Annotated in this window: 55 protein-coding genes and 6 tRNA genes; 34 read left to right on the top strand and 27 right to left on the bottom strand. The window is 39.8% G+C overall.

Annotated elements, in window-relative coordinates; all coding sequences use genetic code 11:
* Window positions 1–284 precede the first annotated feature (284 nt).
* The 3 genes from I6E69_RS03710 to I6E69_RS03700 form a co-directional block, all read right to left on the bottom strand.
* Entirely contained in the window at window positions 285–1,058 is a 774-nt protein-coding gene (locus I6E69_RS03710; RefSeq protein WP_002958242.1) for a Zn-ribbon-containing protein, read from the bottom strand.
* A 13-nt stretch (window positions 1,059–1,071) separates the two neighbouring features.
* Window positions 1,072–1,338 carry a hypothetical protein gene (locus I6E69_RS03705; protein WP_007378199.1) on the bottom strand — a complete coding sequence of 89 codons (267 nt, stop codon included), beginning with the start codon at window positions 1,336–1,338 and terminating at the stop codon, window positions 1,072–1,074.
* A gap of 96 nt (window positions 1,339–1,434) precedes the next feature.
* Window positions 1,435–1,671 (bottom strand): DUF2789 domain-containing protein, encoded by a 237-nt coding sequence (locus tag I6E69_RS03700; RefSeq protein ID WP_002958240.1) that lies wholly within the window; start codon window positions 1,669–1,671, stop codon window positions 1,435–1,437.
* A 153-nt stretch (window positions 1,672–1,824) separates the two neighbouring features.
* On the opposite strand from I6E69_RS03700, the gene I6E69_RS03695 reads away from it, so the two are divergent.
* Entirely contained in the window at window positions 1,825–2,478 is a 654-nt protein-coding gene (locus I6E69_RS03695) for a GNAT family N-acetyltransferase (protein ID WP_024597670.1), read from the top strand.
* A gap of 851 nt (window positions 2,479–3,329) precedes the next feature.
* On the opposite strand, the gene I6E69_RS03690 is transcribed toward I6E69_RS03695, so the two are convergent.
* Both I6E69_RS03690 and I6E69_RS03685 read right to left on the bottom strand, forming a co-directional pair.
* On the bottom strand, window positions 3,330–3,629 hold the full coding sequence (locus I6E69_RS03690; RefSeq protein ID WP_002963032.1) for a DUF3301 domain-containing protein: 300 nt from the start codon (window positions 3,627–3,629) through the stop codon (window positions 3,330–3,332).
* Window positions 3,630–4,658, bottom strand: a complete 1,029-nt coding sequence (locus I6E69_RS03685; protein ID WP_197120666.1) for a DUF3549 family protein — start codon at window positions 4,656–4,658, stop codon at window positions 3,630–3,632. It abuts the gene before it with no gap.
* A gap of 104 nt (window positions 4,659–4,762) precedes the next feature.
* On the opposite strand from I6E69_RS03685, the gene I6E69_RS03680 reads away from it, so the two are divergent.
* The 3 genes from I6E69_RS03680 to I6E69_RS03670 are packed head-to-tail and all read left to right on the top strand — an operon-like array spanning window position 4,763 to window position 6,289.
* Window positions 4,763–5,083 carry a YqcC family protein gene (locus tag I6E69_RS03680; RefSeq protein WP_002963030.1) on the top strand — a complete coding sequence of 107 codons (321 nt, stop codon included), beginning with the start codon at window positions 4,763–4,765 and terminating at the stop codon, window positions 5,081–5,083.
* Window positions 5,076–5,840, top strand: a complete 765-nt coding sequence (truC, locus tag I6E69_RS03675) for a tRNA pseudouridine(65) synthase TruC (protein WP_197120665.1) — start codon at window positions 5,076–5,078, stop codon at window positions 5,838–5,840. Before I6E69_RS03680 ends, truC begins: the two co-directional genes overlap by 8 nt.
* Window positions 5,840–6,289 carry a flavodoxin gene (locus I6E69_RS03670; RefSeq protein ID WP_010553680.1) on the top strand — a complete coding sequence of 150 codons (450 nt, stop codon included), beginning with the start codon at window positions 5,840–5,842 and terminating at the stop codon, window positions 6,287–6,289. The genes truC and I6E69_RS03670 overlap by 1 nt, the downstream gene beginning before the upstream one ends.
* Before the next feature lie 68 nt (window positions 6,290–6,357).
* Here the strand turns inward: I6E69_RS03670 and I6E69_RS03665 are convergent, their stop codons facing one another.
* The gene (locus I6E69_RS03665; protein ID WP_193226700.1) at window positions 6,358–7,938 is read right to left on the bottom strand and encodes a LysM peptidoglycan-binding domain-containing protein; all 1,581 of its coding nucleotides are present in this window, start codon (window positions 7,936–7,938) and stop codon (window positions 6,358–6,360) included.
* Window positions 7,939–8,093: 155 nt separating this feature from the next.
* The gene (gene gloB / locus I6E69_RS03660; RefSeq protein WP_197120664.1) at window positions 8,094–8,867 is read right to left on the bottom strand and encodes a hydroxyacylglutathione hydrolase; all 774 of its coding nucleotides are present in this window, start codon (window positions 8,865–8,867) and stop codon (window positions 8,094–8,096) included.
* A 53-nt stretch (window positions 8,868–8,920) separates the two neighbouring features.
* Between gloB and I6E69_RS03655 the strand changes: the two genes are divergently transcribed.
* On the top strand, window positions 8,921–9,706 hold the full coding sequence (locus I6E69_RS03655; RefSeq protein ID WP_002963022.1) for a class I SAM-dependent methyltransferase: 786 nt from the start codon (window positions 8,921–8,923) through the stop codon (window positions 9,704–9,706).
* 163 nt (window positions 9,707–9,869) lie between these two features.
* Here the strand turns inward: I6E69_RS03655 and rnhA are convergent, their stop codons facing one another.
* Complete coding sequence (rnhA, locus tag I6E69_RS03650) at window positions 9,870–10,334, bottom strand: ribonuclease HI (protein WP_024606536.1); 465 nt, start codon at window positions 10,332–10,334, stop codon at window positions 9,870–9,872.
* Window positions 10,335–10,402: 68 nt separating this feature from the next.
* On the opposite strand from rnhA, the gene dnaQ reads away from it, so the two are divergent.
* The 7 genes from dnaQ (at window position 10,403) to I6E69_RS03615 (ending at window position 13,137) form a co-directional block, all read left to right on the top strand.
* A complete protein-coding gene (gene dnaQ / locus I6E69_RS03645; RefSeq protein WP_024606537.1) occupies window positions 10,403–11,116 on the top strand; it encodes a DNA polymerase III subunit epsilon in 714 nt (237 codons plus the stop codon).
* A gap of 9 nt (window positions 11,117–11,125) precedes the next feature.
* Complete coding sequence (locus I6E69_RS03640; protein WP_197120663.1) at window positions 11,126–12,496, top strand: TIGR03503 family protein; 1,371 nt, start codon at window positions 11,126–11,128, stop codon at window positions 12,494–12,496.
* Between the two features lie 97 nt (window positions 12,497–12,593).
* Window positions 12,594–12,670 (top strand) — tRNA-Asp (locus I6E69_RS03635).
* 27 nt (window positions 12,671–12,697) lie between these two features.
* Window positions 12,698–12,774 (top strand) — tRNA-Asp (locus tag I6E69_RS03630).
* A gap of 41 nt (window positions 12,775–12,815) precedes the next feature.
* Window positions 12,816–12,892, top strand: a tRNA-Asp gene (locus I6E69_RS03625).
* 37 nt (window positions 12,893–12,929) lie between these two features.
* Window positions 12,930–13,006 (top strand) — tRNA-Asp (locus tag I6E69_RS03620).
* Window positions 13,007–13,060: 54 nt separating this feature from the next.
* Window positions 13,061–13,137 (top strand) — tRNA-Asp (locus I6E69_RS03615).
* A 710-nt stretch (window positions 13,138–13,847) separates the two neighbouring features.
* On the opposite strand, the gene fadE is transcribed toward I6E69_RS03615, so the two are convergent.
* Window positions 13,848–16,304, bottom strand: a complete 2,457-nt coding sequence (fadE, locus tag I6E69_RS03610; RefSeq protein ID WP_002960075.1) for an acyl-CoA dehydrogenase FadE — start codon at window positions 16,302–16,304, stop codon at window positions 13,848–13,850.
* 323 nt (window positions 16,305–16,627) lie between these two features.
* Here fadE and I6E69_RS03605 point away from each other — a divergent pair, with 323 nt between their 5' ends.
* Window positions 16,628–17,392, top strand: a complete 765-nt coding sequence (locus tag I6E69_RS03605) for a class II glutamine amidotransferase (RefSeq protein WP_002959998.1) — start codon at window positions 16,628–16,630, stop codon at window positions 17,390–17,392.
* A gap of 43 nt (window positions 17,393–17,435) precedes the next feature.
* Here the strand turns inward: I6E69_RS03605 and I6E69_RS03600 are convergent, their stop codons facing one another.
* The 5 genes from I6E69_RS03600 to cmoA all read right to left on the bottom strand — a co-directional run bounded on the left by I6E69_RS03600 (window position 17,436) and on the right by cmoA (window position 21,783).
* On the bottom strand, window positions 17,436–18,170 hold the full coding sequence (locus I6E69_RS03600) for a DUF3108 domain-containing protein (RefSeq protein ID WP_197120769.1): 735 nt from the start codon (window positions 18,168–18,170) through the stop codon (window positions 17,436–17,438).
* Between the two features lie 16 nt (window positions 18,171–18,186).
* The gene (purN, locus tag I6E69_RS03595) at window positions 18,187–18,834 is read right to left on the bottom strand and encodes a phosphoribosylglycinamide formyltransferase (RefSeq protein ID WP_197120662.1); all 648 of its coding nucleotides are present in this window, start codon (window positions 18,832–18,834) and stop codon (window positions 18,187–18,189) included.
* On the bottom strand, window positions 18,834–19,886 hold the full coding sequence (gene purM / locus I6E69_RS03590; protein ID WP_002959993.1) for a phosphoribosylformylglycinamidine cyclo-ligase: 1,053 nt from the start codon (window positions 19,884–19,886) through the stop codon (window positions 18,834–18,836). Before purM ends, purN begins: the two co-directional genes overlap by 1 nt.
* A gap of 190 nt (window positions 19,887–20,076) precedes the next feature.
* Window positions 20,077–21,045, bottom strand: a complete 969-nt coding sequence (gene cmoB, locus I6E69_RS03585) for a tRNA 5-methoxyuridine(34)/uridine 5-oxyacetic acid(34) synthase CmoB (protein WP_197120661.1) — start codon at window positions 21,043–21,045, stop codon at window positions 20,077–20,079.
* A 12-nt stretch (window positions 21,046–21,057) separates the two neighbouring features.
* Window positions 21,058–21,783, bottom strand: coding sequence for a carboxy-S-adenosyl-L-methionine synthase CmoA (gene cmoA, locus I6E69_RS03580; protein ID WP_007378000.1), 726 nt, complete (start codon window positions 21,781–21,783; stop codon window positions 21,058–21,060).
* A gap of 116 nt (window positions 21,784–21,899) precedes the next feature.
* Between cmoA and I6E69_RS03575 the strand changes: the two genes are divergently transcribed.
* A complete protein-coding gene (locus I6E69_RS03575) occupies window positions 21,900–22,586 on the top strand; it encodes a DUF3334 family protein (protein ID WP_002959987.1) in 687 nt (228 codons plus the stop codon).
* 258 nt (window positions 22,587–22,844) lie between these two features.
* Window positions 22,845–23,831 carry an AbiH family protein gene (locus I6E69_RS03570; protein ID WP_197120660.1) on the top strand — a complete coding sequence of 329 codons (987 nt, stop codon included), beginning with the start codon at window positions 22,845–22,847 and terminating at the stop codon, window positions 23,829–23,831.
* 90 nt (window positions 23,832–23,921) lie between these two features.
* Here I6E69_RS03570 and I6E69_RS03565 read toward each other — a convergent pair whose 3' ends face one another.
* The 6 genes from I6E69_RS03565 to I6E69_RS03540 all read right to left on the bottom strand — a co-directional run bounded on the left by I6E69_RS03565 (window position 23,922) and on the right by I6E69_RS03540 (window position 30,494).
* A complete protein-coding gene (locus I6E69_RS03565; RefSeq protein WP_188162305.1) occupies window positions 23,922–24,599 on the bottom strand; it encodes a response regulator in 678 nt (225 codons plus the stop codon).
* A 4-nt stretch (window positions 24,600–24,603) separates the two neighbouring features.
* A complete protein-coding gene (locus I6E69_RS03560; protein ID WP_231619700.1) occupies window positions 24,604–25,980 on the bottom strand; it encodes an ATP-binding protein in 1,377 nt (458 codons plus the stop codon).
* A 203-nt stretch (window positions 25,981–26,183) separates the two neighbouring features.
* Window positions 26,184–26,690 (bottom strand): hypothetical protein, encoded by a 507-nt coding sequence (locus I6E69_RS03555; RefSeq protein WP_197120658.1) that lies wholly within the window; start codon window positions 26,688–26,690, stop codon window positions 26,184–26,186.
* 12 nt (window positions 26,691–26,702) lie between these two features.
* On the bottom strand, window positions 26,703–28,886 hold the full coding sequence (locus I6E69_RS03550) for a YHYH protein (RefSeq protein ID WP_197120657.1): 2,184 nt from the start codon (window positions 28,884–28,886) through the stop codon (window positions 26,703–26,705).
* 234 nt (window positions 28,887–29,120) lie between these two features.
* Window positions 29,121–29,621, bottom strand: a complete 501-nt coding sequence (locus I6E69_RS03545) for a M48 family metallopeptidase (protein WP_007586965.1) — start codon at window positions 29,619–29,621, stop codon at window positions 29,121–29,123.
* A 24-nt stretch (window positions 29,622–29,645) separates the two neighbouring features.
* Window positions 29,646–30,494: a DUF72 domain-containing protein gene (locus I6E69_RS03540; protein WP_197120656.1), complete on the bottom strand. Its 849-nt coding sequence runs from the start codon at window positions 30,492–30,494 to the stop codon at window positions 29,646–29,648.
* A 247-nt stretch (window positions 30,495–30,741) separates the two neighbouring features.
* Here I6E69_RS03540 and aspS point away from each other — a divergent pair, with 247 nt between their 5' ends.
* The 3 genes from aspS (at window position 30,742) to I6E69_RS03525 (ending at window position 33,481) form a co-directional block, all read left to right on the top strand.
* Entirely contained in the window at window positions 30,742–32,520 is a 1,779-nt protein-coding gene (gene aspS, locus I6E69_RS03535; RefSeq protein WP_182675658.1) for an aspartate--tRNA ligase, read from the top strand.
* A gap of 119 nt (window positions 32,521–32,639) precedes the next feature.
* The gene (locus I6E69_RS03530; RefSeq protein WP_002959972.1) at window positions 32,640–32,870 is read left to right on the top strand and encodes a hypothetical protein; all 231 of its coding nucleotides are present in this window, start codon (window positions 32,640–32,642) and stop codon (window positions 32,868–32,870) included.
* A gap of 14 nt (window positions 32,871–32,884) precedes the next feature.
* Complete coding sequence (locus tag I6E69_RS03525) at window positions 32,885–33,481, top strand: pentapeptide repeat-containing protein (protein ID WP_182738792.1); 597 nt, start codon at window positions 32,885–32,887, stop codon at window positions 33,479–33,481.
* Window positions 33,482–33,553: 72 nt separating this feature from the next.
* Here I6E69_RS03525 and I6E69_RS03520 read toward each other — a convergent pair whose 3' ends face one another.
* Entirely contained in the window at window positions 33,554–33,877 is a 324-nt protein-coding gene (locus I6E69_RS03520; protein WP_007377991.1) for a hypothetical protein, read from the bottom strand.
* 129 nt (window positions 33,878–34,006) lie between these two features.
* Here I6E69_RS03520 and I6E69_RS03515 point away from each other — a divergent pair, with 129 nt between their 5' ends.
* Window positions 34,007–34,774, top strand: a complete 768-nt coding sequence (locus tag I6E69_RS03515) for an alpha/beta hydrolase (RefSeq protein ID WP_197120655.1) — start codon at window positions 34,007–34,009, stop codon at window positions 34,772–34,774.
* A gap of 58 nt (window positions 34,775–34,832) precedes the next feature.
* On the opposite strand, the gene I6E69_RS03510 is transcribed toward I6E69_RS03515, so the two are convergent.
* Window positions 34,833–36,035: a bifunctional alpha/beta hydrolase/OsmC family protein gene (locus tag I6E69_RS03510; RefSeq protein WP_033040721.1), complete on the bottom strand. Its 1,203-nt coding sequence runs from the start codon at window positions 36,033–36,035 to the stop codon at window positions 34,833–34,835.
* A 266-nt stretch (window positions 36,036–36,301) separates the two neighbouring features.
* On the opposite strand from I6E69_RS03510, the gene I6E69_RS03505 reads away from it, so the two are divergent.
* Both I6E69_RS03505 and I6E69_RS03500 read left to right on the top strand, forming a co-directional pair.
* Window positions 36,302–37,141 (top strand): isopenicillin N synthase family oxygenase, encoded by an 840-nt coding sequence (locus tag I6E69_RS03505; protein WP_002959963.1) that lies wholly within the window; start codon window positions 36,302–36,304, stop codon window positions 37,139–37,141.
* 200 nt (window positions 37,142–37,341) lie between these two features.
* On the top strand, window positions 37,342–38,736 hold the full coding sequence (locus I6E69_RS03500; protein ID WP_024595752.1) for a DEAD/DEAH box helicase: 1,395 nt from the start codon (window positions 37,342–37,344) through the stop codon (window positions 38,734–38,736).
* A 124-nt stretch (window positions 38,737–38,860) separates the two neighbouring features.
* Here the strand turns inward: I6E69_RS03500 and I6E69_RS03495 are convergent, their stop codons facing one another.
* Window positions 38,861–39,616 (bottom strand): DUF3307 domain-containing protein, encoded by a 756-nt coding sequence (locus tag I6E69_RS03495; protein WP_197120654.1) that lies wholly within the window; start codon window positions 39,614–39,616, stop codon window positions 38,861–38,863.
* Window positions 39,616–40,239, bottom strand: coding sequence for a hypothetical protein (locus tag I6E69_RS03490; protein WP_002962846.1), 624 nt, complete (start codon window positions 40,237–40,239; stop codon window positions 39,616–39,618). The genes I6E69_RS03495 and I6E69_RS03490 overlap by 1 nt, the downstream gene beginning before the upstream one ends.
* Window positions 40,240–40,389: 150 nt before the next feature.
* Here I6E69_RS03490 and I6E69_RS03485 point away from each other — a divergent pair, with 150 nt between their 5' ends.
* The 7 genes from I6E69_RS03485 (at window position 40,390) to I6E69_RS03455 (ending at window position 46,423) form a co-directional block, all read left to right on the top strand.
* A complete protein-coding gene (locus tag I6E69_RS03485; protein WP_002962844.1) occupies window positions 40,390–40,893 on the top strand; it encodes an NYN domain-containing protein in 504 nt (167 codons plus the stop codon).
* Between the two features lie 174 nt (window positions 40,894–41,067).
* Window positions 41,068–41,988, top strand: coding sequence for an NAD(+) diphosphatase (gene nudC, locus I6E69_RS03480; RefSeq protein WP_138490003.1), 921 nt, complete (start codon window positions 41,068–41,070; stop codon window positions 41,986–41,988).
* Window positions 41,989–41,997: 9 nt separating this feature from the next.
* The gene (locus I6E69_RS03475) at window positions 41,998–43,179 is read left to right on the top strand and encodes a cystathionine beta-lyase (protein WP_024591304.1); all 1,182 of its coding nucleotides are present in this window, start codon (window positions 41,998–42,000) and stop codon (window positions 43,177–43,179) included.
* Window positions 43,180–43,322: 143 nt separating this feature from the next.
* Window positions 43,323–44,150: an ABC transporter permease gene (locus I6E69_RS03470; protein WP_039488524.1), complete on the top strand. Its 828-nt coding sequence runs from the start codon at window positions 43,323–43,325 to the stop codon at window positions 44,148–44,150.
* The gene (locus I6E69_RS03465; RefSeq protein ID WP_007377980.1) at window positions 44,147–45,055 is read left to right on the top strand and encodes an ABC transporter ATP-binding protein; all 909 of its coding nucleotides are present in this window, start codon (window positions 44,147–44,149) and stop codon (window positions 45,053–45,055) included. The genes I6E69_RS03470 and I6E69_RS03465 overlap by 4 nt, the downstream gene beginning before the upstream one ends.
* Complete coding sequence (locus I6E69_RS03460) at window positions 45,055–45,429, top strand: PH domain-containing protein (RefSeq protein ID WP_007377979.1); 375 nt, start codon at window positions 45,055–45,057, stop codon at window positions 45,427–45,429. The genes I6E69_RS03465 and I6E69_RS03460 overlap by 1 nt, the downstream gene beginning before the upstream one ends.
* A 199-nt stretch (window positions 45,430–45,628) precedes the next feature.
* Window positions 45,629–46,423 carry a putative porin gene (locus I6E69_RS03455; RefSeq protein ID WP_002962833.1) on the top strand — a complete coding sequence of 265 codons (795 nt, stop codon included), beginning with the start codon at window positions 45,629–45,631 and terminating at the stop codon, window positions 46,421–46,423.
* A gap of 85 nt (window positions 46,424–46,508) precedes the next feature.
* On the opposite strand, the gene I6E69_RS03450 is transcribed toward I6E69_RS03455, so the two are convergent.
* Window positions 46,509–48,356 (bottom strand): M2 family metallopeptidase, encoded by a 1,848-nt coding sequence (locus I6E69_RS03450; RefSeq protein ID WP_197120653.1) that lies wholly within the window; start codon window positions 48,354–48,356, stop codon window positions 46,509–46,511.
* Between the two features lie 167 nt (window positions 48,357–48,523).
* On the opposite strand from I6E69_RS03450, the gene I6E69_RS03445 reads away from it, so the two are divergent.
* Window positions 48,524–50,800 (top strand): acyl-CoA dehydrogenase, encoded by a 2,277-nt coding sequence (locus I6E69_RS03445; protein ID WP_033022056.1) that lies wholly within the window; start codon window positions 48,524–48,526, stop codon window positions 50,798–50,800.
* Between the two features lie 343 nt (window positions 50,801–51,143).
* Here I6E69_RS03445 and I6E69_RS03440 read toward each other — a convergent pair whose 3' ends face one another.
* Window positions 51,144–51,578 (bottom strand): hypothetical protein, encoded by a 435-nt coding sequence (locus tag I6E69_RS03440; protein WP_002963139.1) that lies wholly within the window; start codon window positions 51,576–51,578, stop codon window positions 51,144–51,146.
* A gap of 142 nt (window positions 51,579–51,720) precedes the next feature.
* Window positions 51,721–52,689, bottom strand: a complete 969-nt coding sequence (cysK, locus tag I6E69_RS03435; RefSeq protein WP_002963138.1) for a cysteine synthase A — start codon at window positions 52,687–52,689, stop codon at window positions 51,721–51,723.
* Between the two features lie 362 nt (window positions 52,690–53,051).
* Here cysK and I6E69_RS03430 point away from each other — a divergent pair, with 362 nt between their 5' ends.
* From I6E69_RS03430 to I6E69_RS03410, 5 genes are all read left to right on the top strand, one after another.
* The gene (locus tag I6E69_RS03430) at window positions 53,052–54,203 is read left to right on the top strand and encodes a dicarboxylate/amino acid:cation symporter (RefSeq protein ID WP_002963137.1); all 1,152 of its coding nucleotides are present in this window, start codon (window positions 53,052–53,054) and stop codon (window positions 54,201–54,203) included.
* A 108-nt stretch (window positions 54,204–54,311) separates the two neighbouring features.
* Window positions 54,312–54,962, top strand: coding sequence for a UvrY/SirA/GacA family response regulator transcription factor (gene uvrY / locus I6E69_RS03425; RefSeq protein WP_002963136.1), 651 nt, complete (start codon window positions 54,312–54,314; stop codon window positions 54,960–54,962).
* 9 nt (window positions 54,963–54,971) lie between these two features.
* Window positions 54,972–56,795, top strand: a complete 1,824-nt coding sequence (gene uvrC, locus I6E69_RS03420) for an excinuclease ABC subunit UvrC (RefSeq protein WP_039488521.1) — start codon at window positions 54,972–54,974, stop codon at window positions 56,793–56,795.
* Window positions 56,796–56,837: 42 nt separating this feature from the next.
* On the top strand, window positions 56,838–57,383 hold the full coding sequence (gene pgsA / locus I6E69_RS03415; protein WP_032827134.1) for a CDP-diacylglycerol--glycerol-3-phosphate 3-phosphatidyltransferase: 546 nt from the start codon (window positions 56,838–56,840) through the stop codon (window positions 57,381–57,383).
* Window positions 57,384–57,595: 212 nt separating this feature from the next.
* Window positions 57,596–57,671 (top strand) — tRNA-Gly (locus I6E69_RS03410).

Genomic DNA, 57,671 nt, shown 5'->3' with positions numbered 1-57,671 from the left:
TAGAGCCATTACTAGGGCGTGTTGACCTTTCGTGGTTGATTTTGCAGCTGTATGTTTGGTTTTTAGGCAAGGCAGAGCCTATGTAGTGTGGTTACTCCCCATAAATAGGCGATAACGAAGTATAAATGCCAAACATGCGCTGCCCTTTGGGTTCTTTCTAGGGACGGTTTACTCTTTGTTGCTCGGTTTTTACTTAGCCCACTAGGTTACAAACCTCGCGCCGCGATTAAATCGTCCCTAGATTGAGCAAATTTCAATCCACAAAGGTCAACACGCCCTAATGGTTACTGAAAATCCCACGATATATTAGACACTAAGCCACATGGCTCACACCTAAAGTCGAATAACCCAAACCACGATTCAGGTAATTTCCAGTCGCCATTACAACTAGGGCATTTTCGTTCAAGTTCAGACGCTTTATCTACGCCGCCTACACGGTATAAATAATAATAGGTTGGCTTTTTAGTTAAAAAACTAATTCGCTTTGTTATGTCTTTTCCACGTCTATACAGGTCGCTTTGAATACTCGATATTTCTTCAAGCGCCGGAAACTCACAACGGGTTGCGCCATTAATTTGAATTTGATCGCATGCTTGCCAATCTTCTTGCCATTTTATAAGCGTTTTATAGTCACCATTAGCAATTGCCGGAATACGAAATAGCGGCACAGGCAAAAAGTCATCACCACAATAAAGCGGGCTGCACGTATGCACATAGGTTGTATATAAAATATAACTTGATGGTTCTTTGCAGCAATCAGCGCCGTTGGAGTGAATATCTTGTCCGATCACTTTTACTTTTGGCGCAAGTAGCCCAGCACTATGTAACTTTTCGATACTGTGCTTAACAAACGGGCTGTTATTTAGCGGGTGCATTGCATCTTCAGTAGGGCACATTACGCGGGTAATAAAAAATCCATCTTTTAAAACGGTTGGAAATTCTTCCCCCATTATTTGACCATTAAAACGCAGTGCATTTACTAAGCGATTTATTGCTTGTTCGGCTTGTTCTAGGGTGGTGTCTTGGTAGCAATCAAAAGTTAAATCAACAACGAACATTTATAGTCTCAAATTATTTTTGTTCTAGCAGCGCAAGAAGTTTATCGAGTTTTTGCTCAATTCTATCTAATTGACTTGTTTTAAGCTCAGTATTATCTGACTGCTGTGGGTTTCTCATGAAGTTATTAATTGAATCAGGATTGTTTTTATATTGGCTTACTGCTGCAATAATCATCGGCATTGGAACCGGTTGCGCCAAACGGCTTTTAGTTAGTGCTACAGTAGGGGTTTTGCCTTCATCGAGAAGGGCTTTGATTGCATCAAATACAACTGAATTCATTAGATATATAACTCTTTAATAAAATAAATACGCAGCATATAAATGCTGCGCAGATGCTATGTTAGCAATAAATAAGGGAGGGTACATTAAATAAAATTACTTACTTTGACGAATGCGTACATCTAACTCGTCAATTACTTCACTCCAATCTCCGTCTTGTGCAAGGGATTCAGCTAAAAAGTGCTGTTGTGCCTCATCCCAAAAAGAAGCTTCTTGGAGTAATGTTGTGTCTTCTAATTCATGTGAGGCAATAAATGCATCTATTTGCTCATCACTATTTGGTAATCCAAGCTGTGCAAAAAGTGTGTTAATGTCGTGTTTTGTCGTATCCATGATATTGCTCCTTTAAATGAATGAAAATTCATACTAGTACCTAACTGTACCTCCTGCTAGTTAAACTCTCGCTGAATTTACGGTTAATAATTTTAGGTATATAGTTAGGTTTAAAGTTAAACAGCCTATAGCTAAAATAATAAAGGAAATACAATGAGTGTAACCACACCAGCTGATACGTTCAGCGTACAGTATTTAGCTGCAGAAGATATTAGTACTGCAGCGAGCCTAATTTATCAGGCTTATCATGACGATCCTGTATTACTAAACATGCTTAGCTACAATGACGAAAATAAATCAGTTTACGAAAAAAAATTACGATCATTAATTCGCGAAGAGCTCAGTAGTTTTTGGCAAGAAAAACAGCCATTAATTGGTTTATACCGCAACGATAAATTAAAAGCAGTAGCGTGTGTATTTGAATCTAATAGCCAATTACAAGCGCAGCGTTATTGGCACTGGCGTTTAAAATTAATGCTGAGTGCGGGCTACTTACAAACAAATCAATTAATAGATAAAGAACAAACAATTAGAGACGCCCTTAAACAAAAAGGCAATTACTATTTTTTAGCTTTTATTGCCGTAGATCCGCATTTTCATGGACAAGGCTTTGGTCGTTACTTACTACGCGGGCTTGATGACTTAGTTAAATGTAACGCTGAGTCAACAGGGATGGCTGTATTTGTAACACGTAAGGAGCACATTGAATTTTTTAAAACTGAAAAGTTTGAAGCTTTTAAACACCTTACTTTTAATCAAGTAGAGGGCGAGTTACTGTTTAAATCAATAATTGAGCCAACTATTTAAAATTATAATGTAAGCCAATACGCCCAAACGGACATAAGACCGTGAGATATATCTCACATCATCGTAAGCATTGTCACTTAAAGGCTACTAATAAGTAGCCTTTTTTGTTCTAAGTTATTGTTCTGCAGCATTTATTTTGTTTTTTCATTTTTGTGACGTTTATTTATTTAATGTTAAGTCCTATTTCTCCCCCCTGATTGCTTTAAACTTCTCTTTGTCAAGACGACATAGCTCAATGATTGAGTTACTGCCAAGGATAAGGAATAGGCAACATAGCAGACGCTAGCAGGAAGCATAAAGGACAAGCTAAAACGGATACAAGGAAGAATAAGGAAGTGCATGAAGCACTTAGTAGCTAGGAGTTACTTTAGGATAATCACGGATGACGCTACAGGAAGTAGCAGGAGCGTTAGTTTACGCAGGACTGCCAAGATGGCAAGTGGACATTGCAGGATGCAAAAAGTGGCAGGAGCTACTTTAAAGGATTACCAGGGATGATGCTACGGGACGTAGCCAAACGATAGATTTCGTGGGTTTGCCAAGATGGCTATGGACATTGCAGGATGCAAAAAGTGGCAGGAGCTACTTAAAAGGATTACCAGGGATGATGCTACAGATGTAGCCAAACGATAGATTTCGTGGGTTTGCCAAGGTGGCTATGGATATTGCAGGATGCAATGTGAGGGTAAACAAGGTTGTTTACTCGTTCAGGGGATGATAATACGGATTTAAGATAATGGATATCTAGCAGGATGCAGTCCAATTGGGGCGTAACTTTAGTTACGCCTTAGTTTTTTGTGTTGAATTAAATTTATTAATTTAAGACACATACTCTTAAAGTATATTAAGTTTTATATTTTATGCGGTGGAACAACCACACTTTTCAAAAACTCATTTTCCATAATTAACACACCTTGATAAGCATTTTCACCATCGCTTGAAAACTCAAATATAAATTCACTTTTAATGCCTGGCTTGCCGTTCTTTAAAAAACCAAAGCGGCGTTTTGTGCATGCAACACTCATCAACTGCACCTGCAGTTGCTCACTTTGACGTTTAGCATGAACGTTCGCCGCTTCAGCAACCTTTCGGTTAAGCCAAAATAAGTAAATTACACTACCAATAAGTATGAACGTCCATAAACTTGCCATTTAAGAGAATAACCTTCCAATTGCACGCGCGAGGGTTTCGCTACGATTTTCTTTACGTAATAAGCCTAATAAATGCGGGCGAATAGTCGGTATTGCAACTAAGTCTGCAAAAATACTTGGGAACAATTCTTCAATTTTTTGATGATGCGCGCAATTATCCATAAATACATGTAAGCGTTCAGGGTTTTCTAATTGTTTAAAACACCGCCCAGCTATTGTTAGTAACACGTCAGAGTCGTGCCTCACTGGTGAGCTTAGTACAGTATCGACTAATTGAGCGCATAACCCTTGAGCTTGACCTTTTGAAGCTGATCTTAGTGCTGCGGTTATAGCCACTGTGTCGTTGTTACTAATTGCGGTCTGTGTGTAATCAACAAGTAACTCACTCATTGATGTTGGTATTTCAACGTGTTCAAGCATGGCACTGAGTGGTTGTAGTACTTCAATAGGTAAATGCGCCCATGCTTTTTGCAGATTACTTAAGTTTGTATCGCTGTCTAAGCGTAGTGCAAAATCGGCAATACCCTGTAGTGCAACACTTTGCCAATTATCAAAACCAATTTTACCGCTAAAGTACAGTTGTGCATGCTCGTAATACTGCGATGCAGGCTGTTTTAATAGTACTTTTATTTGGGCGTTAAATGCTGCTAATTTATTTGCGTTTGGTGTAAAAACATAAGGGTTATTATCAAGCTTTCCATCGGCTTGTTCGCCTGTAATTTCAGTGCCTAGCGCTTGAATAACCATATCAGCAAAGTGATCGCGACTAGCACTTACCAGCATACTTTGCTCATCAAGTGGAAATTTTAAAAACCATACATACGGTTCTTTACTGGCTTTAGTATCCCAAAATTGAATAGCGAGCCATGCATGACCAGCAAGTGGATAAGGGTAAGGCACTTGAGCTTGTTCAATAGCTAAAAATTGTTTTTTATCAAGCTTAGTAATGTGCCTGCCAATATCAAAAGCACGCCACTGAGTACCCGCACCATCTAAAAGCTGACCTAATGTAGCTATTTGATCACTCATTGTTTTCTCAACTGTTTTTACTGCAAAATTACATTAATTATACGTCATAGCCGCCTATGAGGGAACAGGGTATAATTGCATTACATATATAAAAGAGGGTGGTTATGTACCAGCAAACCCAAACTTATTTAGTGCAGCTAACGGCACTTTTACAAAAACACGCGCTTTGGCAAAGTGAGCCAATAGACGCTGAGGCACTGCTTTCAAATACTCCTTTTTGTCACGATACAATGGCATTTGAGCAGTGGTTACAGTTTGTATTTATTGAAAAAATACAGCAATTAATAACACATAGACAACCACTGCCGCGTAACTTTGCTATTGCCCCTATGGCGCAAATGACACTTGTGAATAAAGCCGGAAGCGATGAAATAATTGAATTACTAACAGCCCTTGATACCTTTTTAGGAGAACCAAATGAGTGAGCGTCCAGCGCCTATTGAATATGGCGAGCTGACTATTTTGTATCAAGATGAAAACTATGTGGCAATAAATAAGCCTTCAGGTTTATTAGTGCATCGCTCGTTTTTAGATAAACACGAAACCCAGTTTGCTATGCAAATGTTGCGCGACCAGCTAGGGCAACATGTATTTCCAGTACATAGGCTAGATAGACCTACGTCGGGCGTATTACTGTTTGCATTGAGCTCGGAAGCAGCTCGCGATATGAACCAGCTATTTATTGAAGGTACCATTGCTAAGCGCTATTTAGCCTTAGTGCGCGGTTTTGCACCAGAGTCGGTATTTTTAGATAAACCGCTTAAAGAAGAACATGATAAAATAGCCGATAAGTTTGCAGATCAAGATAAAGCACCGCAAGAAGCGCAAACCCAGTTTAATTGCTTGCACCAAGCTGCATTGCCTATTCCTATAGGTAAGTACCCAACAGTACGTTACTCGTTAGTTGAGTGCTTTCCAAAAACAGGGCGCAAGCATCAAATTCGCAGACACTTAAAGCACTTATCACTGCCTATCATTGGGGATGTAAATCATGGTGATAACCAGCATAATCAATTTTTTAGGGATCATTTTGAACTAAGACGCTTAATGTTATTTGCAACAGAGCTTAGTTTTGTGCACCCTTATAGTAATGAATCAATAACAATTAAAGCGCCACTAGGTGAAGACATGCTTGAAATATGTAAGCAGCTAGGTTGGCCAGAGCAAGAAAAGGATTATTAATGGCACATATTAGTATTTTTGTAGGCAGCGTTAATGGCGGTGCAGAGCGTTTAAGCGATGAAGTTGCAGCCACAATAGAGCAAGCGGGTCATACTGCTACAGTAATTACTGAAGCATCACTTGATGATATAAAAAATGCATCGCATATTTTAATTGTTACCTCCACAACAGGCCAAGGTGATGTACCGAGTAATTTGGCCGGATTGTACTTTGCAATGAATAGCACTTTCCCAATGCTTACCGATAAACCATTTGGTGTAATTGCAATGGGTGACAGATGTTACGGCGATACATTTTGTGGCGCAGGGCGAAGCTTTGACGAGCTACTTCGTGATTTACAAGCAAAGCCTGTGGGCAACCGCCTAGAAATAGATGCATGCGAAGACTTTGAACCATGGCCGGTAACCGAGCCTTGGTTAAAAGTATGGCTAGAAAAACTACCTGCTTAATCCTTAACTTTAAGGTATTAAAAAAGGAGCGCATGCGCTCCTTTTTACTTTTAATATAGTTTTATAAATTAACTACTTCTGACATCTACTTTAAGTTTTAGCTTTTGGCCAGGTTGTAAGTATTTTTGACCGGCTAAATTATTCCACTTAATAATTTCGTTAACGCTTAGATTAAACTTAGACGCAATACGTGCAAGTGAGTCACCACGGCGTACTTTGTATGTAATAGTACGGTTGGTACTTGCCGTTGCTTGTGGTTTATTAGCTGACTTATACACAGTTAGTTTTTGATTTAGGCGCAGTACAGAGTTTTTCTTTAGCTTATTCCATTTAGCCAACTCATCCATAGTTACGTCATATTCGCGGCTAATATCCCATAACGTGTCGCCACTTTTAACTGTGTGCGAAAGCTTTGTGCGAGTTGCTTTATTAGCAGCTAAACGCATCTGCTTTGGTAAATGCTCGCTATTTATAGCGCCATCAGTAAGCGGGACTAATAACTCTTGGCCTACTTTAATCGTATTTGATTTGAGTTTATTAAGCGATCGGATTGCACTTGAGCTTGTTGTAAACTTTTTGGCAATTACTGATAAGCTGTCGCCTCGAGCCACAATATAACGTTGCCAGCGTAATCTGTTTTTAACATCAGTGTTTGCTAGTTTTTGGCTAAATTGCTCTGCTTTATCTACTGGCAGTAATAAAGAATGTGGGCCATTAGGGTCAGTTGCCCAGCGGTTAAAACCAGGGTTTAATCTGTATAGCTCAGTAAGCGTCATATCGGCCATATCAGCAGCAAGTGCTAAATCTATTTGCGAGCCAACATCAACCACTTCAACCACTTGTGCATTAATTACTGGTTGCCATGTAACGTTAAAATCATCTGAGCGTTTTAATAAATCGGCAAGTGCTAATAACTTTGGTACGTAGGCTGTTGTTTCGCTTGGTAAATCAAGAGACCAAAAATCGGTAGGTAAATGCTTTTTACGATTCTTTTTAATCGCGCGCATCAAGCGCCCTTCACCTGAATTATAAGCAGCAATCGCGTTAAGCCAATCGCCTTCAAGTGTTTTATGTAAATACGATAAGTAGTCAAGTGCTGCGCGAGTCGACTGCACTATGTCGCGACGACCGTCGTACCACCAGTTTTGTTTCAAATCGAATCGCTCACCTGTTGCAGGCATAAACTGCCAAATGCCCGATGCGCTACGATTAGAATAACCAAACGGGTCAAATGCGCTTTCTACAATAGGCAGTAGTGCAATTTCGATTGGCATTTCGCGCTTTTCTACTTCTTCAACAATAAAGTGTAAGTAAGGTTCTGCACGTTTAGAAATACGATCTAAATAGGCTTGGTGGCGAGCGTAATAATTACGCTCAGTAACAACAGGGCGATTTTGCGGTATTTCGATAGAAAGTTGGTAGCGAATTCGCTCCCACACATCATCAAACACGGGCGCTTCTTGCTCATCAGAGTCAACTTGCTGATATTGTGCGTTTACCATCAATGCATTGTTAATGTCGTTAGGACTTGCGCCTTCGAGTTGTTGGTTTGCTTGCGTGGCAACTTGAGAGTCTGACTCTAATGTTGTCACAGTTTGACAACCACTTAGCGTTAACGCCAAGGCTACTAATAGGGGAGATTTATTCATAAATACCAATACATCGGGTAAAAAACTCGGCGAATACTACCTGTTATGAGTTAACATTGCCACTTAATGACTTTTTAAAACGCAGAAATAGAATCATCACTATATCTTAAGTTAATGATTCTAATAAAATAAATATTAAAGTATTAGTTTTTGCATTAAAAATTGTCTTTGAACTGTCTCAGACTCGCAAAGTTTCCCCAAGGTTCATTGTTTTTTGTAACCGAGATAAATTTCTCGGGCACTAACTCTATAATGGTTGGCAAATCGCTACGCATAAATGGATTTATTTTTAGCTCCTGTCCAATAGAGGTCGGTAGAGAAATTTGATTATTACTGCGTAATTCATCTACTTTTTTACTGTACGCAAGGAGTTCTGGATTGCGTGGTTCAACGGCTTTGGCAAAGGCAAGATTAGCTTGCGTGTATTCGTGTGTGCAATACACAACACAGCTTGCAGGCAGCTCTCTTAGTTTATTAAAAGATTTCCACATTTGCTCTGGCGTGCCTTCAAATAAGCGCCCACATCCGCCGCTAAATAATGTATCGCCTGTAAAAGCAAGTTCATCATTTGTGTAACAAATATGATCAAGCGTGTGCCCAGGAGTTGCTAAAATAGTAAAATTAATATTAAGCACACTGATGCTTTGTCCATCAGTGAGTGCGTGAGTGGCGCCTTTAAATGGACTATTTGCAGGGCCATAAACCGATATATCTGGATAGGCGTCAACTAATTCAGCTACGCCATCAGTGTGGTCGTAGTGATGATGCGTAATTAAAATGCCACCAAGCGTTAGTTTATGCTCAGCTAAGTACGTTAATACGGGATGTGCTTGGCCTGGATCGACTACCCATGCTTGGTTACTGTTATCGGTAGTTAAACACCAAATGTAATTATCAGAAAAGGCTTTAATTGCTTTGACTTGCACCATGGTAAATTGCTCTATAAAGTGACACTTATCACATAGTATAACGAGCTCAAAAAATGAAACCAGCCCTTAGTTTTCAAGAAGGACCCAAACCACTGTCGTGGCAGCAGTTTCCTCATGGGGATTATTTACGCACAGATATTGAACGTAAAATGGAGCAATGGCTACCGCGTATGTTTGGCTATCATATGCTTAAGTTGGGTAATTTAAGTGGCGAATTAAACACAAGTATAAGTACGATTAAACACCAAGTGTGTGTTGCAGAGCCTGGGCCATACACCGGGGTAGTTGCTGACATAGATGAATTGCCATTTTACGAGCACAGTATTGATGCTTGTATACTAAGCCACTGCTTAGAGTATCATTCAGACCCACATCACATTTTACGAGAAGCACATCGCACGCTTATTCCGGGCGGTTATATACTAGTGACTGGTTTTAACCCGTTTAGTTTGTGCGGGCTTGCACAAATGCTGCCTTTTAGTGGTCAGAAATTACCATGGACAGGGCGCTTTTTTACCCCTGCGAGGGTTAAAGATTGGCTAAATTTATTGGGTTTTGAAATTGTAAGTGACGAACGTTTTATTTATTCATCACTGGCAAGAGGTAACAGGTTATCAAGATTTGAGTTTTGGCGGACTTTTGCAAAACAGTATTTAAAACCAATGGGCAGTGTTTATATGCTGGTGGCACGAAAAAGAGTTGCGCCACTTACGCCAATAAAACCTAAGTGGCATGCTAGGCCGCAATTTGCACCAGTAAAAGGGGCAGGGCTTAGACAAACGTCAAAGCAACACTTTAAATCGTGCGAGCAAAAAAATAATACCAATTGCATTAAATAAGTGATCTATTATAGCGCTAAGAAAATAGCACATTAACAAGGCGAAAATTGTGACATATAGCTGTTCTATATGAATAATTTTTAACGTAGTTAGTGAGTTATTTAATGCGATAGAATGAACATTTTTTTAATAAAATTGGTATAACAACTAGCTTAGAATAAATTTAAGGCTGGTAGCCTACATCTTCTAGTAAATCTTTACTGCCAGCGGCATCGCGGGCTAAATCGTCAACTATTTCGTTGTATTTATTGCCGCTATGCCCTTTAACCCACTTCCAAGTTACATTGTGCTCGCTACAGGCTTTATCTAGGCGTTTCCATAAATCGACGTTTTTAACCGGCTTTTTAGCTGATGTTAACCAGCCACGTTTTTTCCAGTTAGTGATCCACGATTCAATGCCTTGCTTAACATATTGGCTATCGGTTGTTAGGTTTACTTCGCATTCTCGAGTGAGTGATTCTAGGGCTACAATAGCCGCGAGCATTTCCATTCGGTTATTTGTTGTGAGTTTATAACCTTGGCTCATTTCTTTTTCGTGGCCGTTATAAATCATAAAAATACCATAACCGCCGGGGCCTGGATTACCTAAACATGAGCCGTCGGTGTAAATCTCTACGGTTTTTTGCACTGTTTTACCTTGATCTTATGTACAATAAAGTGATTATAGAAAGATACCAGAATCAGGCTAAATTCGATATGGCACGTAGACAAATAGTTTTAGATACAGAAACCACCGGCATCGACCCTAAACAAGGGCACCGTATTATAGAAATTGGTTGTGTGGAGTTAGTAAATCGCCGTTTAACAGGCAATAATTTTCACGTTTATATAAACCCACAACGCCCAAGTGAAGAAGAAGCAATCGACGTTCACGGTATCACTAACGAATTTTTACGTGATAAACCGTTATTTCATCAAATTGCCCAAGAGTTTTTCGACTATATTGAAGGGGCAGAGTTAGTTATTCATAACGCACCGTTCGATGTTGGTCATATGGATAATGAATTTGCACTACTTAATCAGGGCTATCCTAAAACAGAGACTTTTTGTCAAGTTCTCGACACGCTTAAAATGGCGCGTGACTTGCATCCAGGTCAAAAGAACAATCTTGATGCATTATGTCGTCGTTACGATGTAGATAACGCAAAGCGAACACTTCACGGTGCGCTACTGGATTCTGAAATTTTAGCCGATGTTTACCTTGCCATGACGGGTGGTCAAACAAAGCTGAATTTGAATCAAAACAAAGATGACGGCAGCGAGCAACAGAAAGGCGGTATAAAGCGTTTAAATAGCGATAGAGCCCCATTAGTTGTATTGCGAGCAAGCGACGCTGAGCAAAGCGCACACGAAGCACGATTAGATCTTGTAAACAAAGAAGGCGGCCAATGTATATGGCGCGCTGAATAAGGCGATTTAATGAAAACGATGTATTTTGTAACAGCGTTATGTGCCGCTAGTTTATTTACTGGCAATGCATATGGCGTAAAACAAGTAGAAGTGCTCAAGCGCGATGGGCATCAAAATGAGATCCCTTTACTTGATAATCGTTTTCGCATAGATAGCAAAATAGATGAAATAACACTGCTGTTTTTTAGAAAATCAGGTGCACCTGCTGTTATTTTAGTGCGGCCCGATGGCAGTAAGTACTTTGCTACTGACTCAGTTAAAAACCCTAACTTAGATTGGTTTGACGAACTCAGCTACGATTTAGTTACCATAAAAAAACCTATGGCAGGTCCTTGGCAAGTAATAGGCAGTATTTTGCCCGATAGCAGAATAGTTGTATTAGGCGAAATATCTCTTGAGGCAGAGCCTCTTCCTTCAATGTTGTTTAGGGGGGAGACAATAAAAATCACCGGGAAAATACTAAACGACGGTGAGCCAATTAACACAAACCTATTTAGGGATGTTGTGAGCCTTAATGTTGACTTTGTAAGTACCAACAATGAAAACTTTGCTAACTTTGGTGCAGGCATTCAAGAAGTAGCGGAATTTAAAGACGATGGACGTGGATTTGATGAGCGTCCTAAAGATGGTGTGTTTACCGGCGAGTTTACTTTAGATTTCCCTGCGGGTGAATGGACACCAGAGCTTTACGTGGCAACACCTCTGCTGCAGCGTCGCATTGTGCAAAATACAATAGAAGTGCACGAGCCTCCTTTTGTAACCGAAGTCGCGTTAGCAGAGCAAGACACAGACGAGCATCTGTTAACTATAAATATAGACCCAAGTATTGTTAAGCCAGAAACAGTCATCATCCAGGGAAAAATCTACTATCCCAATAACGAAGAGCAGATGTTTACCATAGATGCTACAGCTAAAGACTCACGTCAGCTTAGTGTTAAAAATTATGATTGGGGTAGATATAGTGTTGAACTGTCTGTTTTTGGCACTAATATTAATGGCCGTGAATTTATGGCAACGCTGCCAACGTATAAATTTGAGATAGAACGACCCATAGAAGCGGTGCCCGAAATTGATCCGGCAACGATTATTACACCAGATAAAATGGTTGAGAGTGAACCTGCTGAAGAAAAAATGGCCACATCAACAATTATTAGTTTAATTGTAGGCTGCAATACACTCATTTTATTACTCGGATGGTTGTTAATTCGTATATTTGTTCAGAAAAAACCGATTAAATTTAAAGTTAAGCTGCCTTTTTTAAAGAAAAAGAAAACAAGTGAAGGTGATGTTGCCGACACTGAAAAAAATCAAGTCGGTAAAAATGGCTCAAAAAATGACAGATCAGGTGAAATTTTAAACCTTTCGATGACAGATGACTAAAAAACCTATAAAAAAACAAAAAAGCCCTTGACGAAATAGGGGTTGGTTCGTATTATTCACGCCGCTGTCAGGGAGACCTAAACAGCAACGAAAATATGGAGTGGTAGTTCAGTTGGTTAGAATACCGGCCTGTCACGCCGGGGGTCGCGGGTTCGAGTCCCGTCCACTCCGCCATTTTCGTAAAACTTGTAAGTAAAAGCTGGAGTGGTAGTTCAGTTGGTTAGAATACCGGCCTGTCACGCCGGGGGTCGCGGGTTCGAGTCCCGTCCACTCCGCCAACACTTACACAACGTATGGTTGTAAAACATATTCTTATTATGGAGTGGTAGTTCAGTTGGTTAGAATACCGGCCTGTCACGCCGGGGGTCGCGGGTTCGAGTCCCGTCCACTCCGCCAACAAATTAAGTAATAACAAGTATAATGATATCTCTGCGGAGTGGTAGTTCAGTTGGTTAGAATACCGGCCTGTCACGCCGGGGGTCGCGGGTTCGAGTCCCGTCCACTCCGCCATTTGATATCATGATTAAAATTAGTAAGTGCATTACCCCATGCACATACCACTGCGGAGTGGTAGTTCAGTTGGTTAGAATACCGGCCTGTCACGCCGGGGGTCGCGGGTTCGAGTCCCGTCCACTCCGCCACTTGTTATTTCCTCAATAACAAGCTTATAAAATCCTTGATTAAATAATTTAGTAAAACATTCTTTGGCTATCAGCTATCAGCTATCAGCTATCAGCTATCAAATACATTCCTTGCACGAACCTGCTTATATTCCTTATTGTATCAATACCTATATCAATCTACCGATGCTCTGGTTAAGTGCTTGTGCATTGCGCTGTATCCCTTCTTTCGTAACTTTGAAACTTTTACCGCAGTTAACTTAACGCCAGGTTTAACCCCAATTCGCTTAATTAAGTAATCTATTTTGATGTAAGAAAAGCATGTCGATAATAAGGAATAATTCGTTATTTAGTTGTTTTCGGCAAATGATCCTGCATTGCTCTATCTCCTGCATCCATGCAGTCGTATATCAGAGACTTTTAACACTGCTAGGCAGGCTCTAAGTATTATTGCTAATTGGTATAGTCATTAACTTTATAGTGTTGTACTTGTAGAGCTCTTGAGAGGGTTTAAGTTTTTACAGGAGTATAGAGATGAATTAAGGGTATTTAATCAATACAGAGCTTTTAGGGTTGGTTAGATGTCAGAGCTGCCTGTTATACCAAGCTGTATAATTATTTAAACAATCTAACGAATTAAACTATTCCATCACGTTGTTAAAACTTTTTATTGTGCACAAAAAAGCCAGCACGTTATATGCTGGCTTTTGGTCTGTAAATGCTTAGCTTAGTTAAGCAGCATCAGCTTCTTTTTTAACGCTATTGCGTGCGGCTTTGCCTGCAAGTAAGTCAGCAGGGTCAAAGTCATCAACGTTAATAACATCTAAACGAGATTGCTCAACAGCAGCTAGTTTATCAGCCTCTGCTTGGCTTAAAATGCCTGCTTCAAGTCCCATTTGCGCTACTTTATCAAGCTGGAAGAATGGCAGTTTAAGGCCTTTCTCTTTACATACTCTTTCAAATAATGGCTCAACGTCTAGGATGTCTTTAAGCGTTTGCTCTTGACGACCTACAAGGTTAAGCGGCTCATTTTTTAAGTATACGTAGCTTGCTAAGCGGTTACGCGTTTCACTAGGTACTTGTAGTAGTTGCGCAAGTTTATGCTCAAGTTGGTCAGTTGGTTTACGAACCGGGCGACCAAACGGGAATAACAATACTTTTAACACGGCACGTAGTGGAGCCGAAGGCATGTTATTAATTAAATCAGCAAGTGCACGTTGGCAATGGTAAAGGTGATCTTGGCAACTCCATTTTACTAGAGCAAAATCTTCTTTTTTACGGCCTTCGTCGTTGTAACGCTTAAGCGTTGCAGACACTAAGTATAAGTAACTAAGTAAGTCACCTAAACGTGCTGAAATACGTTCTTTACGTTTTAGTGAACCACCAAATACTGCCATGCTAATGTCTGACATAAGAGCAAGTGATGCACTAAAGCGTGACGCTATACGGTAAAACTCAGCGGTTTCGTCGTTGTACGGCACACTTGTAAAACGAGCGCCGGTAAGTGCAAGCCATTTAGTACGTACAAGGTTCGACATAGTAAAACCAATGTGACCCATTAGCGCTTTATCAAATACGTTAAGGGCTTCTTCGCGGTCTTCAATTTCGCACGCACCTAGTTCGGTAAGTACAAATGGATGACAGCGAATTGCACCTTGACCATAAATAATCATATTACGGGTCAAGATGTTTGCACCTTCAACGGTAATGGCAATAGGTGCCCCTTGATAGCCACGACCTAAATAGTTATTTGGCCCAAGCATGATGCCCTTACCGCCAAGTACATCCATTGCATGAATAGTTGCATCACGCATTTGCTCTGTCAGGTGGTATTTAATAATGGCAGAAACTACCGATGGCTTTTCGCCTAAATCAACCGCACCCGTAGACATACTAACCGCAGCATCAGAGCTGTAAGCGTAACCTGCAAGTTTTGCTAGTGACTCTTCAACACCTTCCATTTTACCAATAGGTAAACGGAACTGACGACGAATACGGCTATACGCACCCGTTGCAACGGCAATCATTTTAATGCCACCGGCAGAATTTGACGGCAATGTAATTGCACGACCAACCGATAAACACTCAACCAGCATGCGCCAGCCTTGACCAGCCATATCTGGACCACCAATAATATAATCAAGTGGTACGAAAATATCTTTACCGCGAGTAGGACCATTTTGAAATGGTACGTTTAGCGGGAAATGTCGACGACCAATTTCAACTCCAGGAGTGTCCGTTGGAATAAGTGCACAGGTGATGCCTGGCTCTTTATTGTCGCCAATTAGCCCATCTGGATCTTGTAACTTAAACGCAAGACCAAGTACGGTAGCCACTGGGGCAAGTGTAATGTAACGCTTATTCCACGTTAAACTAACACCCACAACTTCCTCACCATTCCATTGCCCTTTACATACCACACCGTAGTCTGGAATTGAGCTTGCATCAGAACCCGCTTCTGGCGAAGTTAATGCAAAACATGGAATTTCTTGACCGCTCGCTAGGCGCGGTAAGTAATGATCTTTTTGCTCTTTTGTACCATAGTGTTGTAATAATTCACCTGGGCCTAAAGAGTTTGGTACACCAACAATTGACGAAAGTAATGTTGATTTACTTGTTAGTTTTTGAAGTACACAAGACTGTGCAAATGCAGAAAACTCTAAACCGCCGTATTCTTTTTTGATGATCATGGCAAAAAATTTATTATCTTTTAGATACTGCCATACATCTTGAGGAAGGTCGGTTAGTTCGTGCGTTGCTTCCCAATCGTCCAACATGCTACATACTACTTCAACAGGGCCATCAACAAAGGCTTGCTCTTCAATAGTAAGTTTAGGAACTGGGTATTGGTGAAGTTTTTTCCAATCTGGGTTACCGCAAAATAAGTCAGCTTCCCACCACGTCGTACCGGCATCAATAGCTGATTTTTCAGTATCAGACATGCTTGGCGTTACTTTTTTAAACGTAGCAAAAATAGGCTTGATGATATATTGCTGACGAAGGCCAGTAACAGAAAGAGGAACCGCGATGATCAAAAAGATCAACCAGCTAATTAAACCAAAAGCACCCGCAAAGGTACCAATTAATAAAGTTATAGCCGAAACACCAAGTGCTGTGTTCCAACTTGCTCTGTGGTAAACCGCAGTGCATAGCAACGCGATTAGAACCAGTGTAAATATGAGTGTCATTTTTATTCCTTAATAGAGGTCAGACCACCTCACTTAGAGTAGCGCTAGTAACAGTAATTTTCAAGTACATAACGATGTTAAATTGTAGTAGAAAGTAACTTAAATACGATATTTAATTACCCGACAAAGGAACAATCAATAACTATCGTATAGTCAAAGCATTAGCCGTAAGTAGTGTTAACGTAAAAATAAATAAATCTAATAGCAAAATGACACTTTTTAAGTAAGTATAGCCGTTATAGCGGGCTGCAATTTAGTGTACGCTTAATACACAAATATTCGCTATTTATTTTAATGTATGGTTTTTAAGGGTTATTTTATTAATGTGTGAATTACTTGGCATGTCAGCCAATGTGCCTACCGATATTTGTTTTAGTTTTTCAGGCCTTTTAGAGCGTGGTGGTAATACAGGTCCACATAAAGATGGTTGGGGTATTACATTTTACGAAGGTAAAGGCTGTAGAACCTTTAAAGATCCTGAGCCGAGTTATCAATCTGAAATTGCAAAGCTCGTTAAAGCATACCCCATTAAAAGTGTCTCGGTTATTAGCCATATTCGCCAAGGTAATCGCGGGCGAGTATGCCTAGAAAATACTCATCCTTTTACGCGAGAGTTATGGGGGCGTGAAATTACTTACGCTCATAACGGGCAGCTATCTAATTATCATGATTTAAAACCGCAGTACTATCGCCCAGTAGGTAACACCGATAGCGAACTCGCTTTTTGTTGGTTACTCGATAAAATTCGCGAAAAATACCCAAAGCGTCCAAGTAATATGGCGTCGGTTTTTAGATACGCGGCTAAGCTTTCGCAAACTCTGCGTGAAAAAGGGGTGTTTAATATGTTATTGACCGACGGGGTGTTTGTTTTAGCGTATTGCACTAATAACTTACATTACATAACGCGCCGTGCGCCATTTGGTAAAGCAACGTTGATTGATGCCGATATGGTGGTTGATTTTCAACAAGAGACCACACCAAACGATGTAGTAACAGTTATAGCCACAAGGCCTTTGACGAATGATGAGCGCTGGCAAAAAATGGAGCCTGGGGAATTTGCATTGTTTAAAATGGGTGAGCTAATTTAGCCCACCTATTTTAAATATTAGCTTAACTTTGGTTTAATTAAATTTAGTTAGCTTCTTGAGGTTGTTGTGCTGTTGCAGGCGCAACAGCTGTAGGCGCAATAACAGTAAATGAATTCATTTGAACTTCAAACTGCTCCATACCTTTTTCGCCTTTCCACATACGTACCAGCATGTAATCCATTTCTGGCGCAAACCATGCAATTGCTTGGCGTTTATCGTTATCGTATAAACGCTTCACTTTAATGGCTTCTACATTACCGATAGGTAAGGAGATCATCTCTTTTTCAACAACTTCAAAGTTGTAGTCGCGGCGGTTACCTTTTTTGTCTATGAGCGGGAATGAAAAGCTTGTTTCGCCTTTTTTCAATCCTTCGCGCACTTGCACTTGGTACGAAATAGCATCCTGAAATTCATCAGTCCATTCGCATTTAAGTGGGTATTCACTAGCGCTGCTAGTCACTACTTTGTTTGTTGTATCAAAATCAATTTTGTAATCTTTATCTGGGCCTGTCCCTGTACGAATCATGTTGTAATGATGCGGGGTAACCTTGCCATCTTTAAAGGTAAACTTTGATGTTTCTTCACGAGAGTCAGAGAAAATCATCCACTCAATATTGCTGTGGTATGTAAGTTCATAAGTATCGTCGCCCGTTTTTTTGAGCTCACGAACAGCCTCACCATGATTTTTACCTTTGCGTAAAATATCGTAGTTAGCTTGATACTGGGTCAATTCGCCTGCGATTAGGCTAGTTGGAAGTAAAGCGCCCGCACATAACAACAGGGCACTTATTTTTTTATTGTGGGTGGTGCGCGCCGTGTGCAGGAAGTTGTTTTTTGTCAAGAACTGCATAATCTGCTTCCATAGTAAGTCTGTGTTCACTGAACCACTTGACCACCAAAGGATAAATTATATGCTCTTGCTCATGCACGCGTTTTGCTAATGTTTCTGCTGTATCATCCTTGAGTACAGGTATTTGCGCTTGAAGAATAACGGGACCGCCGTCTAATTCTTCAGTAACAAAGTGAACACTTACGCCATGAACATCGTCTTTTGCATCAATTGCTCTTTGGTGGGTATTCAGCCCCTGATACTTAGGCAACAAAGATGGATGAATGTTCAACATTTTTCCAACATATTTTTGCACTAAGCCAGGAGTAAGAATACGCATAAACCCAGCTAATACAACTAGATTTGGCATAAAAGAGTCGATAACGTTCATTAATTGCGCATCGTACGCTTCGCGCGAGTCAAAATCTTTATGACTGAGCACTTTTGTAGCAATACCTGCTTGTTTTGCACGCTCTAGACCATAAGCGTCTGATTTATTACTAATAACAGCCGCTATATGCCCGTTTATCTCGCCACGTTCGCAGGCATCTATGATGGCTTGTAAATTAGAGCCACTACCTGAGATTAAAACTACCAGACGAGTCGGTGCCATTACTTAGCACCACCTACAATTTCAACTTGCTCTTCGCCAGCTGCTGCATCTTGAATTTCACCAAGGTGCCATGCATTTTCGCCCAAGTCTTTAAGCATTGTTAAGCTTTGCTCAAGTTTGTCTGCAGGGACTACTAAAACCATGCCTACACCACAGTTAAATGTACGGTACATTTCGTGTGTAGTAATGTTGCCGTTTTCTTGTAACCAATTAAAAATTGGTGGCCACTGCCAGCTATCACCTTTAACTACAGCTTTTGCTGAAGCGGGTAATACGCGTGGAATGTTTTCCCAAAAACCGCCGCCAGTAATATGCGAAAGCGCATGTACGTCAACGTTTTTGAATAACTCAAGTAAAGGTTTTACGTAAATACGCGTAGGCTCAAGTAGAGTTTCGCCTAATGTTTTACCTTCAAAGTCAGCGCTGGTATCAGCTTTTGACACTTCAAGTACTTTACGAATTAAAGAGAAGCCATTTGAATGAGGGCCGCTTGATGCAAGTGCAATAAGCTGATCGCCTGCTGCTACTTTTGTGCCATCAATAATTTTTGATTTTTCTACAACGCCTGTACAAAAGCCTGCCATGTCGTAGTCTTCACCATCATACATACCTGGCATTTCAGCTGTTTCGCCACCAATTAGGGCACAACCTGAAATTTCACAACCTTTGCCAATACCTGTAACTACGTCAGCTGCTGTGTCTACATCTAGTTTACCAGTTGCATAGTAATCTAGAAAAAACAGGGGTTCAGCACCTTGAACAATTAAGTCGTTTACACACATTGCAACTAAATCAATACCAACCGTATCGTGTTTTTTTAAGTCGATAGCTAAACGTAGTTTAGTACCAACGCCATCTGTGCCTGCAACTAATACTGGTTGCTTGTAGCCTTCAGGAATTTCGCAAAGTGCGCCAAAACCACCAATTCCGCCCATTACTTCAGGACGACGAGTTTTTTTAACTACGCCTTTAATACGCTCAACAAGTGCATTACCAGCGTCGATATCTACGCCCGCGTCTTTATAGCTTAGAGACTGTTTTTGTTCGCTCACAGGTTTTCCTCAAAATAGTTGTTTTGGGTTGCTTAGAAACGCGCGTATTTTACAACAATTGCAAGGTCGCGGCTAGCGTAAATGTAATTTTGAAATAATTAACAAGGACACTTGTCCGCTGTTTGTTGTTTAAATAAACAAAAAAACGCCCGTAGGCGCTTTTTTAGTATTAAAGGCGTTAAATTAACAGCTATGCTTTTGCGGTTAATATGGCTCGAAGTGGAGCGGGGTAGCCTTCAATTGTTTTACTTGTATCGTTTGGATCTAAAAAGTCGATTAACGATTCGTTTTCCATCCAGTCGGTTTTGCGTTGCTCTTCAAGCGTGGTAATAGCGCAATCTTTTATTTGCACATCTTTAAAGCCAACGCGTTCCATCCATAGTTTTAATGCTGCAGTACTTGGAATAAACCAAACGTTGCGCATTTTAGCGTAGCGGTCGGTTGGGACTAATACCGTGTTTTCGTCGCCTTCAATTACTAGGGTTTCAAGTACGAGTTCGCCGCCTGGGCGAAGCTGCGCTTTTAACTGCGCTAAAAAGTCGAGAGGTGAGCGACGATGATAAAGTACGCCCATCGAAAAAACAGTATCAAACGCTTTAAGCTCGGGTAATGCTTCAACGCCTAGTGGCAGTAAATGTACGTTTTCGTCTGGGTTGTAGTGTTTAATTGCCTGAAACTGACATAAAAATAAATCAGACGGATCAATACCCACTACAAACTCTGCGCCTTCACCGCGCATACGCCATAAATGATACCCTGAGCCACAACCAATATCTAAAACAGTGCGGCCTTTTAGTGGCTCAATATGAGGAAGCAGGCGGTCCCACTTCCAATCACTGCGCCACTCTGTATCTATTTCAATACCGTGCACACTAAATGGGCCTTTGCGCCATGGCATCATGCGTTTTAATAAATGCATGGCTTGCTTTTGCTCGCCATCACTCATCTCTCCTGGGGCGCCAATTTCTACCTTAGTAGAAATATCAACATGGGAAGTTGCCACCTCAGGCAAGTTTTTAAGTACTTTTTGCCATTTAGGCAAATCACCATGGCTAGCCTCGTTTTGCCAATGTTTTAATTGAGCAGGGAGGGTTTCTAGCCAGTGACTAAGTGGGCTTTGTGCGATAGATGCGTAAAATTGGTTAAACCATTGAGACATGGATGACTCTCTTTATTTAATTGCTACCATTGAGCAAAAATTAAAACATTGATACCACACTTGAGTTTGGCTAAAACCAATATCTTGTAAGCGAGTAAAGTGAGCGCTTAGTGTATCTGGGCGCATAACGTTTTCGATGGCGGTACGTTTTTGGCTTATTTCAAGCTCAGAGTAGCCATTGTGACGTTTAAAGTCGTGGTGCAAATCAATTAATAGGTTATCGCATTGCTCGTTTTCGGCTTTAATTTTTTCGCTTAGCAGCAATACACCACCAGGTTTTAAATTAGCGTATATTTTCTCAAGTACGGCTTGGCGCTGTGCGTGTGGAATAAACTGCAGTGTAAAGTTCATTGCCACAACCGATGCGTTTTGAATCTCAAGCTCGTTAATATCGCCCAAAGTAACAGTAACCGGCACATCCGATTTAAAACCTTGTAAGTGCACCTTACAACGTTCAACCATAGCTTGAGAATTATCTACCGCTATTATATGGCAGTTATCGGTGCGAATATTACGGCGCATGCTAAGCGTGACTGCGCCCAAAGAGCAGCCTAAATCATAAAGATTTGAGTTACTTTGTGCGTATTCACCCGCAAGTTTACCCATAGTGCTTACAATGGTGGCATACCCAGGTACAGAGCGCTGGATCATATCTGGAAAAACTTCGACTACATTTTGGTCAAAGCTGAAATCTTTTACTTGTTGCTCAGAGGCATAAATACTGTCTTTTATGGTCACGAAGGCAGTCTCTTTGTAAATAATGGCGCTATTTTAACATTTTATACTGGATAGTCAGTGATAAATTCAGTAGCTTGACTAGAATTATGAATAATAAGTACCAAAGAGAAGATTAAATGAGCAAAAGTAAGGTCATCAGCACAGACGATATATTAGCAACCCTTTGTCATTCAGTGACAGGTGTACTCACATCAGCCAGCGGCAATGGTATTAGCTACTCAGCCATGGTGCAAAAAATAACACGTACATGTATGCGACCAGATATTGGCTGCTTTGTTTTATTTGACGGCGGTTTTACAGGGCTTGTAATTACCAACTTTACTTCGCAAGCGGCGATGGAAATTTATGGCGATTACATGCGCAACATGGGGATGCCAGAAGATGAAATAGCGCATAGCCATTTATCAGACGACGTATCAAACGTACTAGGTGAGTTGATGAATCAAATTGTTGGCGACTTTACGTCTAAAGTGCGTGAGCAATTACATACGTCTATTACGCAAAACCAGCCAAAAATGATGGCAATAAATAAGCAAGTGCAAATATCGGTAGATACCACAATGGATCGCCCGCAAGCCCGCCGCGTAACATTCACCACAAGTAAGCAAAATATCTTTTACTTGGAATTAGCAATGGATAAAACAGAGTTCATTAAATTACATGACTTTGATATTGCAGAAGCACTCGACCCAGATGACATAATTGAAAACGAAGCACGTAAAAAAGCGGACAAAGAAAAATCATCTAAAGCAGTAGAACAAGATGATGGCGATGATGATTTTATGGCAGGCCTAGGGCTTTAAGTCTATTTAAGTAGGTTGGGCTGAGTGAAACGAAACCGAACGACTGCTCAGCTATTAATCTTTAGTTATGAGTGTTCGGGTTAGTGATTAAAATAAAAACGCGATTTTATATCGTGTTTTTTTGTGGGTTAAGGTTATTTAAGCATTAATTTGAATTAATTTTTTGATCTATTTACAATCGATACAATTAAAAAACTGAATACGCTCATATATGACGACCAAGTTTTTGTCTTTTAAAATTGAATATGGAAATAAAGTGTGAAAACGGTGTACTTAATAGGGAATGGCTTTGATCTTAATCTTGGTTTGAAAAGTAGCTATAATGATTTTTATGGGTTTTACAAAATTCAAGAAAGTGACTCTTATCCAGTCAAAAATTTCAAAGACAATATCTCTAATAATATAGATAAATGGTCTGATTTAGAGTTAGCTCTTGGTGAATATACAAAAGAAATAAACTCATTAGATGAATTGGATGATATTCATGAGAATATCGTAGAAGAACTCGCCGAATATTTAACTTTAGCTCAAAAACAATTTACTAAAGAAAAAATATCAAGCATAAATAATGAAAAATTCATTGAAGATCTATTTCATCCTGAAAAGTTTCTTTTAGTCAGAGATGCAATATCTTTGAGAAAATTCTTCGGGGGTAAAGATCGAAGACATAATTTTTATTCTATAGTTAATTTTAATTACACACATACGGCAGAACATATTTTAGGTCTAAATAATATTTCTAATCGTAACTCAAATCTTAAGATTGAGAAAAAAGAAGATGTTGGTCTACATAGGCTAGATTCTATATTCCATGTTCATGGGACAATAGATTCAGATATGGTCATCGGCGTTGATAATGCTGAGCAAATAATTAATAAAGAACTTTCAAATAATATTGATGCTACAAATCATTTGATAAAACGAGACTGTAATTTAGTTATGAGACATGGCATTGAGTCCGACTGTGAAAAGTTGATTTCAGAAGCAGATCTAATATGCATATTTGGTTCATCTATTGGAGAGACTGATCAGTTATGGTGGGATTTAATAGCAGAGCAACTTAAGGAGAGGAATTGTAGACTAATAGTATTTGAATATTTACCAAGTATTAATAAAAGAAGGTCTCAGCTTCTTGAAAGGCGACGACGAGCATTGTTGAAAAAATTCATTGCACCCGAAGAACTTGAAGCAGTATCTAAACATGTTTATTTTTCTTTTAATTCTGAAATGTTTTTTTTAAATTGATTTACCAAGTGCTTTAGAATTTCACTCCTTAATTGAGCTATTTTCTCGTTACTAATGCGTGCGGCTATAACTATCTTTAGGCAATACTACCTACTCTTTAAATTTATAGCCCACACTATAAACCGCTGCTATTGGGTTTAGCCCTGCTTGAATGTCGTTAATCTTTTTTCGTATATTTTTAATGTGTGTATCAATGTTGCGATCGGATATGTCGGTTGTATCGCTATATACGTTATTAATAATATCTTCGCGGGTAAAAACACGCCCTACGTGGCTTATAAATAATAAAAATATTTTAAACTCGACGGCGGTAAAGCCAATGCTTTTGCCGTTTAGGCGGGCTTCGTAATCGTCTTTGTGTAATTGAAAATTATTATGATTGATGATGTTGGTTTTAGGCTGGCTGGTCCTTCTTAGTACGGCTTTTATGCGTGCTATAACTTCTTTGGGGCTGAAGGGTTTGCATATGTAGTCATCGGCGCCGATCTCTAAACCCTGCAAGCGGTCTATTTCTTCACTTTTTGCGGTAAGCATAATAATAGGCACACTTGAAAAGGCTCTTATTTGCTTACATAGCTCTATGCCATCAACATCTGGCAGCATTAAATCAAGAAGTATTAAATCTACTGCGTTTTGTTTTACAAAACTAACTACACCTTTGCCACTATTAAAGTGCTCAGTTTCGTAATTTTGTTGCTTAGCGTAGGCAATAAGTACCTCGGCAATGTTTTCTTCGTCTTCAACGATAAGTATTTTTTGTGATGCCATTATTTTAACCTAAAAGTGTCAGCGTTATTTTAACTTCTAGCCCACCAAGTGGTGAGTTGTGCAACGATATTTGACCGCCATGTGCCTCTACTATTTGTTTGCAAAGTGCAAGCCCTAAGCCCGAACCGCCGTGCTCTCGGCTTCGAGATTTTTCAACGCGATAAAAACGCTCAAACAATTTTTGTAAGTCGTTTGGTAAAACACTTGGGGCTGAGTCTTGTAAAATAAGCTCAATGTTATTGTGCGTTTTGTTGGCAAGTATTATTACTTGTCCACCTTTATGCGTGTATCTGCAGGTATTTTCTAACAGGTTTGAAAATAATTGTATAAGGCGTTCTTTATCGCCATTTATTATACATTTACCGGCTTTGGCTAAGCTTTTGCTGTCTACATTTAATTGACGCTCTTTAAAGCGAGCGGTGTAGTTTTCAATTGATTGCTCAAAAATGCTTATTAAATCAGTGCGCGCATTGTTATAGGTTAAATTAACACTATCTGTTTGTGCTAGTTGGGCTAGGTCGTCAACAATGTGACTTAAGTTATCTACTTGGTTTATGAGTAAATTAATGCGCTTTGTGTCGGCTGTAAATACGCCATCTTGTACAGCTAACAAATGCGAGCGTAGTACGGTAAGTGGGGTTCTTAATTCGTGGGATGTGTCTGACACCCATTGAAATCGCATTTGTTGGTTTTGCTCAAGTGTGTGGGCTAAGGCATTAAAATTGTTGGATAGGGTAGCTAGCTCATCTTTACTAGAGGGAATTATTCTGCTGGCAAAATTTCCGTTTGTTAACTCATCGGTGCCAGTTACTATTTGCTTTATTGGTTTTATTAAATGGCGAGATAACACAATAGCCATAATAAATGCGAGCACAATAACGAGTAACGTGATCATAAAATAGTTATGAAATTGCGCTGCTAAAAATGCTTTTGCTGGGCTACTTTGCACAAGTTTTGAAGGGACTAAACCTATCCAGCCTATAACGTTATTGTTTAATAAAATAGGTTCTATATGTGGGTTGTCGTTTAAATTAGCTCTACCAACAACAACCTTTTTATTTTGATCATATAAACTTATACGTTGCCCTGTTTTAAGGGAACCTGCAGGTAAGTGTACCCACAATAAAGAGGGCGTTGCATTGCTGCTATTTGGTTTGGGTGGGGTGCTTGTGTGTTTATTCGTTTCAGGCTCGCCTGGCTTTTTTTGCGGCTCTACAATAGAGCGCCATAATTGCGTGTTTTGCGTAATGGGTTGCCAACTGCCTAATTCGCTATAAAGCTCAATAAGTTGCTGCTTCACCATTGCTACATGTTTTGTTTCTTCTTGTTCAACAAAGTCGTTAAAACCTGACGAAAAGGTCATGTATATAAACACAAACATAAGCCCAACTAGGGCGATATTAGTGATAAAAAAAGCTAAAAAGAATTTATGTATTAATTTCACTGATTGGCAAATAGTAAAAATCATGTGTTAACGTACCAAGCAGTATTGCATATTGATTATGTGCCTACAATTAGCGTATTTAGGGAGTTGCTTACTAAAATCCTTTTTAAGTAAGCTTTTTAGGTATGTTGATATTTGGACTAGAACTTTATTTTTGCGGTATCGCCAGCACCCAGTAACTTATATTGTGGTTTTACAAAGCTTGCGTGTACTGCACCTAAACTTTTAGGGAACGATATAGCAAGCTCATCTACTGTTGTAAATGTGTGCTTCGCTTGAAAAACAATTTCTAGGTCGTGCGCTTCGATGTTGCTGGTGGTAAAAGCGACGCGTTCAAACACCATAACTTGCTGATTTACACGTAAGCTCGTTTTTTGTTTAAGTGCATTTTTTACAAACTCTTCTTGTTGCTCTGCACTTAAGTTTGTAGGCATAAGCTTATCAATATCGCCCATAAGCCATGCTTGCTCGCTTTGCAGCGCTGAAATTAAGTGCTCAGCATTAGTTAATACTTTAACCTCAACTTGCCCGTCTCTTAAAATTACTTGGGCTGTTGTATTTTTTAATACATGGGCGCTCACTTGAGCGCTCATACTTGTTAAAATACACGCGAGCATTAGCCATTTTAATTTTTTTAAAAAATACATAATTACTACCTTTTATTGAGGTTGCTCAATAATTGCTTTACAAATAAGGGTGTTGTCGGTTTCTAAGTCTTCGCCCCATATGAATTTTGCGTTTTCATCCCAGTTAATGTCGTCGTAACCGTCTTTTGGTCCTACATTGGCAAAGTTGTGCTCTACTGCATTAGCCCAATTAGTATCGTCAAAGTTACTTTGCAGCCAGTTAGTTGGTGCTTCTTTTGACATAAACGTACAAACGCCTTCGCCCGCGACAGGGTTTGATTCGCTTTCGCATAATTTGTTAAGCGGCGCTTTGTGAAGTATTTCGCATTTAAAGCTTTTATCGCTTACGGCAACTACTTTATTTGTCTCGGTGTCGGTAAGTTGCATAATAAAACCGCCATCACCCATTTGTTGATTTTTAGCACCGATGTATTCAAGCCCAGTGTCGTTTTGCTTAAAGTCTTTAATTATTAAATTAAGCTCAATAGGGTAGTTTGCAGAAAACGTAATACTTTCGGCATTAAATGAACGCTCTGTGGTTATAGGCACAGAATCTTCAACAAGTAACTGCTCGCCTATGTAGGCTGTAAACCAGTTATCAGCCCATGCTTCTAGCTTTAAGTTATGCTTGCCTGTAATGGTAGAATTTGTATTTTGCTTAGTGACTGTAGGAGTAAGGTGATTTGGTTGCGGACCTCTACAAAATGTACCTGTTTGAACTTTGCCACCATTACTGATGGTTTTTTGTTTAAAGCTATAGCAGTCTTTTCCCTGTGATGCAGGGCTGTAGGTAGTAAAGTAGTTCTCGCCTTTGTATGAGTAGCTCATTGTACGGCTGCCGTTTTCAGAGATTGTGTGCGTTAGGTTTTCAACGCCTCCTTGTGGCGGGCGCAAGTCGGCTCTTATACCTTGAGTATCGCCACTAAGTGGTGACACTCTTGGTAATTTTGCGGTATCTACTTCACCTACTAAGCACTGAATAATATACGGCGGTGTAGCTGATGTTTGGTAGCGATAACCAAATGTGTCGTCGGTTTGCCCGTTACATACATCAAGGTCACCTCTGGCAATTGCACTGCCGTCTGGGTTTTTACTGCCATACAGCGGGTAACCATCGTAAGCCCAACCAATAATGGCATCGCTTGATTGGTTTTTCATTGTGTCAATCATACACGTTGGCGATACATGATAATGGTAGTCATCACCTCGTCCTGCGTGTCCGCCACATATATCTAACTGTCCGAGTGCTAGTGTGTCGTTTTTTTCATCGTAGTTATTTACGTCCAGTTCACCTTGCGAAGAATAGTCGTATATTGGTACGCCGTTAACGGCAACACCTACGGCTGCATCAATTGTTGTTATTGTTTTTGCTTTTTTAGGATTTAGCTTTATAGGTGCTACGTAGTCTTTAGCTGGAACAGGTATTTGCTCGTTAGTACCTGTAATACCAGTCATTACTTCATGATCAGGATAAGTAGATGAGGCAATATAAGCATATTGTTCATCGCACGTAACAGATACGCTTTTATCAAACCCTGCATTACTTACTGATTGTGTAATAGCATCGCAACGAGGTGATTTTACGTTAGCGGTTAAATATGATTTATCAGGCTTTGGTTGCTCATTTGGTTTTGGTCTTGTATTAGGTTTGTGTTCGGCGCTACTGGCGCTTCGCGAGTATTTAACCGTCATACTTGCAGTATCGAGCGTAATATCTTTTACAGCAGCGAGTAATGCTGAGCGATCTACCTTTGTATCGCTATTAAAGGTAACCGGTGCAGATAACGCATATACAGTATAAGTATAGCTTTTTTCACCTGGACCTTTAGAGCAAGGCGGCGCATATTGGTTTAAATCGTTTACGCTATTAGAGCCCACTTCACCGAGAGTTTCGCCCGCTTTAATTTGTGTTTTATCGGCGGCAATATTGTACATGGTCCAATACCAATGCATTCCCTCTGGCGCTTTATGATCCATAATTAACGCATAATATTTGGTTGTGTTAGGTGCACCGCTCCAGTTAAGTGGAGGGCTAATGCTTTGCCCATCGCACGTATAAGTCATAGGCAAGTTACCGCCATCACTTACTTTTGAGCTTGTTAGAGTAAAATCATTGAGGTTTGATTGTTCAAGCGATTGGCTGTTTTGCTCGTTGCAGGCACTTAAGGTTACACAGCACAGTGCACTGAGTAAAAAGGCATGGGTATTTTTCATCATTTAAAACTCCAAAGATTAAGAGTACATAGAAAGAATTAACTTTTAAGAGTGTAGTTCTCAAATGTAGGGCAATTATGTAGTTTTAAACTTTTTTATTTTATTAAGGACGAGGCGTTAAATTGTGAGCTGCTTACTTGGATAAGAGAAGAGATTGGATATGGGGGCTTGGTTATGAAAGGAAATATTAACTTAAGTATGGCGTTATTTTCACTCATTTAAATAACGCTAAAATCCTTATTTTAAATAAGGATTTTCTCCCATTGCGACTACCACACAAAAAATTCTTAAATCTAACTCTAGCTGGTGGTAACTCGGCTCCATATGGCAGCAAAGTTGATAAAAACCTTTGTTGTGGTCTTTTTCTTTAAAGTGGGCGAGCTCATGTACCACTAACGCTTTTAATAACGGCTCGGGAGCGCGGAGCAAGTCGCTGTTTATCGCTAAATCGTGTTTACGGGTTTTACCTTGCATTCGATACGTATGTGTACCGAGTGCATTGGTGACCATATCGCCTTGCTTTTTAAACGCCGCACGACCAAATGGTGGCGCATTTTTTAAATATTGTTTTTTAAGCTCGGTTGCATAGCTATAAAGTAGTTTATCGCTGGTAATAGTGTGTGCTTGCGGATACTTTTTAAGTAAGTAGTCACATACCTTTTTGTTATTTATAAGGCTTAATACTTGCTCAACAATGTTAGCTGGGTAGCCGGTAAAGTAACGTGCGTATTCACTCATTATTGCTTCTCTGTCGTTTTACTTTTAAAAAAGTGCTGGCTGGTGGGCTTCTTTTTCGCCAGTAAATGGGTTTAATGCTTTGTGATTATAACCAAGGTCTTTACAAAACTGCCTTGCTAATAATGGCGCTTCTCGGTTATCTGCCGTATGAAAAAACACATAGGGCGTTTTTCCTTCATCAAGCCATTGTTTTACTTTACTCAGCCACGGTTTATAAAAGGGTTTATAGTCGTTTTGTAAATCGGCGATAACAAAGCGCGCCATGGGCTCTGAGCCAGTAGCTATTGCATGTACCGGTAAATGGGGCTTTTTTTGCTGTGCATCTATTAGCGCTTCGGTTGTTGGTTTTACCGCAAATAGGGCGCGAGTATCCATCGATATACGATTTATGTTGTTTGCCATTAATAATTGGTTAAGCGCTATTTCGGCTTCACCCTTTTGAAAAAACGCAGTATGACGTACCTCTACACCGTAATTAACCTCTTTTGGTAACAGGCTAATAAATTGGGCTAGCTTGGGTAAGTCACCAGGGCCAAATGCTTTAGGTAATTGCAGCATGATTTGCCCGGTTTTTTCTAAAATAGGGGAGAACAAGTTAAGCCAATCAGTAAGCTCGGTTTGAACATTAGTAAGATGTAGCTCGTGGCTAAAGCGACGATTAAACTTAAACGTAAATTTAAAATCGTCGGGTACGCTGTTTGCCCAGCGCAATACGGTACTTGGCGAAGGATCAGCGTAAAAGCTGGTATTGCCTTCAACTGAGTTAAAATGCTGGGCGTATTGGCTAAGCATATCGGCGTTTTTACATTGGCTTGAAAATAAATTGCCTTTCCATGCGTTGCTCGACCACTGAGGGCATCCAATATATAACATACAAACTAGCGCCTTATTATAAAGTGGCGATAGTGTAGCAAATAACAAAACGAGCTGCTGTAAATTCAGGGGCAAAAGCGGCACACGCCCTAGCATCTTGATACTACTTGGGTATAATGCAGGGCTTAATTTGATTATTTTTAGATTGCTAGCGGCTTTATTTGTATTGTGGTGACCTGTTTTTTAAATCACACGCCTTAAAACAAATAAATATAACCGTTTAAGCCTTTTATCTGACAGGAAAACTATGCGCTCTATATATTGCGGACAGCTAAATAAAACTCACGTAGATCAAGAAGTTGAACTATGTGGCTGGATCAACAAACGACGTGACCTTGGTGGACTTATCTTTGTCGATTTACGCGATAGAGAAGGTTTAGTACAAGTTGTATTCGACTCTGACATTGAAGAGTTAATGAGTTCAGCTAACACACTTCGCCAAGAATTTTGTGTTCAGCTAAAAGGTACTGTACGTGCACGCCCTGATAGCCAAGTAAATAAAGATATGGCAACAGGTGAAATAGAAGTTTTAGGTACTGAGCTTACAATTATTAACCGCTCTGAACCGCTTCCACTTGATTTTAACCAAGTAAACTCAGAAGAGCGTCGTTTAAAATACCGTTACTTAGACCTACGTCGTCTAGAAATGAGTGACCGTATTAAATTACGTGCTAAAGCAAGCAGCTTTGTTCGTCGCTTTTTAGATGAAAACGGCTTTTTAGACATCGAAACACCTGTACTTACTAAAGCAACGCCAGAAGGTGCACGCGATTACTTAGTGCCAAGCCGCGTTCATAAAGGTAGTTTTTACGCTTTACCACAGTCTCCACAGTTATTTAAGCAATTGTTGATGATGTCGGGTTTTGACCGTTACTACCAAATTGTTAAATGTTTCCGTGATGAAGATTTACGTGCCGATCGTCAACCAGAATTTACCCAAATAGATATAGAGACCTCGTTCATGAGCTCTGATCAAGTCCGTGGTATGACTGAAAAAATGATCCGTGAAATGTGGCAAACATTACTAAACGTTGATTTAGGCGATTTTCCAATCATGCCTTACAGCGAGGCAATGAGCCTTTACGGTTCTGATAAGCCAGATTTACGTAACCCAATGAAATTAGTTGATGTTGCAGATTTAGTTAAAGACGTAGAGTTTAATGTTTTCTCAGGTCCGGCTAACGACGAAAAAGGTCGTGTTGCTGTATTAACTGTACCGGGTGGCGCTAAGCTTTCTCGTAAACAGCTTGACGATTACACTAAGTTTATTGGTATTTACGGCGCTAAAGGCATGGCGTGGATGAAAGTAAACGACCACACTGCGGGCGCTGAAGGCGTTCAATCACCAGTGGCTAAGTTTTTAAGCGAAGACGTAATCACAAAATTACTTGAGCGTACTAATGCTCAGTCTGGCGATATTATTTTATTCGGTGCCGATAAGCGTAACACAGTAAACGAAGCAATGGGCGCACTGCGCGTTAAGATTGGTGTTGACTTAGAAATCACTAACCTTAATAGTTGGGCACCACTTTGGGTTGTAGACTTCCCAATGTTTGAAGAAGATGACGAGGGCACATTACATGCTGTGCATCATCCATTCACTGCACCAAAAGATATTACTGCAAGTGAGCTTGAAGCAAACCCTGCTGCGGCTATTTCAGATGCCTACGACATGGTATTGAACGGCTACGAAGTGGGTGGCGGTTCGGTACGTATTCATAATGCAGATATGCAAGAAACTGCATTTAGAATTTTAGGTATTAACGAGCAAGAGCAACAAGACAAGTTTGGTTTTTTACTTGATGCACTTAAATACGGTACACCACCACATGCTGGTTTAGCATTTGGTCTTGACCGTTTAGCAATGCTTTTATGTGGTACCGATAACATTCGTGACGTTATTGCTTTCCCTAAAACAACACAAGCGTCGTGTTTATTAACTAACGCGCCTAGTAAGCCTAATATGGATTCGTTAGCTGAGCTTGCAATTAGTGTTGTTGAAAAAGCGATACCTAGCGAAGAGTAATTTTTGTTTAGCTTATTGAGCTAAATTTAAAAACCCTTAAGTTATATGCTTAAGGGTTTTTTTGTGGTTAAATTTGCAGCAGAGTGTATTTTAACCGAACAGACGAAAAAGGAATTATTATGTCGATCAATGCAACCTTATTTGGTGAGTTCTTAGTTTTTTTTATTGTGCTGAGTATTCCTATTTTTGCTGTAATTAGCTACAAAATAGGTAAGCGTAAAAGTACTATGCCGGGGGTTTTAGCTTTTGTGGGTGGCTGTTTAGCGCTATTTCCACTATTTGCTTTGATTTTTATTGCAGTGCTTGCGCTTAAAAAAGATTTACCTAAAAATAGCGTCTATGCCCATTAAAAACTAGGTTAATAGTGTCAATTTCAAATAATAATCACTACTTCGACGAGCAATTTAATGCTTTGCAGCACGAAGAGCAACTAACTGAAAATTCTGAGTTTGAAGAGTGCACATTTACCGATTGCGACTTTTCAGGCGGGCAGTTTAAAAATTGCCGATTTATACAGTGCAACTTTAAAAACTGTAATTTATCGTCACTTAAATGGAACTACAGCTCGCTTGAAGATGTAAGTTTTAGCCACTGTAAATTAAATAGTCTGCAATGGACTGACGTAGATTGGCCAGCGCTTAGTATTAACGCACCGGTGAGTTTTAATTATTGCGAGCTCAGTAATAGTTCTTTTTTTGAATTAACCCTCAAAGCCCTCAAACTAACACACTGCTTTGCCAAAAATGTTGATTTTAGACATGCAGATTTAAGCGGTAGTGAATTTACAGGAACAGATTTTCGCGATAGTGAGTTTTTTCAAACTAACTTAACAAAATGTGATTTTGTAGGTGCTACAGCATTTAATATAGATTTAAATAATAATATTTTAGCGAATGCTAAGTTTGATCGCTTCGAAGCACTAAATTTGCTTACCAGCCTTAATATAGAACTATGTGATTAATTTAGTTTAATATGATTACATATCTAGAAGCGACAGCTTGGCTGGGCTTCTAGACACTGCGCGACTGCGTAATTAACGGCTAGGGCCATTTTTATTACGTGCACTGGCAAGCTGTCTTGCGATTGCTAATAACGCTGGTGAAATATCTTCAGCGCCATCTTTAATTAGTTTTGTAACGTCACCTGACGAAAACAAACCGTCACGTGGTGATTTAATACCTAACTCACGAACAAAATCCTTCGTTTTACCTGTGCTGCCTGTTTCAATAAACTTAAAAATAATACGTTCATTGTTGTTTTTAGCAGGGGTTTTTAGTGTTTCGATTTCGTCATGTATTGCAGTTAGTTTGTCTTCTAAAATTTCTATACGTTCTTGAATGCTATTGTATGATTTCATTTATTGGATCTTTTACTAAATATATTTAAACAATGGCGACTATTATCGCATAGTTTGACAATAGAGAATGCAAAGCTATAAAGTAAAAATTATTTTTAATTAAAAACAATAATTTATATAAGTTTAAATATGCAAAAAACACTTAAAAAGCTTTTTATGTTAAGCGCACTAGCTCTAAGTGCATCAGTTATAAGCACATCAGCAATAAGCGCGACAAGCTATGCAAACGATGGCGTTATAACTGATGAAAGCCGTAATCGTACTATTCCTATCAATATCACACTACCAAGTAACAATGCTAAGTGCACTGAACAAGTAAAATGCCCTGTAGCGTTTATTAACGCAGGTTACGGGATTAGCCATAACGGGTATACGTTTGCCAGTAATGCGTTTAATCAGCACGGATATTTAACAATAGCCGTTGCACATGAACTAAAAAGCGACCCTGATCTTAATCGTGAGCAGCCTTACTTAACAACTCGCATGGAAAACTGGCATCGTGGCGTAGTAACGCTTAAGTTTTTAGTTAATGAGCTAGCGAGTAAATACCCAGCGTACGACTTTACAAAACTCACCTTATTTGGGCATTCTAATGGCGGTGATATTTCCGCATTATATGGCTCTATTTATCCAAACGAAGTTAGCACTATTATTACGCTCGATCATCGCCGCATGTTGATCCCACGCAATAAAAATATACGCGTACTTACACTTCGCGGTAGTGATTACCCAGCTGATGCGGATGTGCTGTTAAACGATTCAGAGCTGGATAAGTTTCCCGTTACGCAAATAATGATAGAAAAATCGCATCATAACGATATGTACGATGGCGGGCCAAAATGGCTGGTGGATAGAATGAGTAAAGAAGTAGAGGGATTTTTAGATAGTAAAAATTAGGTTTATAAAAGTTAAATCACAGCGCAGTGTTACCTGCGCTATATTAATTTCACGGCAGTTATTCTACCAGTTCACTTACAATAACTGGGTTATTGTGTAGTGTTTTATGCACTGGGCATTTGTCGGCTATTTCGAGTAAACGCTGACGCTCTGGCTCAGTTAAGTCGCCACGTAAGGTGATTTTACGGGTAATGGCTTCAAGGTTACCGGTTTGCTCACAATCGTCGCAATCTTTGTTGTAATCGCGAGTGTGATCAAGTTCTACTTTAACATGCTCCAGTGGTAAGTTTTTACGTGTAGCGTACATACGTAGTGTCATGGCCGTACAGGCACCAAGCCCCGCTAATAAGTGATGATACGGATCGGGGCCTAAGTTTTTACCGCCTACTTTTATTGGTTCATCTGCAAGCCAAGTATGATCTTTTGTACTTACGTGCTGAGTAAATACATGGTCTTTTTCTTCAACAAGTACATTTCCACCCGTTAAACTTGCCGTGTATTTAGTTTTGTCGTACTTAACATAACGGTTTGCCCACGTTGCAATTATTTGTGCAGCGTAGTCGGCATCGTTTTTATTTGTTAAAAGGTGATCGGCGTTATCTAGGCTAATAAAGCTTTTAGGATGCTTAGCTGATGCATAAATTTTTTCAGCTTCACTAATATTTACAGTCGCATCAATAGGGGAGTGCATTACTAATAATGCGCGCTTAAGTTTACTAATATGGCTTTTATCGTACTTGGCTATATCGTCAATAAATTGCTTTTTAATGGTAAATTCACGACCAGCTAAGTTAACTTTAGCTTCACCTGCTGCGTTAATTTCATCAAGGTGTGCTTCAAAGTTATGCGCTACGTGCTGCGCGTCTGACGGTGCGCCAATGGTTGTAATAGCCGATACTTCAGGAATATGCTCAGCAGCAGCAAGAACGGCTGCCCCGCCTAAACTGTGGCCAATGAGTAGTTGCGGCGGAGCAAAATGCTCACGTAAATGATTTGCCGCAGATACTAAATCTTGAATGTTTGATGAAAAGTTACTGTTAGCAAAGTCGCCATCACTATTACCTAAACCGGTAAAGTCGAAACGTAGTACGGCGATACCTTGTTGTGTGAGTGCACGGCTAATCCGTGTAGCTGCTGCAATGTCTTTACCGCATGTGAAGCAGTGTGCAAATAGCGCGTAAAACTTAACGTCACCAGAGGGAAGTTCAAGTTGGCCGGCAAGTTCTAAATCGCCGCTTTTAAAAGATACTTTTTGTCGCATGGGGAGCCTTATTTACACAAATAAAATATATTCTAATAGTAGACCAGAGATAGTTACTAAACCTTGCAAATTCAACGTTTTTTATTAGTTGATCTTGATCAAGCAAAGTGACGGTGACTATGTTTTGCGGACATATGTCCTTATGTTTTTGAGGTCATTTGTCTATCCTCGCATAGCGCTATAATGAAGGCTTTGCTACTTTATATAAGTAATTTAGCACTATTAAAAGCAACTCACTTCACACAACCTATTCACTGGAACGTACAATGCAATTACCTACTGTTGATTATAAAGCTCCCGATGCGGCTGCACAATTTGTTGAATCGTTAAGAAATACTGGATTTGGCGTTTTAAAAAACCACCCAATCCCACAGTCTTTAGTTGAGTCTATTTACAAAAATTGGCAAGACTTTTTTAACTCAGAGCAAAAGCACGACTTTTTATTCTCTAAAGAAACTCAAGACGGTTACTTTCCGCCTTCAGTATCTGAAGTAGCGAAAGGCTTTACAATAAAAGACATTAAAGAGTACTTTCATGTGTACCCTAAAGGTCGCGTTCCTGCCCAGCTTGAAGCTGATGTACGTGAATACTACCGTTTAGCAAGTGAATTTGCTGGCACATTATTAAGCTGGGTTCAGGCTGAAGCACCAGCTGATGTGCGTGCTAAGTTTTCGATTGATTTAAAAGACATGATTGCAGGCTCTGAGCAAACATTGTTACGTATCCTACATTATCCACCAATGACGGGTGATGAAGAGCCAGGTGCTATTCGCGCAGCAGCCCATGGCGATATTAACTTATTAACTGTATTACCAGCTTCTAATGAGCCTGGTTTACAAGTTCAAAAAACAGATGGCGGTTGGTTAGACGTGCCATGTGATTTTGGCAGCTTAATTATTAATATCGGCGACATGCTACAAGAAGCGTCGGGCGGGTATTTCCCATCGACAATTCACCGTGTAATTAACCCAACGGGTAAAGCATCTACTAAATCGCGTATTTCATTACCGTTATTTTTACACCCGCATCCAGATGTTGTGCTTTCAGAGCGCTACACGGCTGATAGCTACTTGCAAGAACGTTTGCGTGAGTTAGGTGTTAAGTAACTCTAATACTTAGAGTAATTCAGTATAAACAAAAAACGGCCTATGGCCGTTTTTTGCATTTTTAAGCAACTTGATCACAGGTTTAATTTTAATAAACTATGCTCAATTGCCTGCAACGTAAATAATGGCATGCATTCTTAGCTACTACAGGTATAATGCGCGCAACTGGCTAATGTAGCCTTATTTAAAAGAGAGTTTATATGAGTTTTGAAGGTTTAGGTTTATCACAGTCTTTGGTTAATGCGGTTTTAGAAAAGGGCTATGAAACGCCAACGCCAATTCAGGCTCAAGCAATTCCTGCAATTATTGAACGCCGTGACGTTATGGCAGCAGCGCAAACAGGTACAGGTAAAACAGCGGGTTTTACATTACCACTTATTGAGCGCTTGTCGTCGGGTCCTAAAGCTAAAAGCAATCACGTACGTGCGCTTATTTTAACGCCTACACGTGAACTTGCTTTGCAAGTAAGCGAAAACGTTGAAGAGTACGCTAAGCATTCTGATGTGAGCTCATTTGTAGTTTACGGTGGCGTTAAAATTAACCCACAAATGCAGCGTCTTCGTAAAGGTGTTGATATTTTAGTAGCAACGCCGGGTCGTTTAATCGACTTACATAATCAAAATGCAGTTAAATTTGATAGCGTTGAAGTGCTTGTACTCGATGAAGCTGACCGCATGTTAGACATGGGCTTTATTCACGACATTAAACGCTTAATTGCTAAAATGCCTGCTAAACGTCAAAACTTGATGTTTTCGGCTACATTTTCAGATGAAATTCGAGCATTAGCAAAAGGGTTAATTAATGACCCAGTTGAAATTTCAGTTGCAGCAAAAAATACCACTGCAAAAAGTGTTACTCAGTGCGTTTACGCGGTAGATAAAACACGTAAAACAGCATTGCTAAGCCACTTAATTCGCACTAACGATTGGCAACAAGTATTAGTGTTTAGCCGTACAAAGCACGGTGCTAACCGCTTAGTTAAACAACTTGAACGCGATGACATTGTAGGCGCGGCTATCCATGGTAATAAATCACAAGGCGCACGTGTTAAAGCACTTGATGGTTTTAAAAGTGGTGAAGTACGCGTATTAGTAGCAACAGACATTGTTGCACGTGGTTTAGACATTGTTGAATTACCGCATGTTGTTAACTACGACTTACCAAACGTATATGAAGATTATGTTCATCGTATTGGCCGTACAGGCCGTGCTGGTGCGTCGGGTCATGCGATTTCGTTTGTAACGGTTGATGATGCTGTTGATTTATACGGTATTGAACGCTTTATTGGTGAGCTTATTCCACGTGCTGAAGAAGACGGTTTTGAGCCTATTAACCCAGTAGCTGAACGCGCATTAGATGCTCGCCCACTGCCGGCTAAAAAGCCTAAGAAAAAGCAGCCTTTTAATAAGCCTAAATCTGATAGCAGCAAGCCTAACAGTAAAAAGCCGAACAATGGTGGTAATGGTACCGGCCCACGCCGTGGTGGTTCTAAAAAGCCAGCTGCTAAAACAGATGACAGCGCGCAAAACCCATGGGCAAAGCGTGAATCTGTTGGCGGTAATGGCCAACGCCGTCGTCGCACCAATAACGATTAATCATTATTAGTGGTTGCACTAGCGTTTAATTAATTTAGAATTTAGTTAAAGGCAGATACAAAAAACGCGCTCCCTTCTTTAATTAAATAGAAGTAGCGCGTTTTTTATTGTCTGTAATTTGTACTTACTGTATTGCCTGTCTGATTAAATAGTTAATACCTAAACCTACAAATAAAGTAACACTTACGCTAAGTAGTGTGCCAAGCATAACGTACTCGGTAAGTTTTTTATCTTTGCTTGCACTTAAATCACCAAACCTAAATACTGACTTTGCCGCAAGTAAAAAGCCAAGCCCTGCAAATTGGTCAAGCAATATAAAGCTCAGCATAAGTACGCGTTCCAACATACCTATGCTTTGCCCTGCAAGTGGTAAGCTACCAGTACTTGAAAAGTTACTTGTTAAACGCTCTAACATCATTCTTATAAATACTGCGCTGGGACTTAAAATAATTAAATAACCGCATACCACCCACAGTATTTTGGGATCAGTGAGCATATTATTAATTGCAGCCATAAAGCTATTATTATCAGTTAGCCAAATACTGAGCGCAATAATAACGAGTATGTGCGCTATTTGATCTAGTAAAAAAGGCACCACGCCTTTATTAGAATACGATTTAGCTATATCAATAAAGTAATGGCTCAGCATAATGCTCGCCGTGGCAATTAAAACACTGCTTAGTTGCTGCCACCCGAATGTGTATTCCCACAGGGTAATAATGAGTGCACTTGTTATACCATGCACTAGTACATGAAAATAAAGCTTACTGGCTTTAAAGTGACGGGTATTTCTGTCATTTACCCAACTCATAGGTTGCCAGTAAAAATCAGCGAGTAAGTGGCCAATAATAAGCGCGACCAGTAAAAGTGAAAACGCCATTATTCACCTCCTTTAATTATATTTTTTATAACGTGTTGTGTGTGCTTAATAAAGCGCTCTATAAGTTGGTAGTGCGCTAAATTTAGTAGTTTGGTTACGTTTTCGCGACTTGTTTTAAGCTCTTTAGCCAGTGCCGCGTGGCTGTTGTCTGGTGATGTTAAATAGACGTACAGGGCATTTGCTTGTTTTTGTGTGATTTTAGTGAGCAATACGTCGGCAAAGGCTAAATTAAGATTTAAGCTTTCATCGAGCTGCTGCTCGTTAATATTAAAAACAAAGCGTTGATTGCCTATTTTATCAAGCCCTTGCCCCGAAAGAGTAAAAGCAGAACCGGTTGCTGTTTTTATATCGCTGCGTGGGTTATCTATTTGCCCAAGTGCCAAGCTTTGTCGTAGTTCATAACCTGACGATTTAAGGTGTAAATATACAAGTAAGGCATTTTTAAAAAGGAGCTGAGGATTATTAACTTGTAACTGAAAGGCATCGCCTCGGTATATATTCCAAAGTGTTTGCTCCCCCGAAATATTTCGTAAACTTTGCTCTAGTTGGTAAAGCATGGCATCGTATTGCTGCTTAGGGATTGTTTGCGATTTAATAATATCGCCGCTGATCACACCAATCATAAAAATCTCAAAATGGTTACTTTTTAATATGTAACCAATATTGGTTACATAAGGGTATGTAACTAATTTAGGTTACTTAAATATAAATTGCAAGGTACACTTATTTTATAACGTTACTTCTATTGCTATTAATCCTCACTAGGACACTAAATGACTTTACAAAACGAGCAGCAAAGCACGAAACCACGCGTAGGTATTTTTGTTGATGTGCAAAATATTTATTACACGTGCCGTGAGAGTTACGGGAAAAACTTTGACTACAATGCGTTTTGGCGAATGATGGAGGCGCAATACAATATTGAGTGTGCTTTTGCGTATGCAATTTATCGAGGAGATGAAAAGCAAAATCAGTTTCAAAATATTTTGCGTGCGATTGGTTTTGAGGTAAAGCTAAAGCCATTTATTCAACGCCGTGATGGAAGTGCTAAAGGCGATTGGGATGTAGGCATAACAATAGACATGTTAGAGCAGGGTAAAAATCTTGATAAAGTTATTTTGCTCTCTGGCGATGGTGACTTTGCTTTGTTACTTGGGCATTTAAAAAATCAATATAATGTACCGTGCGATGTATACGGTGCTGACAGGTTAACTGCTGAGGTATTAAAACAAAGCGCAGAGCAATTTCATTTAATTGATAATACTTTGCTACTTTAACAGTAAAAAATAGTTAAAAAAGTGCAAGCTAAGTGCCTGCAACATGAGAGATTTTAATACAAAGCCGTAATAGATGAATTAAGCCTTATATAGGCTTTTTTTATTACTGTAATCAATTGGGTTTGCTAAATGATTATGGTAATTTTAAAGCATAACGAGTTACCAAGGACTTACATGCTTCATTACAGCAACATGCCACTAGATAGAGGCTCAAATTTTCGTAAAGACCCATCGTGGCTTAAAGCGCAAATGTCGGCGCAAAGTAAATGGGTTTTAGTTAAAAATAATCAAACCCTATTTATTAAAGATACCCCTAAAGTAAGCTATTTAACGTATCAACAAGTGGCACATTTAGATTTAACGAGTGCTATTTTTGTTGGTTTAAACAATGCTAAACATGGTGTGTTTGCATTGGATGTTTCTGATCTGGATGAAAGCGTACTTTCGCCTTTAATAGAGGGCGCCCAGTTTTTTGATATTCGCCAATATGGGCCTCAAGTAACCATTAAATATGCCTCAATAGCCGCCCTTGCGAGAGGGTTATGTTATTGGCACGCCACGCACCGTTTTTGTGGGCGTTGCGGTAGTAAAAACCGTTCAGTGGAAGCCGGGCATTCTCGTGTATGTGAAAACGAAAACTGTAAGCATCCTACATTCCCTCGTACCGATCCTGCGGTAATTATGGTCGTTACTAAAGTCTTTGCTGACGGAGTAGAACGCTGTTTATTAGGTCGCCAAGCTGCGTGGCCCACTGGTATGTATTCGTCGCTTGCTGGATTTGTAGACCCAGGGGAGACACTGGAACAAGCTGTTGCGCGTGAAGTTAAAGAAGAGGCAGGCATAGAGGTTGATAACGTACGTTATGTTGCATCTCAGCCATGGCCGTTCCCATCGTCAATTATGCTTGGTTTTTTTGCAGAGGCGACATCTGAGCAAATTAACGTAGATAAAGAAGAGCTAGACGATGCAAAATGGTTTAGCCGAGAAGACTTAGAGCAATTTGGTAATTGGCACGAAGAAGGGGAGCATTTAAAGCTGCCTAGAACCGATTCTATCTCTCGTTATTTAATTGAGCATTGGCGCACAAACCCTTAAGGATTAACAATGTCGAGTAAAAGTAATAAAAACACTCAGCTAGTATCATCAGGGCGAAAAAAAGCCTATACACATGGCGTAGTAAATCCCGTTGTACAGCGTGCATCTACCATTGTATTTGATACTGTAGCCGATTTAAAAGAAGCAGCTAAAACCCGTGGCGATAAAACGTTATTTTATGGGCGCCGAGGAACAACAACACACTTTGCACTGCAAGAAGCGATTACAGAACTTGAAGGCGGCGAAGGGTGTGCATTGTACCCTTGTGGCGCTGCGGCGATCAGCCAAGTATTTTTATCGTTTTTAAAAACCGGTGATCATATTTTAATGGTTGATAACGTGTACGAACCAACTCGCGATTTTTGCGATAAAATTTTAGTGGGGCTGGGCATTACAACAACCTATTACCCGCCAACCATTGGCGCAGGTATTAAAGATTACATTCAGCCAAATACTAAAGTGTTGTTTTTAGAATCTCCAGGTTCTATTACGATGGAAGTGCAAGATGTGCCCGCTATGGTAAAAGTAGCTAATGAGCACAACGTAATGACCATGCTTGATAATACCTACGGTAACGGTCTGCATTATCGCCCGTTAGAGCACGGTGTTGATATTAGTATTCAAGCTGCAACAAAGTATATTGTTGGCCATTCAGACGTGATGATGGGGGTGGCTGTTGCTAATAAAAAGTATTGGCCAACCTTGCGCGAAAACTCATACTTACTAGGGCAATGTACCAGTGCCGATGATGCGTATTTAGCACTTAGAGGCCTGCGTACAATGGGTGTGCGTTTAAATCAACATGAAAAAGCAGCAATAGAAGTAGCTAAATGGCTTGAACAACATGAGCTTGTTGATCATATTCGCCACCCTGCATTTGAAAGCTGCCCAGGGCATGAGTTCTTTAAACGTGACTTTGATGGCAGTAATGGGTTGTTTTCATTTGTTATGAAAACCGGCAATCAAAAAGCGATTGATGCATTTTTAGATAGCCTTGAGCATATTAAAATGGGCTTTTCGTGGGGCGGTTTTGAAAGTTTGGTAACGGCTAATTTAACCATGAAAGGGTTGCGCTCAAATACAGGTTGGGATTTAGGGCCGGTTATTCGCTTGCACATAGGTCTTGAAGATGTAGAAGATTTAATTAGCGATTTAAGCCAAGCACTTGAGGTTTATAAGCGGCATTTATAATTTATATCGCAATTTATGCTGTTACATTTAAATGTATTGTTACAAAGCTCACCATAGGTGAGCTTTTTTTTGCTGGTAATTCAAGGTGTTTACACTTAGTGTGGATAAATACACAGAAAATAAAAAGTCATTAAGGATAGTCAATGGCAACATCATTACCGATAAACGTAGGGCGATTAACGCAAATAGCGGGATTTGAGCTTGTACGTATGTTTTTAACTAAACGTGGACTTATTGCATTAGCTGCCTTTGCATTGGTGTGGCTAATAATACTGCGCTACCCAATAGGGCAGGCAGTAGGCATTGTAAGTGCCCCCGATTTTGAGCAAATAGCCCGTGATATATCAGGTTCTATTGGTTTAAGTAAATTATTGGATTGGCCTGAGGCCGAATTTGCTATGTACTGGTTAATAGCCCTTTATAGCTTTCCCGTTTTTGGTTTATTTATTTGTAGCGACCAAACGGTAGGCGACAGAGAGCGCGGCACACTAAGGTTTTTATCACTGCGCTCCACTCGCTTTGAAATACTGTTTGGCCGTTTTTTAGGGCAGCTAGGAGTATTAGCATGTTTGGTGGGTATAACGCTTGTGGCTACACTCGCTGTATTGGGTTTTAGAGAGCCAAGTTTACTGGCTGGTGGTTTTGCCCGTGCGCTTTCTATATTTTTAATATTAGTGATTACTCTGAGCCCATTTGTAGCACTAATGACGTTAATTAATACCTTTGCTCGCTCATCGCGTTTATCTATTGTATTGGCAATTTTATATTTTGCAGCAGGCGGTATTGTAGTTGGTATATTGCAATGGCAAATACCTGCATTAGGCTTGCTTGATTATTTATTTCCGGGTGTGCAAATAGAGCTATTAGCGGGGCAAAATTTACCATTATTGAGCGCTGTGGCTATTCCCCTTGTGCAAACTGCGGTATTACTAAGCGTTGCTCAACGTATTTTTGCAAGGAGCTCACTATGAGACCATTAATTACAGCTAGCGGTTTGAGTAAATCGTATGGTGCAAAACTTGCGCTTAATAATGTGGACTTTGAAATTAACAAAGGCGCGCCAGTGGCACTTGTTGGACCAAATGGTGCGGGTAAAACTACCTTATTTAGTTTGTTGTGCGGCTATATAGCGCCAAGTAAAGGCAGCCTTGAAATATTAGGGCACAAACCTGGTAGTGCTGCTTTATTTAATAAAGTAAGCGCATTACCGCAAGACGCACAACTTGACCCTCGTTTTAATATAGATAAGCAACTCGCCTTTTATGCAAAGCTACAAGGTATGGGTGCTAAGCAAAGCCAAACTGAGGCGCTACGTGTACTTGATTTGGTTGGCTTAAAAGAAATTGCAAAGCAGCGTGCGGGGGATTTATCGCACGGTATGCGCAAGCGCGTTACGATAGCGCAAGCACTTATTGGCGCGCCACAAATTGTAATGCTTGATGAAGCAACCGCAGGCCTTGATCCGATTCATGCCAGAGAAGTACGTGAGCTGGTATCAGAATTAAGTGAACAGGCTACATTTATTTTAAGCTCTCACGATTTAACTGAGCTTGAGCGACTATGCTCACAGGTACTTCATTTAGATAAAGGCGTACTAAGCGAGCATCAAACAAAAACTAATAATACCGATAAACACTTTTATACATTAATGCTAAGCGAGGCTTATCAAAATGTTGAGCAACAGCTTCAAGCAATTGCAGGTGTGAGTCGTGTGTATATGAGCCAACATAAAGAATATGTAGTTGAGTATCAGCCAACGAGCGATCCACTTGATATTGCACTACTGAATTTTTGTCATCAACAACACTGGCAGTACCGGCAGTTAGTTAATGGTCATACATTAGAGAACCAAATATTTAAACAGGAGAAAGTATAATGGGTTTACTTAGCGGACTTATGGGTAATGCAAGCGAAGTTGACGATTCTGATTTAGAAAAAATCCTTGCCAATACATTAATTGACGGCGAGCAAGTAGAAAAAGCATATAAAGTAGTACGTGATATGTTTATTTTTACTAATAAGCGCTTAATCTTAATTGATAAGCAAGGTATGACCGGTTCTAAAATGGAAATGGTGAGTATTGCTTACTCTAAAATTACCAAGTTTAGTAAAGAAAGTGCAGGCCACTTTGACTTAGATGCCGAGCTAAAAATATGGGTTGGCTCAGATCCAACACCAATTAGTAAAGAGTTTAAGTCTGGCGATAATATTAACGATGTTTACCGAATTATTAGCCAACACGCGCTTTAATACGGTACATGTTTTAAGTAGTTGTTGACTAGATGTTGCAACTACTTTAATTTTACAGTTTACAACACTTCCTTACAATTAACTTAATAAATACAACTGGTTAGTTAAGTTTTCATTCAGTTTCCTAACGTTAGCATGTGCCTCGACTTTAGCAATACAGCTAGAGCATAAAAAGCAATGTACATAGGGAAGTCTTACAATGAAAAAATTAGCAGTTATTATTTCGAGCATTTTATTATCTAGCACTGCGGCTGCTGCAGACAGCTATAATTCAATTAGTAACCTAAGCTACAAAAATAGCGATAACAACGACACCGTTGCTGTAGATTCTATTTACTACCTATCTCCTAAAAAAACTTTAGGTCCGTACGATCAGTTTGAATACATCAATAAACAAACTAACGTATATGGTGGCTACGCTGATGACGACTTTGGGGATTTAACATCGGTTGGTGGTGAATACTTCATTAATGAATTTGTTGTTGGCGCATCTTACGAAAACCTAGACCCAGATTCAGGTTCTAACAGTGAGCTTTATAAACTGACGGGTGGTTACTTTTTCAACCCTGATTTACTTGCAAAAGTAACACTAGTTGAAAACAAAGACGGCGACGATTACGCATTATTTGATTTAGCTTACAACTACATGCTAAACAGCACAGATTACGTAGGTGTTACACTTACATCAGACGACGATTTTGATTACCGTGCAGTTGCTGCTAAATACTTTATTGATTTACAGCAAGGTAACTACCTAACTTTTGAAGGTAAATACGAAAGCATTGATGACGCAGAAAACCAATGGGTAGCAGAAACTAACTACTACTTCTCAAAAGCAACATCTGTATTTGCTAACTACAACAAGCAAGACACTTACAGCTTTGGTGCTCAGCACTTCATCAATAAAAATATTGGTGTAAAGGTGGGTTACGAAAACAACGCTGATGATTCTGACAACGATGCGTACTTTGCTAACATGCGTTTTCAGTTTTAATTAAGTCCCGTACTTAGTTAATACAAAAGTAATATCAAAAGCCCGCTAAATTTAGCGGGCTTTGTTGTTTTATATAAATGCATTATTACCAGCCGCAGTTGCGGCTTTCGTTTTGTTTATCTAAATATGTTTGTAATGGTGCAAAGTAATCGAGCATTGCTGTCGCATCCATCTGCGGCTTACCTGTTACAGTTTCAAGCGCTTCTTGCCAAGGGCGAGATGAACCCATTTCAAGCATAGCGTTTAGCCTATCCCCTGCTTCTTTTGAATTATAAATAGAGCAGCGATGAATGGCTTTATCGTTACCGGCAATTTCACATAAGCTGCGATGAAACTCAAATTGTAAAATATGCGCCAAAAAGTAACGTGTATAAGGCGTGTTACCCGGAACGTGGTACTTAGCACCCGGATCAAAGTCGTTTTCGCTACGTGCGATAGGCGCTTGCACTCCTTGGTATTTTTCACGTAGTTCCCACCAAGCTTTATTGTAGTTCTCTGGGGTTACTTCACCTGAAAATACCTGCCAACGCCACTGATCAACCATTAAGCTAAACGGCACAAAGGCTACTTTATCAAGTGCCATTTTCATCAACAAACCGATATCTTTAGATTCATCAGGTACTTGTTCAAGTAAGCCGATTTCTTTTAAGTAACCCGGTGTAACCGATAAGGCAATGGTGTCTCCAATGGCTTCATGAAAACCATCGTTTGCACTTTCTTGATAAAATAAAGGTTGTTTATTATAAGCGCGTTGATAAAAGTTATGACCTAATTCATGGTGAATAACTGAAAACTCTTCGCCTGTGCGCTGAATACACATTTTAATGCGTAAATCGTCTTTGCTATCGATATTCCATGCTGATGCATGACACTGCACATCTCTGTCTTTTGGTTTTACAAACAGTGAACGCTTGTAAAATGTCTCTGGTAGTGCGTCAAAACCCATTGAGGTAAAAAAGTTTTCAGCCCCTTTTACCATTTTAAGTTCGTCGTAATTATTTTGAGCTAATAACTCGGTTACGTCGTAACCCGGATCGGCGTTTTCTGGTGCAACTACATCGTAAATATTACCCCATGCTTGCGCCCACATATTACCAAGTAAGTGCGCTGGTATTGGCTGATCTTGAGGTACTTTGTCGGTGCCGTACTTTTCACCTAACTTTGCGCGAACATGGCAATGTAGCGAGTTATAAAGTGGTTTAACTTGGCCCCAAATACGGTCAAGCTCAGTGGTAAAGTCATCAGCAGGCATATCGTATTTACTGCGCCACATAGCGCCCGTATCGGCATAACCAAGCTCCTTTGCACCTTCGTTGGTAAGTGCTACTTGTTGCTCGTAAAGTGGGCGCATGGGTTTTGATATTTCACGCCAGCCTTGCCATAAATCAAGTAGTTCGTTGTAATCTCGGCTGGTGGCCATTTTTGAGGTCATGTCGCCAAGGCTTAAACAGCTGCCATCTTCTTTACAGTATTTACCTTTACCATATAGCCCGCCAAGCTCTGCGACAATTTGTGAAAGTTGTGCTGTTTTATCAGCGTCTTGTGGGGCAGGAAGTGTAAGTGCGAGCTTTAGTTTATCAAGCTTACGGCGAGCATCGTAATCAAGCTCTAGTTCGTCGAATTTTGCAGCTTCATTTGCTAAACGCACGACTGTTTCGGTCATTTTACGGTTAACTTCAGCCGATAGAGCAGATGTATCGTGAGTAATAAAGTTTGCGTAAATCCACTCTGCACGGCTCGATTCTAAATAAAGTGCACTCAGTTCTTTTTCTGTGTTTGTTATGAATGTATTTGCATCTTTAGCTGTTACAGCTTTTTTAGTGTGTGCTGAATTGGTAGTGTCTATCGTTACTTGCGCATCGCAGGCCGTTAAAGCAAGAGTACTTGCTACCATTAAGGCGCTCATACTTAGTTTAAATCGAAAGGGGGTCATGCTATTCCTTTAATTTATTGTTATTAAAACGTTGATAATAGCAGTGATGTTTAAAACAATAAAATGAATGCGTTAAGGCTCACGACTCGTCGTGCAATGATTGTATTTAAATTAAGATGGGTCATAATTAAGTTACTATTTTCATTCAATGTGTAAGGAATGTGCGCATGTTAATATTTATAATATTGCTGGTCGTGGTGGTGGTTATTTTTGCGGTTAAAGATATTCGCCTAAACTTGATTAGTCGTCCTACGTTTAAAATGTTCAAAAAGGTGCTTCCGCCATTATCGCAAACAGAGCGAGAGGCGATGGAAGCAGGTGATGTTTGGTGGGATGGTGAGTTATTTAGTGGTAACCCAGACTGGCAAAAACTGCACCACTTTCCAAAACCAGAGCTTAGCGATAAAGAAAACGCATTTATGGCTAACCAAGTAGAAACCTTATTGGCGATGCTTGATGATTATCAAATTGTACAAAAAGACAAAGACTTACCAAAAGAAGTGTGGGATTACCTAAAAACAGAAGGTTTTTTTGCGCTGATCATTCCTGAAAAATTTGGCGGTCGTGAGTTCTCGGCAATTGCTAATTCAACGATAGTGTCAAAAATTTCGACTAAAAGCTTAACAGCAGCAGTCACTGTTATGGTGCCTAATAGCTTAGGTCCGGGCGAGTTACTTCTTCACTATGGTACTAAAGAGCAGCAAGATCGTTGGCTGCCAAGTTTAGCTAATGGTACAGATGTTCCTTGTTTTGCATTAACGGGACCAGAGGCGGGCTCTGATGCTGGCAGCATTCCTGATTCGGGCGTGGTGTGTATGGGTGAGCACAATGGCGAGCAAGTAATGGGCCTGCGTTTAAATTGGTCAAAGCGTTACATTACACTTGCACCAGTGGCTACTGTACTCGGCTTAGCATTTAAAATGTATGACCCTGATGCTTTATTAGGTGATAAGAAAGAGCTAGGCATTACATGTGCTCTAATACCAACCGATCATCCGGGTGTTGAAACGGGTGAGCGTCACTATCCGCTTAATATGGCCTTTATGAATGGTACCACTTACGGTAAAGATGTATTTATACCACTGGACTGGATCATTGGCGGTCAAGAGTGTGCAGGGCGTGGCTGGAGAATGCTTGTTGAGTGTTTAAGTGCAGGGCGTGGTATATCACTACCGGCATTAAGTGCAGCAACTGGACATTTAGCTTCAAAAATGACATCGGCATACGCCATGGTACGCCAGCAGTTTGGTGTATCTATAGGGCAGTTTGAAGGTGTCCAAGAGGCACTTGCACGTATTGGTGGTTTAACTTACACACTTGAGTCGTGCAGATTAATGACCGCAGGTGCGATTGATTTAAAATTAAGCCCGTCGGTTGTAACAGCGATTGCTAAATACCATATGACTGAAATGGGTCGTACGGTAATGAATGATGCAATGGATATTCATTCAGGTAAAGGAATTCAAGTAGGGCCTAATAACTATTTGGCGCATGGCTATATGGGGATTCCAGTATCAATTACGGTTGAAGGCGCGAATATTTTAACGCGTAACTTAATGATATTTGGCCAAGGTGCAACACGCTGTCATCCATTTGTTTTAAAAGAAATGGAAGCCGCTGCAATGGAAGATGACGACGCAGCACTTGAACAATTTGATGGTTTATTAATGAACCATATAATATTTGCAGCAAGTAATGCAGGTATGGCATTTGTGCATGGCTTAACACGTAGTTATTTTGCTAAAGCGCCTGTGGGTGGTGAAACGGCTATTTATTATAAACAACTGAGTAGAATGAGCCGAGGCTTAGCTATTTGTACAGACGTTGCAATGTTAATGCTTGGCGGTGAACTTAAACGTAAAGAAATGATATCAGCGCGTTTGGGTGATGTATTAAGTCATTTGTACTTAGCATCAACTGTTTTAAAACGTTATGAAGATGAAGGGCGCCAACAAGCTGATTTACCATTTGTAAAATATGCAATTGAGAACTCATTATTTGAAATTGGCCAAGCGTTTAATGGCTTCTTTAAAAACTTTTCAAATCCGGTTGTTAATTTTATCCTTAAACGTATCGTGTTCCCGCTTGGAAACCATTACCACAGACCAAGTGATGAAATAGCACAAAGTATTTGCGAGCGTATGACTCAACCTGGTGTATTTAGAAATCGCTTAACGCATTTATGTTATGTAGATGAAAATGCAGGTACAGGGGTCATGGAAAGCGCATTTTTAGCTATGCATGATATGCAAGCGCAGTTTAAAGACTTAAAACAATGGCAGCGTAAGGGCAGTGTGCCTGCAACGCTTGATATTGAAGGTGCTATAAATTATGCGCTTGAAAATAAGTTGTTAGAGCAAACGGATGCTGATGCAATGCATCATGCTAATAAGCTACGTAAGAAAGCCATTGCAGTTGATAACTTTCAACCTGGTGAGCTGTAGCGCAGTACTTTAAATACTAGGGCGTGTTGACCCTTCGTGGTTGAATTTGCAGCAGGCTGTTTGGTTTTTAGGCAAGGCAGAGCCTATGTAGTGTGGTTATTCCCCATAAATAGGCGATAACGCAGCATAAATGCCAAACATGCGCTGCCCTTTGGGTTCTTTCTAGGGACGATTAACTCTTTGTTGCTCGGTTTTTACTTAGCCCACTAGGTTACAAACCTCGCGCCGCGATTAAATCGCCCCTAGATTGAACAAACTTCAATCCACAAAGATCAACACGCCCTAGCTAAAGCGAAAAAGGCCTTACGAATGTAAGGCCTTTTTATGTTTAATTCATTTATTTTTAACGAGCGTAAGGGTCGGCAACAATTTTATCTATGTACCATTTTCCCTTTTTACGAAGCATTTTTACACTGCGCATTTCGTCAATTTTATCACCATTTAAATAGCCGGTAAAAATAAGGTTTATTTTAGCGTTATCGCCGTATTGTTCACGGACGCTCATATTGGTCATATCAACTTCAATGGTGACTTCATCGTATTGCATATTTACTAAGTTACGGGAAAACTGTTTAGCGGTGCCGTAGGATTTCATTATACGTGTAAGGTTGGGGGTTGCCATGGTGCTGGCTTTTTGAAGGTCTTGCTGGTTATAAAGCGCATCAAAATAAGCGGTTGCTGTATCGCCAGGAGTGTCGCCAAGTGTTTTGGTATCGTCACCACAGGCTGATAAAAATAAACAGATGACCAAACTTAATAAACTCGTGATTTTTTTCATATTAATTATTATTAATTAGTTTTTTTAAAGTGTGTGGTTTATCTATGCAGATGTAAAGGTATGGCAGGCAATAAATAGAAAATTGGATAATAAATAATAAAAAAGGATGCCTAAAGCATCCTTCTAAAAATCTTAAAATTACTTATTGTACTAGTTCTTGTTCACTAAACTCTTCATCAAACATTGGGCTTGATAAGTAACGCTCAGTTGCACTAGGTAGAATAACAACAATATTTTTATCTGCGTTTTCAGGTTTTTCAGCAATTCGCTTAGCTGCAACAACCGCTGCACCTGACGAAATACCTACTAGAATACCTTCTTTTTTCATTAACTGATGCGCCATTGCAATTGCGTCTTCGTTAGATACAAGCTCTGCGCCATCAATTAAGTCCATATCTAAGTTGCCAGGAATGAAGCCAGCACCAATACCTTGGATTTTATGAGGACCTGGTTTAATTTCTTCACCGGCAAGCGTTTGGCTAATAACTGGAGAGTTAGTTGGCTCAACAGCAATAGACTTAACGTTTAGACCTTTTTCTGTTTTGAGGTAGCGGCTAACACCTGTAATAGTACCACCAGTACCTACACCGGCTACAAAAAAGTCTACTTTGCCATCAAGCGCATCATAAATTTCAGGGCCTGTTGTTTCAAAGTGAATTTTTGGGTTTGCAGGGTTTTCGAATTGTTGTAATAAAATATACTTATCAGGTGCTGTTGCTTGAATTTCTTTTGCTTTTTCAATTGCGCCATTCATACCTTTTGCACCGTCGGTAAGTACTAGATTTGCACCTAATGCTTTTAATAGCTTGCGACGTTCTAGGCTCATGGTGTTTGGCATAGTAAGCGTTAACTTGTAACCACGTGCTGCTGCAACAAATGCAAGTGCAATACCGGTGTTCCCAGATGTTGGTTCAATAAGTTCTTTACCTTCAACAAGCTGACCTGACTTTTCAGCTTCCCAAATCATCGATGCACCAATGCGGCATTTGATACTAAAGCTTGGATTACGAGATTCAACTTTAGCGTATACATTCCCACCTGTAACACGGTTAAGTTTTACCAGCGGTGTATTACCGATGCTTAGTGAGTTATCTTCAAAAATAGTAGACATAATGTTCCTTTGGATGCAATCTGATCAACGTGTTAATAGCCTTTGCTACTAACTATATAAACACACTTTACTGTGAGTTTAAAAAAACTAAAGTAAAGTTTGGCTATAACATATATCTATTGGGCTTATAACCAGTAGAAATAAAAATCAATTATTAGCGGTGCTTTAGTTATTATAGGTGCGGGCTTAATTTAAAATTTAAAGAGTAAAACTTCGTTTAGTCAAAAAATGTTCAAAAGAGTATTGAATTAAGCTGTGTTTGTTCAATATTTGTGCATATGAATGTAACTTGAATAGTTTTATCACACAATGCGTCTAAAACATGATAAAAACACGTATCTAAATTCAATTAAGCAATCACAATGAAATTAATCTTAAAATTAATTGCCGGTATTGTGGCCGGTATCCTAGTTGGACTATATGTACCTATAACTGGTGTTGAACTTTTATTCACAGTAAAAGAGCTGATTGGTCAAATTATCTCCTTTACCATTCCACTTATTATATTATTTTTTATTGCATCAGGTATTGCAGGCCTACCAAAAGGGTCTGGTCACTTACTTGGTAAAACAGTCGGGTTTGCTTATAGCTCTACAATTATTGCAGGTACGCTTGCATTTTTATTAGTAAGTGCTGTTATCCCTTTTTTAAGCGGTGGTATTACATTCGAGGCAGAAGTTGCTACAGAAATTGGCAGCTTTATTGATTTAGAAATTCCACCTCTGATGGGGGTAATGACCGCATTAGTAACTGCTTTTGTATTTGGTATAGGCATGAGCCAATTAGAGCTGGATACGCTTAAAAAGGTGTCTGATCAGGGCCGTGATGTGATTGACGGATTATTATCAAAAGTAATTATCCCTGCTTTACCATTTTACATTGCAGGTGTATTTGCCGAAATGACGGTAGCGGGTACTGTGGTAGATACACTGCAAACATTTGGCGTAGTACTAATTGCAGCGCTTGTTATGCACTGGTTATGGTTAAGCGTTTTATATATAGCGACAGGTGTACTATTAAAACGTAATCCAATCGAATTAGTTAAAAATATGCTACCAGCTTACTTTACAGCGTTAGGTACTATGTCAAGTGCAGCAACGATTCCAGTATCGCTTCAATCAAGTAAAGCAAATAACGTTAAAGAAGATGTAGCAAACTTTACCGTACCACTGTGTGCAACCATTCATTTATCTGGCTCAACTATCACTATAGTAACCTGTGCAATGGCTGTTATGTTTTTATCGCCAAGCATGGAAGTCCCTTCATTAATGGGTATGCTACCGTTTATTATGATGTTAGGTGTAGTAATGATTGCAGCACCAGGTGCTCCAGGTGGCGCAGTTATGTCGGCGCTTGGTCTATTAACAAGCATGCTTGGGTTTAATGAAGGCGCGGTTGCATTAATGATTGCACTTTATTTGGCACAAGATAGCTTTGGTACTGCGTGTAATGTAACGGGTGATGGTATCATTGCGTTATGGGTTGACAGATTTAGCGAAAAATCGTCATCTTAAACTATTAGGGCGAGGCAATAATATTAGTTATTGTTTCGCTTTATGTATGTTACTGTGGCAAATTAATTTAATTAAATTGCATGTTGTTAGGTAAGTGAGGATGTTCCATTGATTAATGTACTTTTAGTTGATGACCATGAACTTGTACGAACAGGAATAAAGCGTATTCTTGATGATGTACGAGGGTTTAAAGTAATTGGTGAAGCTAAAACTGGCGAAGAGGCTGTACAGTTTTGTCGTCAGCATGCGCCAAACATAGTATTAATGGATATGAATATGCCAGGCATGGGCGGATTAGAAGCGACTAAAAAGATTTGTCGTTACTGCCCTGATGTAAAAATTATTGTGCTTACCGTTAACTGTGAAGACCCGTTTCCGAGTAAAGTAATGCAAATTGGTGCACATGGCTTTTTAACTAAAGGTGCAGGTTCTGACGAAATGGTGCGTGCCATTCGTTGTGTTCATGCCGGTCAGCGTTATATTGCCCCTGAAATTGCACAGCAAATAGCACTTGCGCAAGTGACAGGTCGTACAGACGAAAATCCTTTTCAGAGCTTATCTGAACGCGAACTGCAAATTATGCTTATGATCACTAAAGGTGAAAAAGCACAAAATATAGCTGAGCGTTTAAACCTAAGTTCAAAAACAGTAAATAGCTATCGCTACCGTATGTTTGAAAAGCTAAATGTAGGTGGTGATGTTGAGCTTACCCATTTAGCAATCCGTCATAAAATGATTGATATAGACGTTTCGTACTAACTATAATTTATGTCTGAATTTGATCACGTACATTTTCTCAAAACGCTATCAAGTGAGCCGGGTGTATACCGCATGCTTGATAGTGACAACCAAGTTATTTATGTTGGTAAAGCTAAGCATTTAAAAAAGCGTGTGAGCAGTTACTTTAGAAGTAACATTACCGATAGCAAAACACGCGTTTTAGTGAGTAATATTTGTGACATCGAAGTCACACTCACTAATACTGAAACAGAAGCGCTGCTGCTTGAAAATAATCTAATAAAAAAATACCAGCCTCGCTACAACATATTATTACGCGACGATAAGTCGTATCCCTATATTTTATTAACTAGCCATAAACACCCTCGTTTAGCGTTTCATCGTGGCAGCCGTAAAATTAAAGGTGAGTACTTTGGGCCATTTCCAAGTGCTGGAGCTGTCTCAGAAAGCTTGCGATTAATGCAAAAAATATTTCCTGTTCGTCAATGTGAAGATGCTTATTACCGCGCAAGAAGTCGCCCGTGTCTGCAATATCAGCTTAAGCGTTGCTCAGCTCCGTGTGTGAATAAAGTTACGGATGATGATTACAGCGAGCAAGTTGACTATGTCCGTAAGTTTTTAACGGGTAAATCTCACGAAGTTATTGCTGATTTAATAAAAAAAATGGAAGCAGCCAGCCTACAATTAAATTTTGAACTGGCCGCAAAAGTTCGCGACCAAATAATGCTACTTCGTAAAATGCAGGAGCAACAGTCTATATCAGGTAATTTTGCTGAAATGGACGTAGTTGGTTTTGCTCATTTAAATGGTTTAAATGGTATTCATTTATTAATGATCCGCGATCACAAAGTATTGGGTAGTAAAACGTATTTTCCAAAAGTACCTAAAGATTCAAGCGAGCAAGAAATATTGACCTCATTTTTAGGACAGTACTATTTAGCGCCAGGAGCAACAGGGCGTATTGCAAAAGAAATCATATTACCTTTTGAAATAGAAGAGAGCGGGGCACTCGGTGAAGCACTCACACAAATAAGTGAGCGCAAAGTAACACTTAAAGTAGTTACCCGTGGTGAGCGTGCTCAATACTTACAACTGGCCAATAAAAATGCATTAAACAGTATTGCAGTTAAGCAAAGTACCCAAGACTCTATTAATAAACGTTATGCACAATTAAAAGCAACATTGCGACTTGATGATATTACCCGAATGGAGTGTTTTGATATAAGCCACACTATGGGGGAGAACACTGTTGCAAGTTGTGTTGTATTTGACTCACAAGGCCCAAATACAAAAGAGTATAGGCGCTATAATGTAACGGGTATAACCGGTGGTGATGATTATGCTGCAATGGAGTTTGCACTTAATAAGCGTTACAACAAATTAGTAGATGAAGACAAAATTCCAGACGTTATCTTTATTGATGGTGGTAAGGGGCAACTGGGGCGCGCGGAGCAGTACTTTTCTAACTGGCCACATACAAAAATGCCTTTATTAGTAGGTGTCGCTAAAGGTACTAGCCGTAAGCCTGGCCTTGAAACACTACTAATTGACGGTGGTCGAAAAACCATTCCTATGGATTCAGATGCGCCTGCGCTACATTTAATACAGCATATACGTGATGAATCTCATCGTTTTGCAATTGCAGGGCATCGTAATAAACGCCAAAAACAACGTACGCAATCACTACTAGAAGAAATAAATGGAGTCGGTTCTAAGCGTCGGCAAACATTATTAAAATATTTAGGGGGCATGCAGGGAGTAAAAGCTGCTAATATAGAACAGTTAAAGAAAGTTCCTGGGATCAGCCCTGACATGGCTGAGAAGATATTTAACCATTTGCATGACAAGGGCTAGCCCTACATGCGAATATAGCAAAAAAGACATATCCAAGTAGTTATGTGGAATATTCCAAACACACTCACAACATTTAGACTTTTTCTTATCCCCGTTTTTTTGGTGATATTTTATTTGCCTTATAGCTGGGCTTTTTTTGCTGCCGCCTTTATTTTTTGGCTTGCATCAATCACCGATATACTAGACGGTTATTTAGCAAGAAAGCTTGAGCAATCAACCCCTTTTGGTGCTTTTTTAGATCCCGTTGCTGATAAAGTAATGGTATGTGCCGCACTTGTAGCGTTATCTGATCAGTACCAGTCAATGTACATGACCATACCTGCTCTTATTATAATAAGCCGTGAAATTATCATATCTGCACTTCGTGAATGGATGGCAGAGCAGGGTAAGCGTGGTAATGTCGCTGTATCAAACATGGGTAAAATTAAGACGGCTGCACAAATGTTGGCCATTATCGGTTTGATTTGGCAATATGATACATGGATGAACTATTTAAGTTTTGGACTACTGTACATTGCGACCTTTTTAACCTTGAGTTCTATGATGCAATATTTACGTGCAGCATGGGGTGAATTGACTAAAAATTAACTCTAAATGTATAATAACGCACCGTTTTAGATAAAAAACAAGCAAACAGTTCAAAACTAGCATTTTTTGTATTGACGCGTTTAATAATCTCTGTAGAATGCGTCCGTGTTGAGAGGGCATAGCCCCCTAGATAAACGAAACGGTAATTAATCAGTTACCTGAATGTTCACATAAATCATCATGTGCTAATTCAAATAACTGATACATAAAATGCGGTACTAGCTCAGTTGGTAGAGCGCGACCTTGCCAAGGTCGAGGTCACGAGTTCGAGCCTCGTGTACCGCTCCA

This window comes from Pseudoalteromonas sp. NZS100, from assembly GCF_015864815.1.
GTDB classification, from domain to species: Bacteria; Pseudomonadota; Gammaproteobacteria; order Enterobacterales; family Alteromonadaceae; genus Pseudoalteromonas; species Pseudoalteromonas distincta.
This window is presented reverse-complemented; position numbering and strand designations above follow the sequence as displayed.

Bases quoted from the DNA above. Each gene is read 5' to 3' on its own strand.
- I6E69_RS03485 (WP_002962844.1), top strand. From the start codon at position 40,390: ATGACTTTACAAAACGAGCAGCAAAGCACGAAACCACGCGTAGGTATT.
- I6E69_RS03515 (WP_197120655.1), top strand. From the start codon at position 34,007: ATGCAAAAAACACTTAAAAAGCTTTTTATGTTAAGCGCACTAGCTCTA.
- fadE (WP_002960075.1), bottom strand. From the start codon at position 16,304: ATGACACTCATATTTACACTGGTTCTAATCGCGTTGCTATGCACTGCG.
- I6E69_RS03430 (WP_002963137.1), top strand. From the start codon at position 53,052: ATGAAATTAATCTTAAAATTAATTGCCGGTATTGTGGCCGGTATCCTA.
- I6E69_RS03540 (WP_197120656.1), bottom strand. From the start codon at position 30,494: ATGTTATATATTGGATGCCCTCAGTGGTCGAGCAACGCATGGAAAGGC.
- I6E69_RS03710 (WP_002958242.1), bottom strand. From the start codon at position 1,058: ATGTTCGTTGTTGATTTAACTTTTGATTGCTACCAAGACACCACCCTA.
- I6E69_RS03450 (WP_197120653.1), bottom strand. From the start codon at position 48,356: ATGACCCCCTTTCGATTTAAACTAAGTATGAGCGCCTTAATGGTAGCA.
- I6E69_RS03560 (WP_231619700.1), bottom strand. From the start codon at position 25,980: ATGTTTGTGTTTATATACATGACCTTTTCGTCAGGTTTTAACGACTTT.
- I6E69_RS03470 (WP_039488524.1), top strand. From the start codon at position 43,323: ATGGCAACATCATTACCGATAAACGTAGGGCGATTAACGCAAATAGCG.
- I6E69_RS03575 (WP_002959987.1), top strand. From the start codon at position 21,900: ATGAGCAAAAGTAAGGTCATCAGCACAGACGATATATTAGCAACCCTT.
- I6E69_RS03445 (WP_033022056.1), top strand. From the start codon at position 48,524: ATGTTAATATTTATAATATTGCTGGTCGTGGTGGTGGTTATTTTTGCG.
- cysK (WP_002963138.1), bottom strand. From the start codon at position 52,689: ATGTCTACTATTTTTGAAGATAACTCACTAAGCATCGGTAATACACCG.
- I6E69_RS03495 (WP_197120654.1), bottom strand. From the start codon at position 39,616: ATGGCGTTTTCACTTTTACTGGTCGCGCTTATTATTGGCCACTTACTC.
- I6E69_RS03545 (WP_007586965.1), bottom strand. From the start codon at position 29,621: ATGAGTGAATACGCACGTTACTTTACCGGCTACCCAGCTAACATTGTT.
- cmoB (WP_197120661.1), bottom strand. From the start codon at position 21,045: ATGTCTCAATGGTTTAACCAATTTTACGCATCTATCGCACAAAGCCCA.
- I6E69_RS03530 (WP_002959972.1), top strand. From the start codon at position 32,640: ATGTCGATCAATGCAACCTTATTTGGTGAGTTCTTAGTTTTTTTTATT.
- uvrC (WP_039488521.1), top strand. From the start codon at position 54,972: ATGTCTGAATTTGATCACGTACATTTTCTCAAAACGCTATCAAGTGAG.
- purN (WP_197120662.1), bottom strand. From the start codon at position 18,834: ATGGCACCGACTCGTCTGGTAGTTTTAATCTCAGGTAGTGGCTCTAAT.
- I6E69_RS03605 (WP_002959998.1), top strand. From the start codon at position 16,628: ATGTGTGAATTACTTGGCATGTCAGCCAATGTGCCTACCGATATTTGT.
- I6E69_RS03565 (WP_188162305.1), bottom strand. From the start codon at position 24,599: ATGGCATCACAAAAAATACTTATCGTTGAAGACGAAGAAAACATTGCC.
- I6E69_RS03555 (WP_197120658.1), bottom strand. From the start codon at position 26,690: ATGTATTTTTTAAAAAAATTAAAATGGCTAATGCTCGCGTGTATTTTA.
- I6E69_RS03690 (WP_002963032.1), bottom strand. From the start codon at position 3,629: ATGGCAAGTTTATGGACGTTCATACTTATTGGTAGTGTAATTTACTTA.
- I6E69_RS03455 (WP_002962833.1), top strand. From the start codon at position 45,629: ATGAAAAAATTAGCAGTTATTATTTCGAGCATTTTATTATCTAGCACT.
- I6E69_RS03655 (WP_002963022.1), top strand. From the start codon at position 8,921: ATGAAACCAGCCCTTAGTTTTCAAGAAGGACCCAAACCACTGTCGTGG.
- I6E69_RS03490 (WP_002962846.1), bottom strand. From the start codon at position 40,239: ATGATTGGTGTGATCAGCGGCGATATTATTAAATCGCAAACAATCCCT.
- I6E69_RS03705 (WP_007378199.1), bottom strand. From the start codon at position 1,338: ATGAATTCAGTTGTATTTGATGCAATCAAAGCCCTTCTCGATGAAGGC.
- I6E69_RS03680 (WP_002963030.1), top strand. From the start codon at position 4,763: ATGTACCAGCAAACCCAAACTTATTTAGTGCAGCTAACGGCACTTTTA.
- I6E69_RS03440 (WP_002963139.1), bottom strand. From the start codon at position 51,578: ATGAAAAAAATCACGAGTTTATTAAGTTTGGTCATCTGTTTATTTTTA.
- I6E69_RS03505 (WP_002959963.1), top strand. From the start codon at position 36,302: ATGCAATTACCTACTGTTGATTATAAAGCTCCCGATGCGGCTGCACAA.
- I6E69_RS03475 (WP_024591304.1), top strand. From the start codon at position 41,998: ATGTCGAGTAAAAGTAATAAAAACACTCAGCTAGTATCATCAGGGCGA.
- nudC (WP_138490003.1), top strand. From the start codon at position 41,068: ATGCTTCATTACAGCAACATGCCACTAGATAGAGGCTCAAATTTTCGT.
- I6E69_RS03700 (WP_002958240.1), bottom strand. From the start codon at position 1,671: ATGGATACGACAAAACACGACATTAACACACTTTTTGCACAGCTTGGA.
- I6E69_RS03640 (WP_197120663.1), top strand. From the start codon at position 11,126: ATGAAAACGATGTATTTTGTAACAGCGTTATGTGCCGCTAGTTTATTT.
- I6E69_RS03500 (WP_024595752.1), top strand. From the start codon at position 37,342: ATGAGTTTTGAAGGTTTAGGTTTATCACAGTCTTTGGTTAATGCGGTT.
- I6E69_RS03670 (WP_010553680.1), top strand. From the start codon at position 5,840: ATGGCACATATTAGTATTTTTGTAGGCAGCGTTAATGGCGGTGCAGAG.
- pgsA (WP_032827134.1), top strand. From the start codon at position 56,838: ATGTGGAATATTCCAAACACACTCACAACATTTAGACTTTTTCTTATC.
- I6E69_RS03550 (WP_197120657.1), bottom strand. From the start codon at position 28,886: ATGATGAAAAATACCCATGCCTTTTTACTCAGTGCACTGTGCTGTGTA.
- I6E69_RS03460 (WP_007377979.1), top strand. From the start codon at position 45,055: ATGGGTTTACTTAGCGGACTTATGGGTAATGCAAGCGAAGTTGACGAT.
- I6E69_RS03665 (WP_193226700.1), bottom strand. From the start codon at position 7,938: ATGAATAAATCTCCCCTATTAGTAGCCTTGGCGTTAACGCTAAGTGGT.
- gloB (WP_197120664.1), bottom strand. From the start codon at position 8,867: ATGGTGCAAGTCAAAGCAATTAAAGCCTTTTCTGATAATTACATTTGG.
- dnaQ (WP_024606537.1), top strand. From the start codon at position 10,403: ATGGCACGTAGACAAATAGTTTTAGATACAGAAACCACCGGCATCGAC.
- I6E69_RS03465 (WP_007377980.1), top strand. From the start codon at position 44,147: ATGAGACCATTAATTACAGCTAGCGGTTTGAGTAAATCGTATGGTGCA.
- I6E69_RS03520 (WP_007377991.1), bottom strand. From the start codon at position 33,877: ATGAAATCATACAATAGCATTCAAGAACGTATAGAAATTTTAGAAGAC.
- I6E69_RS03685 (WP_197120666.1), bottom strand. From the start codon at position 4,658: ATGAGTGATCAAATAGCTACATTAGGTCAGCTTTTAGATGGTGCGGGT.
- aspS (WP_182675658.1), top strand. From the start codon at position 30,742: ATGCGCTCTATATATTGCGGACAGCTAAATAAAACTCACGTAGATCAA.
- truC (WP_197120665.1), top strand. From the start codon at position 5,076: ATGAGTGAGCGTCCAGCGCCTATTGAATATGGCGAGCTGACTATTTTG.
- I6E69_RS03510 (WP_033040721.1), bottom strand. From the start codon at position 36,035: ATGCGACAAAAAGTATCTTTTAAAAGCGGCGATTTAGAACTTGCCGGC.
- I6E69_RS03695 (WP_024597670.1), top strand. From the start codon at position 1,825: ATGAGTGTAACCACACCAGCTGATACGTTCAGCGTACAGTATTTAGCT.